Origin of the sequence: Bartonella sp. Raccoon60 (genome assembly GCF_002022585.1) — a bacterium.
Classification (GTDB): Bacteria; Pseudomonadota; Alphaproteobacteria; order Rhizobiales; family Rhizobiaceae; genus Bartonella; species Bartonella rochalimae.
On record NZ_CP019786.1, the window covers coordinates 1,480,686 to 1,538,356 of the forward strand.

Annotated in this window: 39 protein-coding genes and 1 pseudogene (2 of these 40 cut by a window edge); 10 read left to right on the forward strand and 30 right to left on the reverse strand. The window is 35.5% G+C overall.

Annotated features, from left to right (window positions below; translation table 11 throughout):
* Positions 1 to 891: the final stretch of a DNA polymerase I gene (gene polA / locus Bra60_RS06575; protein WP_078698179.1), read on the forward strand. It extends 2,016 nt beyond the left edge of the window; the window shows 891 of its 2,907 coding nt (coding positions 2,017-2,907); its start codon lies off the left edge, out of view; its stop codon occupies positions 889 to 891.
* On the opposite strand, the gene Bra60_RS06580 is transcribed toward polA, so the two are convergent.
* The 7 genes and pseudogenes from Bra60_RS06580 to Bra60_RS06610 form a co-directional block, all read right to left on the reverse strand.
* Entirely contained in the window at positions 888 to 1,721 is an 834-nt protein-coding gene (locus tag Bra60_RS06580; protein ID WP_078698180.1) for an endonuclease/exonuclease/phosphatase family protein, read from the reverse strand. The genes polA and Bra60_RS06580 overlap by 4 nt on opposite strands.
* Positions 1,722 to 1,863: 142 nt before the next feature.
* Positions 1,864 to 2,636, reverse strand: a pseudogene (locus tag Bra60_RS06585) (Bax inhibitor-1/YccA family protein).
* Between the two features lie 708 nt (positions 2,637 to 3,344).
* Entirely contained in the window at positions 3,345 to 3,848 is a 504-nt protein-coding gene (gene lspA, locus Bra60_RS06590) for a signal peptidase II (RefSeq protein ID WP_078673439.1), read from the reverse strand.
* 3 nt (positions 3,849 to 3,851) lie between these two features.
* Positions 3,852 to 4,694, reverse strand: a complete 843-nt coding sequence (locus Bra60_RS06595) for a TrmH family RNA methyltransferase (RefSeq protein ID WP_078688150.1) — start codon at positions 4,692 to 4,694, stop codon at positions 3,852 to 3,854.
* Positions 4,695 to 4,696: 2 nt separating this feature from the next.
* A complete protein-coding gene (locus Bra60_RS06600; RefSeq protein WP_035006400.1) occupies positions 4,697 to 5,629 on the reverse strand; it encodes a class I SAM-dependent methyltransferase in 933 nt (310 codons plus the stop codon).
* A 159-nt stretch (positions 5,630 to 5,788) separates the two neighbouring features.
* The gene (locus tag Bra60_RS06605; protein WP_078688151.1) at positions 5,789 to 6,100 is read right to left on the reverse strand and encodes a LapA family protein; all 312 of its coding nucleotides are present in this window, start codon (positions 6,098 to 6,100) and stop codon (positions 5,789 to 5,791) included.
* 8 nt (positions 6,101 to 6,108) lie between these two features.
* Positions 6,109 to 6,387, reverse strand: coding sequence for an integration host factor subunit beta (locus Bra60_RS06610; protein ID WP_078688152.1), 279 nt, complete (start codon positions 6,385 to 6,387; stop codon positions 6,109 to 6,111).
* Between the two features lie 212 nt (positions 6,388 to 6,599).
* Here Bra60_RS06610 and lptC point away from each other — a divergent pair, with 212 nt between their 5' ends.
* From lptC to lptB, 3 genes are all read left to right on the forward strand, one after another.
* Positions 6,600 to 7,250 (forward strand): LPS export ABC transporter periplasmic protein LptC, encoded by a 651-nt coding sequence (gene lptC / locus Bra60_RS06615; RefSeq protein WP_078688153.1) that lies wholly within the window; start codon positions 6,600 to 6,602, stop codon positions 7,248 to 7,250.
* A gap of 66 nt (positions 7,251 to 7,316) precedes the next feature.
* Positions 7,317 to 7,916: an LptA/OstA family protein gene (locus tag Bra60_RS06620; RefSeq protein WP_078688154.1), complete on the forward strand. Its 600-nt coding sequence runs from the start codon at positions 7,317 to 7,319 to the stop codon at positions 7,914 to 7,916.
* Positions 7,917 to 7,922: 6 nt separating this feature from the next.
* On the forward strand, positions 7,923 to 8,717 hold the full coding sequence (lptB, locus tag Bra60_RS06625) for an LPS export ABC transporter ATP-binding protein (RefSeq protein ID WP_078688155.1): 795 nt from the start codon (positions 7,923 to 7,925) through the stop codon (positions 8,715 to 8,717).
* Between the two features lie 185 nt (positions 8,718 to 8,902).
* Here the strand turns inward: lptB and Bra60_RS06630 are convergent, their stop codons facing one another.
* From Bra60_RS06630 to gyrB, 19 genes are all read right to left on the reverse strand, one after another.
* Entirely contained in the window at positions 8,903 to 10,480 is a 1,578-nt protein-coding gene (locus Bra60_RS06630) for a peptide chain release factor 3 (RefSeq protein WP_078688156.1), read from the reverse strand.
* Positions 10,480 to 12,138 carry a lysine--tRNA ligase gene (locus tag Bra60_RS06635; protein WP_371326068.1) on the reverse strand — a complete coding sequence of 553 codons (1,659 nt, stop codon included), beginning with the start codon at positions 12,136 to 12,138 and terminating at the stop codon, positions 10,480 to 10,482. The genes Bra60_RS06630 and Bra60_RS06635 overlap by 1 nt, the downstream gene beginning before the upstream one ends.
* 382 nt (positions 12,139 to 12,520) lie before the next feature.
* On the reverse strand, positions 12,521 to 13,744 hold the full coding sequence (locus Bra60_RS06640) for an argininosuccinate synthase (protein ID WP_078673446.1): 1,224 nt from the start codon (positions 13,742 to 13,744) through the stop codon (positions 12,521 to 12,523).
* Positions 13,745 to 14,483: 739 nt separating this feature from the next.
* Positions 14,484 to 15,713 (reverse strand): 23S rRNA (adenine(2503)-C(2))-methyltransferase RlmN, encoded by a 1,230-nt coding sequence (gene rlmN / locus Bra60_RS06645; protein WP_078688158.1) that lies wholly within the window; start codon positions 15,711 to 15,713, stop codon positions 14,484 to 14,486.
* A gap of 39 nt (positions 15,714 to 15,752) precedes the next feature.
* Entirely contained in the window at positions 15,753 to 16,256 is a 504-nt protein-coding gene (locus Bra60_RS06650) for an invasion associated locus B family protein (protein ID WP_078688159.1), read from the reverse strand.
* Between the two features lie 964 nt (positions 16,257 to 17,220).
* Positions 17,221 to 17,544, reverse strand: a complete 324-nt coding sequence (trxA, locus tag Bra60_RS06655) for a thioredoxin (protein WP_078673449.1) — start codon at positions 17,542 to 17,544, stop codon at positions 17,221 to 17,223.
* 106 nt (positions 17,545 to 17,650) lie between these two features.
* Positions 17,651 to 21,109: a double-strand break repair helicase AddA gene (gene addA, locus Bra60_RS06660; protein ID WP_078698181.1), complete on the reverse strand. Its 3,459-nt coding sequence runs from the start codon at positions 21,107 to 21,109 to the stop codon at positions 17,651 to 17,653.
* Complete coding sequence (addB, locus tag Bra60_RS06665; protein ID WP_078698182.1) at positions 21,106 to 24,228, reverse strand: double-strand break repair protein AddB; 3,123 nt, start codon at positions 24,226 to 24,228, stop codon at positions 21,106 to 21,108. The genes addA and addB overlap by 4 nt, the downstream gene beginning before the upstream one ends.
* A gap of 192 nt (positions 24,229 to 24,420) precedes the next feature.
* Positions 24,421 to 25,941, reverse strand: a complete 1,521-nt coding sequence (gene tsaE, locus Bra60_RS06670) for a tRNA (adenosine(37)-N6)-threonylcarbamoyltransferase complex ATPase subunit type 1 TsaE (protein WP_078698183.1) — start codon at positions 25,939 to 25,941, stop codon at positions 24,421 to 24,423.
* A gap of 55 nt (positions 25,942 to 25,996) precedes the next feature.
* On the reverse strand, positions 25,997 to 28,459 hold the full coding sequence (locus Bra60_RS06675; protein WP_078688163.1) for a PAS domain-containing sensor histidine kinase: 2,463 nt from the start codon (positions 28,457 to 28,459) through the stop codon (positions 25,997 to 25,999).
* A 34-nt stretch (positions 28,460 to 28,493) separates the two neighbouring features.
* A complete protein-coding gene (gene ahcY / locus Bra60_RS06680; RefSeq protein WP_078698184.1) occupies positions 28,494 to 29,891 on the reverse strand; it encodes an adenosylhomocysteinase in 1,398 nt (465 codons plus the stop codon).
* Between the two features lie 307 nt (positions 29,892 to 30,198).
* Positions 30,199 to 31,197: a complex I NDUFA9 subunit family protein gene (locus Bra60_RS06685; RefSeq protein ID WP_078688165.1), complete on the reverse strand. Its 999-nt coding sequence runs from the start codon at positions 31,195 to 31,197 to the stop codon at positions 30,199 to 30,201.
* Between the two features lie 45 nt (positions 31,198 to 31,242).
* Entirely contained in the window at positions 31,243 to 32,562 is a 1,320-nt protein-coding gene (locus tag Bra60_RS06690; RefSeq protein WP_078688166.1) for a bifunctional folylpolyglutamate synthase/dihydrofolate synthase, read from the reverse strand.
* An 18-nt stretch (positions 32,563 to 32,580) separates the two neighbouring features.
* Positions 32,581 to 33,486, reverse strand: coding sequence for an acetyl-CoA carboxylase, carboxyltransferase subunit beta (accD, locus tag Bra60_RS06695; RefSeq protein WP_035006380.1), 906 nt, complete (start codon positions 33,484 to 33,486; stop codon positions 32,581 to 32,583).
* A gap of 420 nt (positions 33,487 to 33,906) precedes the next feature.
* The gene (locus Bra60_RS06700) at positions 33,907 to 34,638 is read right to left on the reverse strand and encodes a sulfate transporter family protein (RefSeq protein ID WP_078698185.1); all 732 of its coding nucleotides are present in this window, start codon (positions 34,636 to 34,638) and stop codon (positions 33,907 to 33,909) included.
* A 128-nt stretch (positions 34,639 to 34,766) separates the two neighbouring features.
* Positions 34,767 to 36,167 carry a bifunctional phosphopantothenoylcysteine decarboxylase/phosphopantothenate--cysteine ligase CoaBC gene (gene coaBC, locus Bra60_RS06705; RefSeq protein WP_078698186.1) on the reverse strand — a complete coding sequence of 467 codons (1,401 nt, stop codon included), beginning with the start codon at positions 36,165 to 36,167 and terminating at the stop codon, positions 34,767 to 34,769.
* A 79-nt stretch (positions 36,168 to 36,246) separates the two neighbouring features.
* On the reverse strand, positions 36,247 to 37,833 hold the full coding sequence (ubiB, locus tag Bra60_RS06710; RefSeq protein WP_078688169.1) for a 2-polyprenylphenol 6-hydroxylase: 1,587 nt from the start codon (positions 37,831 to 37,833) through the stop codon (positions 36,247 to 36,249).
* A gap of 3 nt (positions 37,834 to 37,836) precedes the next feature.
* Positions 37,837 to 38,619, reverse strand: a complete 783-nt coding sequence (gene ubiE, locus Bra60_RS06715; protein WP_078673456.1) for a bifunctional demethylmenaquinone methyltransferase/2-methoxy-6-polyprenyl-1,4-benzoquinol methylase UbiE — start codon at positions 38,617 to 38,619, stop codon at positions 37,837 to 37,839.
* A 121-nt stretch (positions 38,620 to 38,740) separates the two neighbouring features.
* Positions 38,741 to 41,170, reverse strand: a complete 2,430-nt coding sequence (gyrB, locus tag Bra60_RS06720; protein ID WP_078698187.1) for a DNA topoisomerase (ATP-hydrolyzing) subunit B — start codon at positions 41,168 to 41,170, stop codon at positions 38,741 to 38,743.
* 691 nt (positions 41,171 to 41,861) lie between these two features.
* Here gyrB and Bra60_RS06725 point away from each other — a divergent pair.
* Complete coding sequence (locus Bra60_RS06725) at positions 41,862 to 42,725, forward strand: transporter substrate-binding domain-containing protein (RefSeq protein ID WP_078698215.1); 864 nt, start codon at positions 41,862 to 41,864, stop codon at positions 42,723 to 42,725.
* Between the two features lie 11 nt (positions 42,726 to 42,736).
* Here the strand turns inward: Bra60_RS06725 and Bra60_RS06730 are convergent, their stop codons facing one another.
* A complete protein-coding gene (locus Bra60_RS06730) occupies positions 42,737 to 44,269 on the reverse strand; it encodes a YifB family Mg chelatase-like AAA ATPase (protein WP_078673459.1) in 1,533 nt (510 codons plus the stop codon).
* 435 nt (positions 44,270 to 44,704) lie between these two features.
* Here Bra60_RS06730 and Bra60_RS06735 point away from each other — a divergent pair, with 435 nt between their 5' ends.
* Positions 44,705 to 46,666 (forward strand): autotransporter assembly complex protein TamA, encoded by a 1,962-nt coding sequence (locus Bra60_RS06735; RefSeq protein ID WP_078698216.1) that lies wholly within the window; start codon positions 44,705 to 44,707, stop codon positions 46,664 to 46,666.
* The gene (locus Bra60_RS06740) at positions 46,666 to 51,321 is read left to right on the forward strand and encodes a translocation/assembly module TamB domain-containing protein (RefSeq protein ID WP_078698188.1); all 4,656 of its coding nucleotides are present in this window, start codon (positions 46,666 to 46,668) and stop codon (positions 51,319 to 51,321) included. Before Bra60_RS06735 ends, Bra60_RS06740 begins: the two co-directional genes overlap by 1 nt.
* Positions 51,322 to 51,349: 28 nt before the next feature.
* Here Bra60_RS06740 and Bra60_RS06745 read toward each other — a convergent pair whose 3' ends face one another.
* Positions 51,350 to 53,116, reverse strand: coding sequence for an ABC transporter ATP-binding protein (locus tag Bra60_RS06745; RefSeq protein ID WP_078688172.1), 1,767 nt, complete (start codon positions 53,114 to 53,116; stop codon positions 51,350 to 51,352).
* Between the two features lie 198 nt (positions 53,117 to 53,314).
* Positions 53,315 to 53,833: a translation initiation factor IF-3 gene (gene infC, locus Bra60_RS06750; RefSeq protein WP_035006369.1), complete on the reverse strand. Its 519-nt coding sequence runs from the start codon at positions 53,831 to 53,833 to the stop codon at positions 53,315 to 53,317.
* Positions 53,834 to 54,027: 194 nt separating this feature from the next.
* Here infC and Bra60_RS06755 point away from each other — a divergent pair, with 194 nt between their 5' ends.
* The 3 genes from Bra60_RS06755 to dapE all read left to right on the forward strand — a co-directional run bounded on the left by Bra60_RS06755 (position 54,028) and on the right by dapE (position 56,944).
* Positions 54,028 to 54,807 (forward strand): alpha/beta hydrolase, encoded by a 780-nt coding sequence (locus Bra60_RS06755; RefSeq protein WP_078688173.1) that lies wholly within the window; start codon positions 54,028 to 54,030, stop codon positions 54,805 to 54,807.
* A 34-nt stretch (positions 54,808 to 54,841) separates the two neighbouring features.
* On the forward strand, positions 54,842 to 55,573 hold the full coding sequence (locus Bra60_RS06760; RefSeq protein ID WP_078688174.1) for a M48 family metallopeptidase: 732 nt from the start codon (positions 54,842 to 54,844) through the stop codon (positions 55,571 to 55,573).
* Between the two features lie 204 nt (positions 55,574 to 55,777).
* The gene (gene dapE, locus Bra60_RS06765; protein WP_078688175.1) at positions 55,778 to 56,944 is read left to right on the forward strand and encodes a succinyl-diaminopimelate desuccinylase; all 1,167 of its coding nucleotides are present in this window, start codon (positions 55,778 to 55,780) and stop codon (positions 56,942 to 56,944) included.
* Between the two features lie 50 nt (positions 56,945 to 56,994).
* On the opposite strand, the gene hemW is transcribed toward dapE, so the two are convergent.
* Positions 56,995 to 57,671, reverse strand: the 3' portion of a protein-coding gene (hemW, locus tag Bra60_RS06770) for a radical SAM family heme chaperone HemW (protein WP_078688176.1). It continues 523 nt past the right edge of the window; only the last 677 of its 1,200 coding nucleotides appear in the window; its start codon lies beyond the right edge, outside the window — the gene reads right to left on this strand; its stop codon occupies positions 56,995 to 56,997.

Genomic DNA, 57,671 nt, shown 5'->3' on the forward strand with positions numbered 1-57,671 from the left:
AAGTCTACCTATACAGATGCTTTACCTTCTTATATCTTGCCTACAACTGGTCGTGTTCATACAAATTATTCCCTAGCAACAACATTAACGGGACGATTATCATCATCAGAACCTAATCTGCAGAATATTCCAGTACGAACTGCTGAGGGACGAAAAATCCGAAAAGCTTTTGTTGCTTCAAAAGGGCATTTATTATTATCAGCTGATTATAGTCAGATTGAATTACGTATTCTTGCTCATGTTGCTGATATAACGGCATTAAAAGAAGCATTTACAAAAGGTCAGGATATTCATGCTATGACTGCATCCCAAATGTTTGGAGTTGCAGTTGAAGGAATGACATCAGAAATACGTCGACGTGCAAAAGCTATTAATTTTGGTATTATTTATGGCATTTCGCCCTTTGGATTAGCGAGCCAATTGGGAATTTCACGTAAGGAAGCTAGCGATTATATTCAACTCTATTTTGAAAGATTTCCAGGAATAGAGGATTATATGGAAAGAACAAAAATATTTGCACGTCATCATGGTTATGTAGAGACCATTTTTGGACGTCGTATTCACTATCCTGAAATAAAAATCGCTAAACCACAAATTCGTGCTTTAAATGAACGAGCTGCTATCAATGCACCAATCCAGGGGTCAGCAGCAGACATTATTCGCCGTGCTATGATTCAAATGGAAAATGCTTTAGAAAAAGAACGATTGTCGGCTAAAATGTTATTGCAAGTCCATGATGAACTTATTTTCGAAGTCCCCAAATCTGAAAGTACAAAAACAGCGATTCTCATTAAAAAAGTTATGGAAAATGCTACAATGCCAGCATTATCTTTATCTGTACCGCTTGAAGTGAAAGTTATAGCTGCTCAAAATTGGGATGAGGCACATTAATTTGTTTTATTCATTTTATGTTTAAGAGTAGACATTGCTTTTGAAAGGTTAAGGTATGCTTTAATAGGCAAGTGATCAGAGGCAATACGTGCGAGTGGTGAATAATGGTTTTCAACATTTATCAATAATTGATGAGGAAAAGCAAAAATTCTATCAAGAGCTAAAAAAGGAAAACGAGAAGGAAAACTTGGCACACTACCAAGTGTGATATCAAAGTAAGGGGAAAAAAAATTTAATGATGAGCCTTTACCTTTGCGCCATTCATTTAAGTCACCAATGAGAAGTGTAGGCATAACAGAATATTTTTTAAGAAGCGCAAGAAGCATTTTAACTTGCTGATTACGAGAATGACGTAACAAACCAAAGTGAGTTGCTATAACACGAATAAAACCTGACTTCATTTTTAATTCTACAATTATAGCGCCACGGGGTTCAAAACCAGGTAAAGTAATTTGTGAAATATTATGTACACATCCTTGACGCAAAAAAAGAGTATTGCCATGCCAGCCATGGCCATTCGGTGACATAGTTTTTAAAGGCACTGGAATTAATCCTGTTTCAGCTTTTAAGAGTTGAAGATCAATCAAACCCGTGCGTTCACCAAAACGCTTATCCGCTTCTTGAAGGGCGAGAATGTCTGTTTGTAATTCAGCGATAACACGTACAATACGAGAAGGATTAAAAGTTTTATCAACACCAACACATTTGTGGACATTATAAGAGGCTATAGTAAGATCATAGTTATCATTGTAATTGATTACATTTTTATGATAACCAGAGTGATTATAGATTGCTCTTAATAAAGAATTATGAATTTTTTTCTGGATCAATGTAACAAGCCGACAAAATTTTAGTTTTTTGTTATTTTTAGTGTTTAATCATGTCAATAGATTTAAAGACAGCACTTATATAAAAGATAAAAAAGCCTTGTTTTCTTAAAAACAAGGCTTTTAAATTAAATAATAATTTTTATTAATCGCGATTAGAACCAAGAAATTGCAATAAAAAACAAACATATTAATGAAATCAAGATATAGATTCAATGCACCCATAATAATTTTACGGCTGCGAGTATCATATCCATCTCCTTCATAATACATCAACTTTATGTTTTGTGTATTGTAAGCTGTTAAACCAGCAAAAACGAGAACACCAATCACAGAGATTGCAAATTGTAAAGCACTTGACCCAAGAAAAATGTTCACAATTGTAGCAAGCATTAAACCAATTAAGCCCATAAACAAAAATGAACCTACAGCTGTAAGATCTCGTTTCGTAGTATAACCGTATAGTGATAAAGAACCAAAAGCAGCAGAAGTAATAACAAACGTTTGTACAATACTCTCTGGCGTATAACGTAGAATAATAGACGATAGCGAGAGCCCTACAAGAGTAGCGTAACCAAAAAAGAGGCTCCGCGCAACACTAGTACTGAGCGTATTAATTTTAAAACTGAGAAATAATACAGCCACAAGCGGTGCAAACATAATAACATAAGAAAACGGTGACATATAAAATGTCACACCAAATGATGTTAAATAAACACTTCCATTGATTTGGGCTACAGCTTGACTCATATCTGTTGTTGTAGCCAATGACGCGATTGCATAAGCGGCAGCAGCTGTAATAAGCAAACCAATGGCCATTGTGTTATAAACGCCCAGCATATAACTGCGCAACCCTTGATCAATTGATGCATCGGCATGAGAAACAGATGCCGAACGTAAATTTTTAAAATCAGCCATAATATAAGTCCTTTAGCATATGTTCCTTAAGGTACTCGAGTTAAAAGAAGCTTATACTCCTTTATGCTCTTAAAATATAAGCCTTTTTTGTTAGGCGAATACAAAAGTTCTCAAAGCCTTAATGGAATTCTAGCACACTTCCCTCTATTATGGGGATTTATTTGGAAATTACAAGAGTTTTTTATTAAAAGAAAAGTTTAAAAATTAGTAATAAAGGGTTATTTTTCTCTAGAGTATTAAGAGAAGTGTAATGTGATTGATGTAAAAACAGTATTATGATGATAGTACAAATTTTGTTAATTTTAGTGGCTAAAGAAAAATAAAATGGATAAGCGAAAAAATTCAATATGATTAATGTTTTCTAAGTCGCTTGTAAAATAAAAAAGTGAATATACGATCCTTCAAAAGGAAAGAACGCTTCTAATATTCTCTTTCTTTTGAGTGAGCTCTATTGTTCTAATTAATTATAATAATGATTTCTGTGAGAATTAATCTTTAGTGTTTGTAAGAAGGTTTTAAAAGTTTTTATCTATACCCTACAATCATGAGAACCTTAACAGATCTAAGAAAAAGTGTATTTTTTTATTTATATATTAATATATACTAACACAGAAGAGCGAGCTTCTCTATGCTAATGTAGCTCTATAGAACCTTTGAAAGAGGTCAGAAACTGTTAATGTAAAATCTAAAAAAAATCACAGAATTTCTTTATTCAAGAGATGTGTTATTAGAATAACGTTTTTTTTTAGCGCATATACAAAATTCATCAATTAAAACAGCAACAGCACCAAGTGTGATAAAAGTATCAGCAAGGTTGAAAACGGCAAAAGAAAAAACATCACGAATATGAAATAACAGGTAATCTATGACATAATGAAAACGAACACGATCAATGAGATTACCAATTGCCCCGCCAATAATAAGGGTAATACCAAAATGCGATAAAAATTTGTCTTTTGCAGTATTTTTCAACAACCATAAAAGAAAAACAATGATAATGAGTGTAAGAGCAATAATTCCCCAATGAGGATAGGAAGAAAGGAATGAAAATGCAATGCCAGTATTGCGGACATGATAAAGAGAAATAAAAGAAAAAATCGGTATTTCTGCTCCTAATTGTAAGCTATGCATAATCCAATATTTGATTGCTTGATCAAGTCCCACTGTAAAGATTAAAGTGAAAAAAAGAAAGAGCAATGATTTCCTTGTCATTTTTTATCCCTGCACGACTTCAAGAGTTAAGTAAGAACGACGAATTTCATAGAGCATAATAGCTGTTGCTACTGCTAAATTAAGTGAATCGGCATGCCCACATTGTGGGATGCGCGCCAGCTTATGGCAGTGATTTACGAGAACATCTGATAAACCTTGTTGTTCATTTCCCATTAAAAGTATAATCGGACCATTTTTAAAATCAATTGTGCGGTAATCTACAGATCCTTTAAGGTGCGTACCAACGATCATCCCTTTAAAATGTGTAGACCAATTTAAAAAAGTACTTTCATTACAACGATAAAGTGGTACGGAAAATATAGATCCCATTGTTGCACGTACTGTTTCTAGTGAAAAGGGATCTGTTGTCTCTCCAATTAAAATAATTCCTTTGGCTCCTGCTGCATCAGCAGTACGGATGATAGTTCCAAGATTTCCAGGATCACGCACACGATCAAGGGCGATATAGACATCACTGATTTGTCTTATTATTTTTTCAATAGAGTGCCATTGTTGCTTAAAAATACCAATAACCGTTTGTGGATTATCGCGGTGGGTAATGGATTCCAGAACCTTTTGTGAGGCTTTAATTACAAAACCACCATTAGCTATAGTATTTGCAGCGGTATTTTCAATGGTGGAATTACTTAGTGAATTTTTAGAAACGATAAGTGTGTGAATTGTCCAACCAAGATTTAAAGCATCAATGACTAATTTTAACCCTTCTGCCATGAAGATATTTTCTCGATTACGATTTTTCTTTTTGTCTAGTGCTTTAAAATATTTAATAATAGGATTGCTAAGGGATGTAATTTCTTTCACTTTGCCGGTTTTTTGTTTACACATGTTCAAGCAATCCAACGGCTAAAAAGTGAAGTAGAAAGAGCTCGTCCAGCGGATTCTTCACGCAAAATCAATTCTCCTGACTCTATCGTACCACCAAGATTTATAAATGCATCACGCATTAAAGTATGAAACGTATAAAAGGAAGCACGAATAGAATAAACTGTGAGAACAACAGCAAGTGGTTTATTCGATAAGAGTTTGCGGCAGTTTTTAATCATGGCTGGTAAGTGATCAAACAATTGCCAAATTTCATTATGAGGTCCGCGTCCATAAGCAGGAGGATCAAGAAGAATCAAATCGTAGCTTTTTTGACGGCGTAATTCACGTTCAACAAATTTTATTGCATCGTCGCATATCCAGCGAATGGGACGATCTAATAATCCTGCTTTTTCTTGATTAGCTTTCGCCCAACTGATAGCTTTTTTAGAAGCATCAACATGGGTAACAATCGCACCTGAACGTGCACCAATGAGAGAAGCAATGCCTGTATAGCCAAAAAGATTTAATAATTTAACAGGACGATTGGTTTTAATAATTTGTTCTTCTAGTGAACGCCAATGAGCATCTTGTTCGGGAAAAACACCCACATGGCGAAAGGAAGTAAAACGTCCCAGAAAAGATAAGCCATTCCAAGAAAGTGGCCATGTTTCACCAAGAGGCTTTTTAGGAAAATACCAACGACCAACTCCTTCTTCATCTCGGTTACCTGTAAAAATTGCATCAACATTAGCCCAATTTTTCTGTGATAAAGCTGGTTGCCATAGCGCTTGACTTTCTGGCCGAATAATACGGTAGGAACCATAACGCTCCAATTTTTTTCCATTCCCAGAATCAATTAAAGCATAATCTGTGCTTGCACCTGTTTCTAAAATGAAAGGCAATTTCTCTTGTGGGTATACTTTATGAGAGTGTGGTTGGAAACATTGCACAGGCATATTGAGTGTCGTAATATATTGTCCTAAAAAGGGATTATTTTAAATATTCGTTGAAGTCCTTATGATGTTAAGAGCCGTAAGGTAATTAAACTATGTACAGGAAACAAGAGAAAACATCTTTAGATTTGTTATCTTTTGAGCACTATAGAAAAGATTTTGTTAGAGTGCTACCGTATTAGATTTATTAGCAATTGATATTTTTAATTTCTCTATTTGAGCTTTGCTTTCTTTTAAGGCTTTACGGTTTTTGTATTGTGCAAACCAATTGATTATACCGCTTAACAAAAGACCAAAACAAAAAAAAGTAAAAAGCCAAACAAAAAGAGGAGCTTGATAAGTAAAATGTTCAGAATTGTTTTGAAAAGGATTAAGCGTTAACATAACAACTTGGCGATTAGCAACGATAAAGCCAATCAAAAAAGCTGTAATAGGCGCCAAAATAACCGCTAAGAGAAAGCGTTTAATGATCATGGATTTACTCATTTATTAAGCCGGTCACGTAGATCTTTACCTGCTTTGAAAAAGGGAACCCATTTTTCTTCGACTATAACAGTTTCACCTGTTCGTGGATTGCGACCATTACGAGCTGAACGTGTTTTTATAGAAAAAGCACCGAAACCACGGAGTTCAACACGTTGACCATCAGCAAGAGCAGCTGAAATTTTTTCAAAAATAGCACTCACAACATTTTCTGCATCGCGCTGCATAAGATGCGGATTATGACGAGCAATAATTTGTACAAGTTCTGATTTAACCAAAATAGCCTCTCTTTCATACGAAAAAAGATTTTTGTTATAATTGTGTGTTTCATATATGCACGTTACATATATAAGATATGCATATTTCAATATATAAATCATTAAAAGTAAAATAAAGCCAGTAAAAGAAAGATTGCAATAAATAAAATTTAAAACATGCCTTATAAAAACTCTATAAATAAAAAAAGCGAAATATCTGGGAAATTAACAATATGACTGTGCGTAACCAATATGAATTTTTTTCTATAGAATCATCTTTTACCAATATTTTAAAAAAAACCTATTTTCATTCCCGTAAAGTTCGCTTGTTAAAAATTTGTTTACCATTTCTTGCATTGATTGTAGCATTAATTTTTTGTTGGTTCACATTTTTTTCTATTTCTTTTTCCTTTGATAAGGTGCTTTCGAGTCATGAAGAAGAGGAAATAGCACAATTAACAATGCTTAATCCAAGATTAGAAGGTTATACAAATTTTCATAAGCCTTACTGGATTAAAGCAGAAAAGGCGTTTCAAGATCGTAAGTCTTCTGGAATTATTGGGTTAAAGAATATTACAGCTGAAGTCCCTACAAAGGGACAGGGGCAAATTTTTATTGATGCACAAGGAGGAGTTTATGATAATATTAAAAGTCATTTACAATTCAATGAACCTTTTACGGTTACAACGAAAGATGGAATAATTGCAAAATTTATAGCTGCAAATATTGATTTATCTAAAAGCCAATTTAATACAGATCGGCCTGTGAATATTCAAAGTGCCAATTTTCATCTTATAGCAAATGCTCTGCAAGTTTGTGAGAAAGAGCAAGTTATGTATTTCCAAAAGGGGGTACGTATTGTTCTTGATAAGAAGGAAAAATAATAGAAGGAACTTGGAGTAGTGTTTATAGAAGGCGTATGTACATTTATACGAGAAAAAAAATTAAGAATGAAGACAAAAAAATCGTGTAAAGAACAGGTAAGTCTCTTAACTTTAAGTCTAGCGATATTGGGATCAATTAATGGATATGCTGCAGTCACTCATTTTGGAATCGATGGGTTAAATGGGCAAGAGCCAATGGAACTTTACGCAGATTCTTTAGAAATACGTGATAAGGAAGGCATTGCTGTTTTTAATGGCGATGTTTCAGTGATGCAGGGCGAACGACTTTTACGAACGTCAAAATTAGTTATTTATTATAATAAAGCACATATAACAGGTGGTACAAATCAGTTGAGGAAACAATCGATTTTTCCTGGAAAGATTGGTTCGACAGATATTCAAAAAGTAGAAGCCTTAGGTGAGGTTTATATAAAAATGGCAAAACAAACTGCTACGGGTGATAAAGCTATTTTTGATGGACAATCGAATATGATAATCTTAACAGGTAATAATGTTGTGTTGACTGATGGCGATAATGTCGCTCAAGGATGCATATTAACAGCGAATATGAAAATTGGAAAAACTTCTCTTGAAGGATGTAAGACTCCTGGAAAAAAGAATCGTGTTTCGATTATTTTAAAATCAAGCTCAAAGAATGGTCGTTAAGATTTCATGTTTGGAATCAAAAGAGAAAAAAAGACGGTTGAACACAACCTTACGAGTAGGGTTTTAAAAAAAAACTCAAATAGGACTTTGGTTGCTCATAATTTAGTTAAAGTTTATCGAGGAAGACAGGTTGTTGATCGTGTTTCTTTTAATATTCATGCTGGAGAAACTGTCGGTATTTTGGGTCCTAATGGTGCTGGCAAAACGACCTGTTTTTATATGGTTACAGGTTTAGTAAAATCCGATGGTGGTTCAATCGAGATTGATGGGTTTGATATTACCCATTTGCCAATGTATCGGCGTGCTCGTTTAGGGATTGGATATTTACCGCAAGAAGCTTCAATTTTTCGTGGTCTCTCAGTAGAAAATAATATTAAGGCTGTTTTGGAAGTAATTCAAAAAGATCGCTTTAAACGCCATGAAGAGTTGGATGCCCTTTTGCATGAATTCAAAATTGATCATTTACGAAAAATGCTCGCTCTTTCTTTATCGGGAGGTGAACGTAGGCGTCTTGAAATTGCACGCGCTTTAGCTTCTCGCCCCAACTTTATGTTGCTTGATGAACCTTTTGCAGGAATTGATCCCATCGCTATTTCTGATATTAAACAGCTTGTTCGTCATTTAACTCAACGTGGTATTGGCGTTTTAATAACGGATCATAATGTGCGTGAAACATTGGAGCTTGTTGATCGTGCTTATATTATTCACGCAGGAAAAGTGCTGGTTCATGGTTGTCCGAACGACATTATCAATAATGCTGATGTTCGTGAAATTTATTTGGGAGAGCAGTTTTCTCTTTAGTTTTTCCATTTCTATAGAATATTCAAGTTTAAAAATTATTGTCATATGATATATAAGTATTTCGTGACGATTAGAAAAAGAATAGTCTAATTCACTATAAAATTTTTAAACTTACAAAAGAATCATAGCTCATTTTAATGTTTTTATTTATAATAATTTCTTTTTTTTAAATTAAAGATCCTTTTTTATTTAGAGCGTATCTGATAATCTTTAAAAGCGACAAATTTTATTTTCGGGGCTCTTTCTGCTTCATAATTTAACGAAAAATGATTTTCTGCTAAAAAAACTGGATCACTGTCTAAATCATGCGCAATAGCGGATCGATGATGAGTAAGAAAATTTTGAAGTTCTTCTTTACTTTCTGCAGAAATCCAACGACATACGTTAAAACGCGATGATTCAAAACTCACAGGTAGAGAATATTCTACTTTAAGTCGTTCTGTTAAAACATCAATTTGCAAAGCACCAATAACACCAATAAGAGCTGGGGAACCATCATAAGGGATAAATAACTGTACGACTCCCTCTTCAGCCATTTGATGCAAAGCCTCTTTTAGTTTTTTTGCTTTCATCGGGTCACCTAAGTGAACGCGACGTAAAATTTCTGGTGCAAAATTTGGTACGCCTTTAAAGAGAATATCTTCTCCTTCAGTCAAGGTATCTCCAATACGCAAAGTTCCGTGGTTCGGAATACCTACTATATCACCAGCATACACTTGATCAGCAATTTGACGTGAACGCGCAAAGAAAAACTGCGGTGCTGAGAGTGTCATTGATTTTCCTGTTCGTACTAACTTCGTTTTCATACCGCGTTCAAGTGTTCCTGAACACACCCGCAAAAATGCAATACGATCACGATGATTGGGATCCATATTAGCTTGAATTTTAAAGACAAAACCGGTCATTTTGGGTTCAGTAACCACTACATTTCGTTGATCGGCTACCTGATCACGAGGGCTTGGACCAAAATCAATCAGGGCATTAATCAAATCACGGACACCAAAATTTCGTAAAGCTGAACCGAAATAAACAGGTGTCATATATCCTTCATAGAAAGCTTTAAGATTAAATTTCTTGCAAGCACTGCGAGCAAGCTCTACCCCTTCAATAAAGAGTGTTTGTTGATTTTCAGGAAGCAAATTTGCAACTTCGCGAAGATCAGAAATCGTTTGTGAAATAACCTCATGGTCTTGCTGGCGAAAACAATTATTATGAAGATCAAAAGTGCCAGTAAAATTCTTTCCTATACCAATAGGCCAAGTGATTGGAGCAGTATCAAGCGCAAGTTTTTCTTCAATTTCGTCTAAAATTTCTAAGGGATCACGGGCTTCACGGTCCATTTTGTTAACAAAAGTGACAATAGGGATATCACGCATTCGGCATACTTCAAACAGTTTGAGTGTTCTTGGCTCAATTCCGCGTGCTCCATCGAGTACCATAATTGCACTATCAACGGCTGTTAAAGTACGATATGTGTCATCCGAAAAATCCTCATGACCTGGGGTATCTAACAAATTAAAAATATGATTTTCATATTCAAATGTCATTACGGATGTAACAACAGAAATACCACGGTCGCGTTCAATATTCATCCAATCAGAACGGGTTTGAATACGGTCTTTTTTTGCTTTCACCTCACCAGCCAACTGAATAGCACCACCAAATAATAACAACTTTTCTGTTAAGGTTGTCTTTCCGGCATCAGGATGCGCGATGATTGCAAATGTACGCCGTCGTTTTACTTCTTGTGCTCTACATTCCATTATTTTTCTACCGATCGGGCAAGTGCTGTAGCAATGAGTGCACGTGTCTCATCAATTCCATACAGTGCTATAAATGATCCAAACCGTGGTCCTCGTTCTTGTCCTAAGAGTACTTCATAAAGCATTTGAAAAAAAACACTTGAAACACCAGGCCCCCCTTCTGGATTTTTTTTGCTATGGTCTTGATAGCATTCGGTTAAGCGTGCAACATCAAGAAGTGCATTTTGAAGAGTATCTCCATCAACAGTTTTCGGCAAACTCGCTAATTTTGTATCAATTTGAATCAATACTGAGCGTTCATTTTCATCAGCTGTACGAAATTTTTTATTTGGTTTTACGAATGTCTCAAAATATTTAAGAGCAAACTGTACTAACTGGTCAAGCATCGGATATATTTGCGCATTAGCTCCTTTAGCATAACGAGAAATAAATCCCCAAAGAACGTCTTTATTTTCAGCATTAGAAGCACTGACCAAATTCAACAGCATAGCAAAAGAAACAGGCAAATTGACCTGAGGAGGACATCCATGATGAATATGCCATACGGGATTATTAAGACGCTCTTTCCATTGCTGATGCTCATATGCTGAAAGATGTGCGTAATACTCATCAACAGTTTTTGGAATAACATCAAAATAAAGCCGTTTTGCTGTTTTTGGTTTTAAGAACATATAGAGTCCTAAACTTTCTGTTGGTGCATAAGTTAACCACTCATCAATAGTCAAACCATTTCCTTTAGATTTGGAAATTTTTTGTCCCTTATCATCCAAAAAAAGCTCATAATTAAATCCCTCAGGAGGCTGGCCACCAAGAATTTTGCAAATTTTAGAAGAAAGATTTGTTGAATCGATAAGATCTTTTCCTGCCATTTCGTAATCAATTCCGAGTGCAGTCCAGCGCATTGCCCAATCCACTTTCCACTGACACTTAACTTTTCCACCTGTAATTTCTGTTTCAATGGGCTCACCTGTTTCAGGTTCGATATAGGTTACAGTTCCTTTCTCAACATTTCGAGCAATCATTGGGACCTGTAATACTTTTCCAGAAAGTGGAGAAATAGGCAGAAAAAGTGAATAAGTTTCTTGTCGTTCTTTACCCAATGTTGGTAGAATGAGCTCCATAACCTTATCATAACAGGACAGTATTCTTAGAAGTGTTTCATCAAAACGACCAGAATGATAATAATCGGTAGCACTAGCAAATTCATAGTTGAAACCAAAACGGTCAAGGAAAGTACGCAAACGTGCATTATTAGCAGCTCCAAAAGAAGGATAATCATCTCCAAAAGGATCGGGGATACGGCTAAGCGGTTGACCAAGATAGTCTTCCATTTTTTTTCGATTAGGCACATTATCAGGAACTTTGCGCAAACCATCCATATCATCAGAAAAACAAAGAAGTTTTGTTTTAATTTTGTTTTCGGTAAGAATATGAAATGCATGACGTACCATAGTTGTACGTGCAACTTCCCCAAAAGTTCCAATATGTGGCAAGCCAGACGGTCCATAACCTGTTTCAAATAAGATATGCTCTGGGCAGCCAATTTTTTCATAGCGTTTGATAATTTTACGGGCTTCTTCAAACGGCCAAGCTTTTGATTGAGCAGCTGAATCTCTTAGTTCAGGTGAAAAGTTATAGGTACCATACGGATTGTGCATCATCTTTATCCCAAAAATAAATTACTTAATGACAAGGTGTATGATTGTTAAACTTTTTCGTCAATAATAGTCATCTAAAAGCAGAAAAAATCTTCTCATTTTTCCTTTATCATGATCAATACATACCTTATTTTCAGTTATAGCTTTCTTATCTTATGTAACTTAAAGTATTATAAACATGATTTATTCATTTGAATTATTGATGTTTTAGTTACCATTATCTTAGTTTTCTATTATATTAAAGATCATGAATCCTTTGGCATCAAACTAAAAATTGGATAATGACACATTTACTAAAAAATAAGATAAAGAAAATACGGAATTAAAGGTTTTTATATAAAAACCTTTTTTATGAATTTTATCAAGATGGGTTTATGGAGTTTTATAATTTCGAGGAACGGGCTGCTAATGTTCGTAAACGCAATGCATTCAATTTAATAAAACCTGCTGCATCTTTTTGATCATAAGCACCTTGGTCATTCTCAAAAGTCACCAACTTATCAGAATAAAGTGATTTTTCACTTTGACGTCCTTCAACAATTACATTTCCTTTATAAAGTTTTAGTGTTACTTCCCCTTCAACATTTTCTTGAGATAAATCAATCGCTGCTTGTAACATTTTACGCTCAGGTGAAAACCAAAAACCGTAATAAATAAGTTCTGCATAACGTGGCATTAATTCATCTTTCAGGTGAGCTGCACCACGATCCAGTGTTAAGGATTCCATTGCTCGGTGAGCAGTTAAAAGAATAGTTCCTCCTGGCGTTTCATAAATACCACGCGATTTCATACCCACAAAGCGATTTTCTACCAAATCTAATCGGCCAATACCATTTTTACATCCATAGCTATTTAATTGAGTTAACAAATCCGCGGGAGATAAAACTTTTCCATTAATTGAAATAGCATCTCCTTTTTTAAAACCAATTGTAATTATAGTTGCTTGATCTGGAGCAGCTTCTGGGGAAAGAGTACGCATATGCACATATTCAGGAGCAGAAACTGCTGGATCTTCTAAAATCTTTCCTTCTGATGAAGAATGCAATAAATTTGCATCTACTGAAAAAGGTGCTTCACCTTGTTTATCTTTCTCTACAGGAATTTGATGCGCATGCGCAAATTCAATCAAATCTGTTCGACTTTTAAAATTCCAATCACGCCAAGGAGCAATAATTTTAATATCAGGATTAAGAGCATAAGCAGAAAGTTCGAAGCGTACTTGATCATTGCCTTTTCCCGTTGCTCCATGAGCAATAGCATCTGCATTGGTTTTTTGGGCAATTTCAACGAGACGTTTTGAAATAAGTGGGCGAGCAATCGATGTTCCTAAAAGATAAGCTCCTTCATAAACCGCATTTGCTCGAAACATCGGGAATACAAAATCACGCACAAATTCTTCCCGTAAATCTTCAATATAAATTTCTTTAACGCCAAGCATTTCAGCTTTACGACGTGCAAGCTCCAGTTCTTCTCCTTGACCTAAATCTGCTGTAAAGGTTACAACTTCAGCTCCTAGTTCACTTTGCAACCATTTGAGAATGATTGATGTGTCCAGTCCCCCTGAATAAGCTAAAACAACTTTTTTAATCTCTTTCCATTTTTTCATTTTTAAGCTCTTATTATTATTTTCTCCCTTTATCTTTTACTCGGAAATCAAAGCCATGCAAGGAATGAAAATAAATTTTTAAAAACAACATAAAAAAGATGCAAAAAAATAAAAAACTATAAAGAGAAAATCGATAAAAGATATAAGTTACGCTCCTTATTTCTAAGCATAAAAGAAATTAGTATGTCATTTTTATCCAAATGGTCTATTGTTTTTAACGCATTCTAGCAACGTTATTTTTTCTTTCACTTTACGATTTAATATTATACTCTCATTAGAATGTACCATTACATAAAGTAAATAAGCTGCAATTATGTGCGCTTTCGTCTGTGCAACAGGTTTTATTCTCTAAGCTATGGCTATAGCCATTGATCTATCGGCATTTATTTTATATCATCACGCACTTTTATGATTTGCTTTTCAGGCCTTGCGTCAACACTTAATATTTTCAGAACGCCATAGTCTTAAATGCAACTATTTAACCAGTAATCCTAAAGTACTCTTTTTAACATAATGTTCTTACAATGATTGATTAATGCTCATGATCGTATGACTACATAAATGGCTAGTTTTAAGGATTTTTAAATATTTCTTTGTTCATTATAATTTCTATAGTTTTATGATAAGCAAATATTTAAAAATTTTCTGATCACTCTTTTTGCGATCGTTTTCTTGATTGATTCATTGCAGAAATTTTATTAGTTTTGCTCTACTCTCAACTTATCTTGAAAGATCCAGTTTATTCATTACCAATTATATTTTCAAGTCTTATCCGTTCAGATTTAGCTAAACGCTTTGAAGCTGATTTAAGCTGCCCACATGCGGCCAAAATATCACGTCCACGTGGCATGCGAATAGGTGAGGCATAACCTGCTTTATTAATGATATCAGCGAAACGTTCGATTTGTTCCCAATCAGAACATTGATAATTACTTCCAGGCCATGGATTAAAAGGAATCAAATTGATTTTAGCAGGAATACCTTTAAGCAATTGAATTAATTTTCTCGCATCATCTAAACTATCATTTACATTTTTCAGCATAACATATTCAAATGTAATTCTCTTAGCATTTGAAAGGCCAGGATAATTACGGCAAGCTTTCATTAACAAAGCAAGAGGGTATTTTTTATTAATTGGAACAAGAATATCTCGCAATGTATCATGTACTGCGTGGAGCGAAATTGCTAACATAACGCCAATTTCTTTTCCTGTTCGTATAATTCCAGGAATTACTCCACTCGTTGAAAGAGTAATACGACGTTTCGATAAAGAAAGCCCATTTCCATCGGAAGCAATTAATAAAGCTTTTTTAACTGCTTCAAAATTATAAAGCGGTTCACCCATACCCATCATAACAATATTAGTAATTTTACGTCCTTCAATTGGGATATTTGCGCCATCAGGTGTCTTCTTATCAGGAAAATCACCTAAACAATCACGGGCAACCAATAATTGCACTAAAATTTCTTCAACTGTTAGATTACGAACAAGTTTTTGTGTTCCCGTATGACAAAAAGAACACGTTAATGTGCATCCTACCTGAGATGAAATACACAAAGTACCACGCCCTTCTTCAGGGATATAAACCGTTTCAATTTCAACAGGTTTCCCAGCTCCAGAAGCTGGAAATCGTAAAAGCCATTTACGAGTACCATCTTGTGATATTTGTTCTGCAACAATTTCTGGACGCGCAATAGAAAAATGCTCTTTGAGCATCTCCCGCATTGGCTTAGAAATATTTAACATTTCATCAAAATGAGAAACTCCACGCACATAAAGCCAATGCCAAATTTGACGTACACGCATTTGCGTTTGATGTTCTGGAACACCAATTGCCTGTAAAGCCTGTGCTATTTCATCGTGTGATAAGCCAATTAAAGGTAATTTAGATTGTTTCGTTACTATAATATTCTTTGCTTTTAATATTTGATATGTTTCAATAGATTTAAGGTCATGTGAAATGGCCATGGTTTTCCATTTTATCAGCTATTTTAGAATTATAAATATTTAGTGACATTTTTGTGCCATATTTAACGCAGCTTTCACTCCCTTTAAAGAGTAAGTATAGGTAGTGTGAGTTCCTCGTTTTGAGATAGCTCTCACTGTCATGTCCGCTCCTGAACGCATAGCAGCAACAAGCTGTTTTTCCATTCCTGATGATGTTAACCAAGCAGATGAATCTTTTGTAAAAAAGTCAAAATTTTTATCTTTAATAGTGACAGTAACTTTTGATCCCTCTTTAAGTGGATAACCAGCCATAAATTGTGGTTCAAACGAAACAGGAGAATTAGAACGTTTGGTTACCAAAAAGAAATTATCACCGTGTTTAACAGTTGTTGGATCTACCTTTAAAGGAACTGATAATATATAACAAATCATATTATCTGGTGCTTTATAAGAATAAGCTCCCCAGGCTTCAAATTGTTGTAAACGATTTGGTGTTTGTGCCCAAGCCGAACCAACAACAGTCATAATCATAGTGCATACAACAGTAAAAATTTTTTTCAACATCTTAATCTCGCTTACTTTTTTATTTTTTAAAAAATTTCTTTACATTAGCAAAGTTTAATAAAGGTCGAAGTAATATATAAGGTAATTTTTTTAATTGTTTACAAAAGAAATATTATTTTAGTCAAAATAAGTCTTTCTTTCAATTGTGATCTTTTAGTCATTACTAAAGCATGAATTTTTTATTCAATAGCTAGATTTTTTAAAATATTCTCAATTAATCTGATAAAATTTTATATAAAAGTTCGATATTTTTTTTAATATGACTTCATATTAAAACAAAAAAAATATTGAGTTTTTTCTATAAAATTCTTAGCTGGACTTATTTTTTCTCAAATATATTTAGCCATTTTTCCTGAAAAATCGCAGTATCATTTCCTATATTTGTTGATTCCAATTTCTCATAGTGTAAAATAATCTTAATAAATAGCTGTTCATCAAGATTTATTGGCATAGTAGCTTTTTAGCTGAAATTTGTAAATTTTTTAAATATCTACATACTTACTTAATCAAGAGTAATTCTAAAGATTTTTGACATTTACGTATATATTTATTTTTTAATTTATAATAGATAAAAAACAATTACGATGTGAGCGGCTTAAAAGTTAATTTAAGTAAAAATTGAAAAAACAAAGAAACATTAACTATTGTAGCTATATCAAAAATAACAACTATTATCCAATGTATTTATCATTTTTAAAGTTTAATAAACAACTCAATATCTTTTAAATGATTTTTTTCTTAAATTGTTTTTATACAGCCGATATAGAGTAAACTAAAACAAAAGTGTATTTTCAAAATTCGTATTTTTCAGAAAATATAAGCTCATAATCTTATCTGCTATTTATTATAAATTATGATCAATTTGTGAAGAATTTTAGTAGTTTAAGTCTACAATCGTAGAGAATTTTAAATGAAAAGGAGCACTTTAAGCTCCTTTCTTTTAGAAAAAGAGTCACGAGGAAATTTAACCAAGACTATTTTTAATCCATTCAACAAGATGTCCTTTAGACGTAGCACCAACTTTATTGGATGATACTTTTCCATTTGTAAACATTAATAAAGTAGGAATCGATCTTATTCCATATTGCGTAGCTAAGTCTGGATTTTCATCAATGTTAATTTTAGCGACTTTAATCTGGCTTTGCATTTCTGTTGCAATTTCATCAAGGATTGGTGCAATGCTTTTGCAAGGACCACACCACTCTGCCCAAAAATCAACAACAACAGGAAGAGGAGAAGTGAGAACTTCATTTTCAAAATTGCTACTATCAATTTTTATACATGTCATTGATTTATCCTTTACTGCTTTTATAAATGAGTATGAATTATTTATGTGAAGTTATTGTAAAAATAAATTATAACAGATTTTTTAGAAAACATTTCCTTTTTTATTTTTATACGATGATTTCATCAAGAAGTGCGTCAAGTTTTTCAGGAAGCAATTTAAAGATCTTGGCTTTTTTTATATAAATGAGAAGAGCATGCATATTTTTATCAGGATAGATAGTTTGCAACAATTTCTGATAAAGTGCCATTTGTAATAAATGATGTTGCTTAATATCGGTATCATTTTCTGGTGAAAGACCGGTTTTGAAATCGGCAAAAAAAACACTATTATGGGTGATACATAAACGGTCAATTTGACCAGAAACCATTTGTTCTTTACCATTAATTTTTATGATACCCATGAGCGCAACTTCAGCATGTGAAAGGTTAGAAAAAAATGGCTTAAGGTCTGGATTATCTAAGATTGTCCAAATATGATGAAGGGCTTTTTCTCTTTGGGTTTTATGCCAATGAGAAGCTTTTGTATTTAAATAGAATTGCGCGTAATCTTGGCGTTTTGTAGGGGGGTAATTGGGCAAATGTTGCAGTAATTGGTGAATAAAATTACCATATTCAATAGAAAAAGTTTTCTTGGTATTTTTTTCTCCTAAGACAGGTGAGATGCTAAAGCGTTCCTTCTGAAGGAAAAATTCAGTTTTGGTATCATTGATTCCTACAACAGAAGGCCTTAGAGGTTTTGATAAGGTTGATTCTGTAGGCACTTTATTATGAAAAAACGCAGGTAAAGGTGGAAAAATTTGGTGAGTTTCACAAGATATTTCTTGATACATTGGTGCTGGACAGGAAGAGGTGATGCAATAACGCCAAGCTGTGATATCTTCTGCAGGACCTTTTATAGGAACAGCATGAGGTTTAAGAGCTTTCTTTACTAATTGCAGCCATGTATTCGGGGTTTCTTTTTGATTCGTATAACCACAAATAATGAGTCGATCTTCGGCGCGTGTCATACCCACATAAAGAAGACGTTTATATTCTTCTTCGGCACATTCTTTTAAACGTGAAAGCACTTTGTCAAAATGTTTTGTATGATGTTGTGCATTTGGGCGCCAGATGAAAACTTGCTTATCTCCTAAGGAGCATTTAAGAAAGTGTGGTGCATATTGCGGATGCCATATTGCACTCCCTGGATCGACTAAAAAGACAACTGCTCCTTCAAGCCCTTTTGCGGCGTGAACCGTCATAATTCTTACTTCTTCACAATTTTGATCAAGTTCACGTTTGATTTCTGGTTCATTGATACTCAATATTTCCAAAAAGGCTTGTAATCCTGGTAATCCAGTTTTTTGAATAGTGAGTGTGTGATCTATAAAAGCATCGAGGACTTCATTTGCTTCAATTCCTAAACGAGCAATGATTTTCTGTCGTCCTTTATCGTTGTTGAGAATATAACTATAAAATTCAAAAACGGGCATTTTATCAACTAAAGTTCGATATGTGTTAAGACGCTCAAAAATAATTTTAAAAACGGCATGCGATGAAGAATGAGTTGAAAGGCTTTCCCAAAGAGAGCCTGTACGTTGAACGGCAAGTTGATAAAGTTCGTTTTCACTAAGCGAAAAAAGTGGACTTTTTAAAACACAGGCCAGGGAAAGATCATCTTGCGGTTGCAAAACAAAACGGGCAAGCGCCATTAAATCACGCACACTAATATGGGTTGTTAATTGTAAACGATCAGCACCAGCGACAGGAACATGACGGAGTTTGAGTGCACGAGAAAGGGCAGGAACAAATTGATCACGTTTACGAACCAAAACCATAATATCACCAGCACGCAGTAAACGTTTTTTTGCTGGGAGCATTTCACCATTTTTCAACCAATTAGAAATGGTTTCGGCAATTTTTTCTGCTAAACATATTTGGGGTGTATCCAGATGATCAACAGTTGAGAGCCAATCATCAGGAAATTCGTTTGTTTTTTTGGAGATGGCATCCCATATAATAACGTCGCCTGGACTATGAACACGGATAGGTTCATGGACTGTCTTTACGTGTTCTGCTGAAAGTCCTTTGTAATTTTCGGGTGATTCAAAGACAAGATCAACGCTTTTAAGGACATCGGCTGTAGAGCGAAAAGAATAATTGAGTTGTATTTTTTCAAATTTTTGTTCAACTTGTTTAACTTTTTTTTGAATTATTCGGCCATTTTCAGCAAAATTTTCTAGTACAGCTCCTTGAAAAGAATAAATAGATTGTTTTTCATCACCAACAGCAAAAACAGTACGTGTATTTGTACGTTGACTGTGACCTGTAAAAAACTCTTGCGCTAAAAGTTGAATAATTTGCCATTGCTTAGGATTGGTATCTTGTGCTTCATCTAGTAAAATATGATCAATTCCACGGTCGAGTTTATATTGTACCCACTGGCTTGCACCTTTATGCTGCAATAAATAGAGAGTACGTTCAATGAGGTCGTCAAAATCTAAGAGGTTATTGGCTTTTTTTAAATCCGTATAGATTTTGAGATAAATATCACAAAGCTGAAAAGCTGCTATGTTAAGTGTAACAAGTTTGACACATTGATATTTGTCTAAAAGAAGAGGAAGCTGATTTTGTTTGTCTTCGATTTCTTTTTCGATAAAAGGCCAGACTTCGTCTGATTTTTTAGAAAATAAGCGCGAAAAATCACGTGGTTTTCCTGATTTTTCAAAATAAATATTTGAAACAAGGTTGATGATATTTGTTTCATCAGATGATGTTGCTAACTGTAAAAATTTCTCGATTATATCTTTGTTTTTTGGGGTGCTATGGGTTTGATAATATTTTATTGCGTAAGAAGGAAGTGCCGCAATTTGTTGAATTTTATCGAGCAGTCGTTGGTTTGTGTCATCCGGTGCTAAATTAAAAAATGCACAGAATTGTTCTGTTCCATTTTCAGAGAAGATGAAAGGTAAGAACTCAGATAATTCATGTTGTTTTTGAGTTGCTTCATAGAGCAATTGATTGAGTGTATTTTCACTGATAATTTTAAATAATTCTTTTAACGCTAATTGCGCATCACGATGGATTAAAAGTTTGCGACGGGCTTGCTGTAGTAATTTTTTCCGATTTATATCATCTAACAGTTCAAAATGGCCAGCAATATTCGCTTCTAGTGGAAATTGATGTAATAAAGATTCACAAAATGCATGAAAAGTTTGAATTTTTAGGCCGCCTGGTGTTTCAAGAGCGCGGGCGAATAATTGACGGGCATTGGCAAGTTTTTGTGTATTAACGGGTTTATTTTCAAGCTTTGATAAAATTGTTTGAAGCTGTTTGTCATCAAGCCCACTCCAATTGGATAGTGTACGAAAAATACGCGATTGCATAACAGAAGCGGCTGCGTTGGTATAGGTAAGACATAAAATACGTGCTGGAGGTGTTCCATTTAAAAGTAAGCGGATGACACGTTCAGTTAAAACATGGGTTTTTCCAGATCCTGCATTCGCAGAAACCCATACACTTGTTGTCGGATCTGTGGCTTTTGCTTGTGTATCAAGAGCTGTTTGAGGAATAGAAAAAAGAGTCATGATTGATCCGCTTTATCGAAACCAATAGACCATTCCAATAATCGAGCTAGATGGTCATAGTCGCCTTCATAAGATTTTTTTAAGGGAACTGCATGTGAAAGATAACCTTGTTGTGGATTCTGATAATAATTGATCAATGAAATAAGATACTTCCATGCTTTTTTACCAAGAGAGATTGCGTTTTCTTGATCTTTTGTTTTTTTATTTATAATGGCTATAGGTTTAATTGTCCCTTTTCCTTTTAAGGAAATGTAAAGTAAATTAGAGGGAGTAAGACCCTTAAAATCTACAAAGGCTCCTTGCATTAATAAAGCTGTTTCTAATGCTAATTGTGGAGAAAATAAGTTAATAACCTGTGTCGATGAAGGGGGAGTGCTGGTTTTAAAATCAATGATTTCAACTGTTTTATCTGGCAAAATATCAAGACGATCTGCACGTCCTGAAAGAGTTACTCCTGTTTCTCCTATGAGGGTGTTTTGAGCAATAACTTCAGCATATCGTTCTCGTGATCCAAGGCTTTGTTCCCATTGAATCAGAAAGGGAGCAAGATTTTCAAAATTTAGCCACCAAATTATTTCAATATCAGGAGGTAAATTTAATTTATCAAATTCTTTACGTCCAATGGTGAGTAATATCTCGAGCATATTAGTAGCATTTTGATTTTTTATTTGTGTGCAAAAGGCAGCAAGAATAGCATGATAAAGTGTTCCACGCTCAGCTGAACAAGGATCGTGGATGAGTGGTTTAAGTGGTTTGAGTCGTAAGATTTTTTTTGCATAAATGGCATAAGGATCATGCCGTAATGTTTCTATTTCTGTGACTGAAAAATGGCGTGGACGCATATCAAGTGGTGGTACAGGGCAAGGCCGTTCCGCAGGGATGGTGCTCTTTGTATTATCCAGCATTTTTGCCCAATGAAGGAAGAGTTCTCCTCGTGTGCAGATTTGCTTCCAAACTTGTTTGCCTATAACGGTTTCTAAACGTTGTAGCCAACGTGATGGAACAGAAGGAGTATGATTGACACGTGTAGCTCGACTCATAATCACTTGATCCATTCCCATCGCCCACTGAAAATCATGAGCCGAAAGGCCAATACGTTGTTCTGGTGGTTCAAGAGTTAAAGTCATTTTCATTGGCCGTGATAAAAAAGCGTCATTGTGGGTTTTTATCGGCCATGATCCCTCATTTAAACTACCTATGACCACTGTATTAACGGTTTGCAAACGCGATTCCAAAGTTCCCCAGATGAACAAACGTGGATGTCCTCCAGGGGAAGGACTCACAGAACGGGTGGCCATCAGAGCTGAAAACAGAGCAGGCCATTCATAAAGATGAAATTTTAATCCTGATTGATCACTAACCAATTCACGCAAAAAAGTTGCTAAGGCTTTGCCTGCTTCATTTTGATAAAGATGTGCAAGAGAATTATCAGCATCACGACCAAAATTTTCAAAAACTTCAACAGTTGCTATAACAGCTTCATTGATGCTGCATTCTCTCTCTTGTTTTATTAATGTCACTAAAGGGTCAACTGCTTTGACTAAAAGATGACAAAGAAACTTTGCTTCTTCAATCTTTTGTAAATCAGGCATATAATTCTTAGAAACCTTATGAAAATGTGTTTGCATCCATGTTTTAAAAAATTGGTCACATTCACAAATATTAATCCGGCAAGCATTTCCTCGAAGGACAAGTAATTCAAAATTCTCAGCCATCTCACGCAAATAATTATGATTATATTCTAATGTTGTGAGTGGATGTTTGAGAAGAGAAAGAAAAGCAACGGGATCACCAGATTTAAAAATGTTTTCTAAAAGAAGCCGTAATAGGGTCGCAGGTAATGTTTGTGCAAGTGGCATTTCACCTGAGTCATTGGCTTCAATTCCAAATCTTTGTAATTCAGCTGCTACACGACGTGCTAAATTGCGGTCATTTGTAACAAGTGCTGCAGTTTTTTTAGGATCTTCAATAGCATTGCGTAAGGCAAGAGAAATAGCTAAAGCTTCTTCACGCTCATTGGGAGCTTCAATCAATGACCAATCTGCACAAATATTTTCATAATCATCACGTGTGATTTGAGCCCATAAATCTGTCGTGGAAGCTGGTCGTAATGCTTCCGATAAAAGAGCAGCACGTTGGATTTTTATAGCGCTTTGCTGACCGATTTCGCGGACATGAATGCGTTGACATTTCATGAGAGATAAAAGTTTTTTTAAATGATATTGAGGATGACTAAAAGCAGCAATATGGTCAGAAGGGTTAAAAGTTGTTTTTTCTTTATTGAATGCACCTAAGGTATTCCATTGTATTTCATCCATTTGAAGGTCAAGGCCTGGAAGAATCACAGCTCCTTTTGGTAAACAGGCAATTACTTTTAAAAGATTTGCAATTGTAGGAATAGAGCTTGCTACACCAGCAGCGATAATAGTTTTATGAGGTTGTGTACGGTATAAAATATCTGCATGCATTTTAAATGCTTGATTACGCCATTCAGCAGGATTGCATTGTTGTCTTTCTTTTAAAATTTGTGGCCAGCTTTGTGTTACAATAGTGAGAAAATCTAAGGTTATTTGCCACCATTCGGCAACCATATCGGGTACAATTTCTTTAAGTCTTGACCAATCTACGGATTCTGTTTCTATTTCATCCATCAAGTGTGCTAAATCTTGGGCAAGCCAGATTGCATCAGCAGTCGTGGCAGGAATAAAAACATCTTCTGTGCCAAACATAGACCGTAGATGAGTTGGTAAATTTTCACGCCAAAGGCGAATAAGGCGGGCTAAAAGAAGGAGACGTTCACTTTCTCCAATAGGGGGAGTATTGAGCAAAGTATTTTCATTATTTTCAACAAAAAGAAAACTTTTTTCATTTATATCTCCCAAGGGACATATGGTAGGCAAAAAGCTAGATTTTGTATGGCTTTTTTCGAAAAAAGCTGTTCGTAATGCACGAGCAGCGCGGCGCGTTGGTACATAAATAAGAGTATCAGCAAGAGCGGTTTGGATATCCCCATTTGATGCAAAGTTATCAATAAGAGTTCCAGAGAGAAGTGCATCAACAAAATGAGGCAGAAAAGGAGTTCCGGGGGAAATAGAAAATATACGGGGGGTACGGGTCATTTGACTTCATTGTGATCCATATTATTATATTAATTCTTTTTCACTGTATATTAATTTTTATTCAAGGGGAAACCAAAAAGCTCTGTTTATTTTCATAAAAAGTTGAGCGAAAGTGAATGTGAAGAATGCATAATGACTTCGCATTGTCATGAATGATTGTTGCAGAGAGGATGTTTTTCAGGAATAAAATAATTAAGCGTTTAAAATATCTCTGTTAAGAGCTTCACTTTCTGATAAAAGTCCCATTTCTTGATAAAGGCTTTGTAAGGGAGAAAGAATTGGATGTGAAAGATTACGGATGAGATAATTTTGAAGATGAGGGAGATATTTGAGATAAAATGATTTTCCATCTCGTTGGTGAAGGCGTACAAAAATTCCTAAAATTTTAGAGACCCGCTGAGTTCCTGCAAGCACGTAAAGTTTGCGGAATTCATCTTCATCAAAAGGGCGAGGTGCTTGGTGGCGTACACTGCAATAGGTATTAAAAATTTTATTTTCAAGTTCTGGTGGAATAAAAAGACGGGCATCTTGTGCTAAAGAAACAAGATCATAAACTGTTGGTCCACTTACACCATCTTGAAAATCAATGAGACCAATGCGATCAATACCCTTTTTATGTTCACGCCAAAGAATATTAGGTGAGTGATAATCGCGCATAACAAAGGTATTTTCTCCTTGAGTTAAAAGATCAAGATAAGGTTGCCAGCAGGTAAAAAAAGTTTCACGCTGTTTTATGTTTAAAGTTTTTTTCTGTTGAAAAGGAAGATACCAGTCCAATAATAAGGAAAGTTCTGCTCGCATAGCTTGGCAATCATAGAAGGGTATCTGAAGCTGGAATGTTGCAAATTTCTTTTTTAAAGGCCATGACTTTTGATGAAAAGTAGCAAGCAATTCACTACAAGCAATATAACGCTCTTCTATAGGATTACCTGATTGGTCTAAAAGTCCTTCACATCCAAAATTTTCTAAAATCAAAATACCATTTTCAAGATCTTTGGCAAAAATACGAGGAGCTGAGAAGCCATTCTCTAAAATAATTTGACTAATTCCTACAAATTGGCTGATATCTTTTGCAAGATGTGTTGTTTCTACATAGGAAGAGTCTACATTTTGCGTCATTTGCATAGTTGGTGCATTCATGAGAACTTCTTGATGATTTCCATCATCTAACAGTTCATAAGAACGTGCTGAGGCATCACCAGCTAAAAAGCGACGTTGAATGTGACGACGTCCATGTGTGATTAAAAAGGTACGAATTGCAAAAGATCGTTGCAGGCGTTCAGTAGCATGTTCTGCAGAGTCAAGAGTGATATGACGTCCACATCCTTTGTATTGTAAAGTGATAGCGAAAGTAACCGGTCCTAAAACTTCTGCTCCTTTTTCTGGCCATTCAATGAGTAAAATATTGTCTTTACGTGATTCATGAAGTCCTAACTCATCCATTTCTTCAATGCTCGAAATTCGGTAAAGATCAGCGTGAAGCACTTCAAATTGTGGAAGTTGATAGCTTTGGACAAGAGTGAAAGTAGGACTTGGAATGTCCATAGTACGATTATTGGCAAGTGTACGGATGAGTGCCCGTATAAGAGTTGATTTGCCTGCTCCAAGGTCACCTTGAAAGGTGACAAGATCACCGGATTTTAGAGCAAGAGCTAAATCTTGTGCAAAAAGTATAGTTGCTTCTTCGTTTTCAAGAAAAAAACTAAAATTCATTCGAATGTCCATAAAAGTAATGGGAAAAATTTTACAACGACACAAAAAAACACAGTTATACAACTCCTGTATCTTTTTGATGAGGGAAAAAACACTTAACTGTTGTCCCTTGACCCATACCAGTCAAAATTTCAACGCGTCCATCATGGAGTTCAACAAAGCTTTTAACAAGAGAAAGGCCAAGACCTGCTCCTGCACATCCACCATGATGGGAATGAGAAGTAAAACGTTTGAAAATCCGATCAAGAATATCGGTTGGTATATCAGATCCCTCATTATGAACACTGAAGATTATATAATCGTCTTGTGTATTCGCACAAAATTCAATGATGCTTTTTTCCGTTGCAAAATTAATAGCATTATTCAGAACATTCACAAAAATCTGATGTAACCGTGTTGCATCTGCAGACATAAATTTCAAGGAAGGAGAAATGTTTTGTGAAAGTGTGATGTGACGTCCATGGAGACGTTCCTCTACTCGTGCGACTGCTTGTGCCATTGCCTCAGCAATGTGAACTGGTTTTATATCCAATATCATAATACCTGCATCAAGAGTTGCCAAATCAAGGATATCATTAACAATATTCAAAAGAACACCTGATTCTGAATGAATATAACCAAGATATTCTTGTTGACGCTCATTGGTAGGGCCAAAAATTTGATCACGTAAAATATCAGAAAATCCGATAATATTGGTAAGAGGTGTGCGTAATTCATAAGAAACATGCTGGACAAATTCATTGCGCAGACGATCAGCTTTTTCTAAGGCCTCATTCTTTTCTTGTAGGGCTCGTGCGATATGGACAGTGTCAGTGACATTAACAAATGTAAGCATTGTTTGTCCATTAGGTAAAGGTGCAAGTGTATAATCAATTATTATTCCACTTTTTAAATCTATGCGGCCTGAATAGGTATCACGTTTTTCAGCAAAACCAGTAATGAATTGTGCAAATTGTTTCCATTCTTCTCCTATTGTTAAAGCAGAACAGTGGTTTTGTAATTCGGTAATATGCGTTCCTTCTACAGGCAAATTATGAGGGAGCGACCACAATTTCGATAAAGCTGGGTTTGATAAACGCAAACGTCCATCAGTACCGAAAACAACAACTCCTTCAGATAGTTTGTCAAGTGTTTCACCTTGTATTTTAATGAGTGTATTATAACGTCGTTCAAGATCAATTTTTTCTGTAAGATTTTCATAAAGCCAGGTAATACCTCCTTGAGGATGAGGACTAGAAATGACACGTACTGTACGTCCATCAGGAAGATTCCAAATTTGTTGATTCGATTCTGTTTGTTGATAAGCTTTAAAAAGCTCTTCTTTCCACGCATGCCAATCAGGATGTTCACCGATAAAACCTTTCTCACGCAAACGTTCTAGAAGCAATGAATGACTTGGTTCACTTTCTAGAAAAGAAATTTCCAATGGCCATAAAATTTTAAAAGCATGATTGCAAAATTTTAATTTTTGGTTGGCATCAAAAATTGCTACAGCCGTTGAAATTTGATCGAGTGTTTCACAATGATTTTGAAGAATTCTCTTCATTTCTTTGGCAAGATTTTCATACGCGCTATCATCACGCGCAAAGGCTGCCATTCCTTCTTTTGTTGTGATACGTGTGAGATGAAAATGGTGTCGTTCTCCTTTAACTACTGTATAAATATGCTTTTGAAAAATTGCTTCTGTTTCATCTGTTTTGCATTGCGTTGTTTCATTGAAAGGATCAACAATATTATTCTTTTCTTGAAAATTCGTCATTTCCCGAAAAGCGCGGTTGGTAAAGCAAATTTTCCCTTCACAATCTCGAATCCACACTGGTTCTTGAATATGATCAAGAAGATTACGTTGCATTTTCAATTCCGTGAGGATTTGGATTGCTTCTTTCTGTAATCGGATATTTTCACTCTGCTGTGCTGAAATATCTTGAAACCGCACAATAGCAGCTGTTCCAGCGATAATTCCTGTAACTTGCAAGAATATTTTAGTTATAGTCGTGACGGAAAATTCAAAAGAGCAACAGTTACAACGTAGCTGGGTGAGTGCTTGATCAAGTTGCTGCAAAGAGCTTTTTTCAAGCCATTTTTCAAAATGCTGAAAATCTTTTTTATGAATACCTGCTTTTTGCAATGTGGGAATATTACCAATTATACGGGGTAAGGCTGTTGGATTGTCCCAAATAAAGAGGCACTGACCTGTTTCTTCAAGAAGCCATTCATAATGTTTGAGTTTTTCAGAAAAATGAGCCTGGATCATTATCCAAGATTTCCGTAAAGCTCTTTTTGTATTTATAATAACTATGATACAGATCAGAAATGACGCGCAAGCAATACTGCTAAAGATCAGTATAATAAGCCATGGTTCATTTGGCCAAGCGAAAAAAGTAAACAAATGAAATACTGAGGTTTGAGTGACAGCATATACTAGAAATAAAAGAAATAAGAGAAAAAAAACACCAACACAAATTTGAGTAATTTTTTTTATTTTTTCTTTGAATGTATAGTCACCAAAGCTATGCATAATGCGTCTTTTTTCTTTGTACTAAGACAATATCCTAATAACGATAATGTTCTGGCTTATAAGGTCCCTGTAAGGGAACCCCAATATAAGCGGCTTGTTCTTCCGATAAAACGCTTAATTTTATTTTTAGCCGATCAAGATGAAGACGCGCAACTTTTTCATCAAGATGTTTAGGTAAACACGTTACTTCATTTTTATAATTTTTTGCATTAGTAAACAGCTCAATCTGCGCTAATACTTGATTAGTAAATGAAGCGGACATGATAAAAGAAGGATGGCCTGTGGCATTACCAAGATTTAACAAACGTCCTTCAGATAATAAAATTATGCGTTTGCCATCAGGAAAAGTAATCATATCAACTTGTGGTTTAATATTTGTCCATGGTAGATTTCTGAGAGCTGATACTTGTATTTCATTGTCAAAATGACCAATATTTCCTAGAATACACATATCTTTAATTTGTCGCATATGTTCTAAGCGGACAACATCTTTATTTCCAGTAGTTGTTATAATAATATCAGCGCTAGAAGCTGCATCTTCCAAAGTAACAACTTCATAGCCATCCATAGCGGCTTGAAGAGCGCAAATTGGATCAATTTCTGTTATTTTTACACGTGCTCCAGCGCCTGAAAGAGAAGCTGCTGAACCTTTACCAACGTCACCATAACCACAGATAATAGCTATTTTACCTGCTATCATCACATCCGCTCCACGCCTGATACCATCGACTAATGATTCCTTACATCCGTATCTATTATCAAATTTTGATTTTGTAACGCTATCATTGACATTAATAGCAGGAAAAAACAAAAGTCCTTTTTTCTGTAATTGATAAAGGCGGTGTATTCCCGTTGTAGTCTCTTCGCTTACACCTTTGATTGCTGCGCGCTGACGCGTAAAAAATCCCGGTGTGAGAGCTATACGTTTTTGAATTTGTTTGAAAAATAATTCTTCCTCTTCTGTTTTAGGATTCGATAGGATGTTTTTGTTTTCCTCTGCACAGCTACCTATTAAAATATAGTTAGTAGCATCGCCTCCATCATCTAATATAAGATTAGAAAGTTTACCATCAGGCCATTGAAAAATTGCATCAATATAGGTCCAATATTCTTCAAGTGTTTCTCCCTTGATTGCGAAGACTGGGATTCCCGTAGCTGCAATAGCTGCTGCTGCATGATCTTGTGTAGAAAAAACATTACTAGAGCTCCATCGTATATCAGCACCAATTGCTTTTAATGTTTCAATCAAGACGCCTGTTTGAATGGTCATGTGTAATGAACCAGAAATACGTGCTCCACGTAAAGGTTGACTGGAAGAAAATTCTTTACGGCAAGCCATTAAACCAGGCATTTCCGTTTCTGCAATATCAAGTTCTTTACGACCATAAGCAGCTAGTGCGATATCTTTGATAACATAATCTTGAGCCGTCATTTTTGTTCTTTCAAAATTATTTTTCCAGAACGGTAGGAGAAATTAAAAAGAAATGCAAGCAAATACAAATATTTGTCTAAATGAAAAAAAATTTTAAATGTTCATTAGTTTATGGAACAAATGTGTATTAACATTTTAAATGGTGGTGTGAGAAGCGAACCAGAAAATTTTAAAGTTCTTTAGATGCAAGAAAAAATCATTATAAAATTTTATTTTGAGAAAAATGTAAAACTTACAGATATTTCAAGATCTTTAAATTTTTTTCTTTTTTATAGGAAAATAAATGAGCTCACAAAATCGAAGTGTATTAAATTGATAAATTATGAGAAAACTGTCCTTGCGGACGGAATCGCCACAGATAACTTGGTAAAATAGCTGCCATTGATTTAGGCGTAATTCCTACTCCCTCTAAAGTATATCCATTATCTTTAGCCTCTTGAGAAACAATATGATCTTTTTGTAAAAAGCGTATTTGATTAGCTGTTACGAGTTTTGGAAAGAGGGGTACTTTGCCAAGAGTTCCGAAGAAACCTCCGATAAAAAGTCCCATAGCCAGAGGTAGAGGAAGTGTTCTTCTTTTGCGGTGAATAACTTTTAATATCTCTTCAAGAGTATTTTGGAATGTAAGAACTTTGGGCCCACCAAGGTCATAATTTTTGCCTAAAACAACACGCTTCTCTAAAGCATATACAACAAATTTAGCAATATCACCAACATAAACAGGTTGCAATTTACTTTGCCCCCCACCAAAAAGTGGCATAATTGGCATAAAACGAGAGAAATTTGCTAAAAAATTAAAAAAACAATCTTCTGGTCCGAAAATAACAGATGAACGCATAATAACTGCTTGAGAATGCGTATTACGAACAATCTGTTCGCTTATAGCTTTAGCGCGTGCATAAGAAAATGAGGCATTTTCATCGGAAATAAGTGTTGACATATAGATGAGAGGAATACCAGCTTTAGCTGTTAATTCAGAAACATGTTTCGCACCATCAACTTGTATATTTTGAAAATTCGGCTTGTTTGTTTGGGCTAAGCTTCCAGGAAGAAAAACTGCACCATCTGTTCCCAATAATGCATGCTCAACTGAAGTATAATTTCTGACGTCAGTTTTAAGCATCTGTGTTTGTCCTACTTCGCCTATTTGTAACATATAATAAGCTTTTTGTGGACAACGTACAGCAATACGTACTCGATAACCTCGCTTTGTTAAGGCTTCTACAACATGCCGTCCTACAAAACCGGATCCGCCAAAAACAGTGATAAGTTTAGGTTTTTGATAAAGGGCGTAATCAAGTTTCATGATCAAAAATCCTGTCATTAAGGCGCTAAAAACACCTGGTTGTTACTAACATGGGGGCGTTTGATTGTCACGCAAAATATCACCAGCAAGGTACAAAGAACCACCAATGAGGACAATTGCTTTTTTATATTCTGAGCTAATTTTGTGAAATGCAGCTTGTAGATTAGCCTGTGGATTAGCGATAAGCCCTGCTTTTTGAGCTAATTCTGCTAAAATTTTGGGACAAATACCTGCATTACTGGAAATTAAAGGAACTGTATACACTTTCTTGACAAGATTGACCAAAGGGCGAAAATAACCAACGCTGTCTTTAGTATTAAGCATGCCAGCAATCATTACAATGGGGCAATTTGATTTTTCTTTCCACTGGGTTAATATTTTTGCGATGGCTTTTCCAGCGGCAGAGTTATGACCACCATCTAGCCATAAATCAAAATCGGGAGGAAGTTGATTGACCAATTTCCCGTGAGTCAGATGTTGCATCCGTGCTGGCCAATAAAGATTTTGTAAAGCGTTGCTTATGACTTGTTCTGAGAGTTGAAAACCTGCTTGGTAAATTGCCTCAATAGCAGCACCGGCGTTGTCAATTTGATGAGCACCAATAAGCTTAGGGAGCGGGAGATCCATTAGGCCTTGATTATTTTGAAATACCATACGTCCGTATTCTTCATAGCTTTGATAATCTTGGTTAAAAAGGTAGTAGGGTGCTTTATTTTTGACAGCAAGATCACTGAGAAAAGAATAAGTTATTTCATGATCTTGTTTACCAATGACTACAGGAACTTCTGGTTTAATAATTCCTCCTTTTTGAAAAGCAATTTGTTCAATTGTGTTACCAAGAAAAGATTCATGATCATAATCAATAGGCATGATAAGCGATACAGCTGGCTTGTTAATGATATTTGTGGCATCAAAACGTCCTCCCAATCCAACTTCTAAAATAATGACATCAGCTGGGTGCGTGCTAAACAACATAAAAGCAGCAGCCGTAAAAACTTCAAAAATAGTGATAGGTTCGTTGCAATTTACTTCTATAATTTGATGAATTGTTTTGCTTAATAGGCTATCTGTGACAAATTGGCTGCCTCCTTTGTGATTGAGTCGAAAACGCTCATTCCAATTAACTAAGTGAGGAGAGCTGTATACATGAACACGATAGCCTGCACTCTCTAAAAGAGCACGACAAATAGCTGAAGCAGATCCTTTACCATTTGTTCCAGCAATATGAATAATAGGAGCAAGATTTAAATGTGGGTTATCAAGACATTTTAAAAGACGTGAAATACGCTCTAAAGAAAGATCACACTTTCGCGGACAGATTTTTAGTAAATCATCTATCACTTTTTGCATGCAGCTTTTTTTCATAATTTAATAGATTTGGCTTCAGAAATCAGTTTTTGCAGATTGAATGGATGATGGATTAGAAGATTTAGAAATTGCAGGACTTTTTGTCATTAAACGTAAAAGCCGCGCAATAGTAGTTTTCATTTCCAAACGAGAAACAACCATATCAATCATACCATGTTCAAAGAGATATTCACTACTTTGGAAACCTTCAGGCAATGTTTCACGAATTGTTTGTTGAATAACACGTGGTCCTGCAAAGCCAATCATAGCACCAGGTTCAGCAATATGGATATCACCTAGCATAGCATAAGAAGCAGTAACACCACCAGTGGTAGGATTGGTAAGAACCACAATATAAGGTAGTTTTTCTTCTTTTATCATTTCAATTGCTACTGTTGTGCGTGGCATTTGCATCAATGATAATGTTCCTTCTTGCATTCTTGCTCCACCTGAAGCTGCGAAAAGAACTAAAGGGCACTTCTCTTGAATGGCAGTATGAAAAGCTTTTATAATAGCTTCTCCTGCAGCCATGCCAAGTGATCCACCCATAAACGCGAAATCTTGAACAGTAGCAATAATTGGTAAACCTTCAATAGTTCCTCGTGCATTTAGAATATTATCATCAACACCAAGCTTAGAACGATAATCTTTTAACCGGTCAATATAACGTTTTTCATCGCGAAATTTTAATGGATCTATGACAACTTTTGGATTTTCAATCAGTGTATAAATGCCATCATCAAAGAAATGCATGAGGCGATTTTTAGCACTAATACGCATATGATAGCCAGAATTAGGAATCACATATTGATTAGCTTCCAGATCTTTATGGAAGACCATTTGACCATTGGTGGGATCTTTGACCCATAGATTATCCGGAATTTCACGATGTCCTAATATGGAATTGATTTTAGGACGAACATAATTTGTAATCCAGTTCATCTTTGTCGCCTCTCTATGAAATGTTATACACCTTATGTGTGGGTTGAGGGAATGTAGGACCGAATAGTGAAGCTTATCTTTCTCCAAATAAACAATAAATTACTTCATTTAATGCGATGATAATAGCTCAAATAAAAATTTTTCTATAATTAAGATAATTTATTTTGTTAGTTTTTTATTTTAATGTCAAATTGCATTGCGGTACGATTATGCGAGAAATTGGCAATAATGACTTTAATTATAAGGAATTTTTGAGAAAATATAATAGGTCAATCTTTTATTCTGAAATTTATTACTTCAATAATTTTAAGATGGCATATTCTAAATTTAAGCCTATTTTTTCTCAGCTTATAAAATTGTTTGAAGTCGTGTTGGTTTTATAAAAATATATTTCTTTTCCTTATTTTAATGAATCAAGTGTTATTGTTTCAGTGTAATGGATGTAGATTTTTGGCGTGAAAGCATTTTGTGTAAATGTGTCATAAAGGCAGCTGCAAAAAGCGGCGTGACCAAATTAAGGATAGGAATAGAAACAAAAAACGCTATCAATAAACCTGCACAAAAAACAGTGGTATGATGAGTCCGTAAAAAAGCATGAGCTTCTTGTTTAGATCGAAAACGATAAGCAGCAAAGGCGAAATATTGACGGCCAAAAAGATAGCCATTAATTATATAAAAGGCAAGTAAATTAATATTCGGTATAAAAAACAAGAAAAAAGCAATTACATTTCCGAAAAGACTTAAGATAATAAATTTCAAAGCAAAAATAACAGAATATCCAAATGACATAGCTTGTCCAGTAGGCTCATTTGGATAATCTTCTTTTTCAATAATTTCAGCAGCGTTATCAATAAAAAAACTGCCAATCATTGCTGTGATTGGAGCAATAAAAAAGGCGATTAATAAAGACAAACCAAGATTAAAAATAATCAGTATGCTTAACTCTGCCCATTCTGCCCATTCTGCCCAATTGGTTAATCTAGGAACAAAATGAGCAATCCAAAGCCAAAAGTAGGACATAAAAAACTGACGTGTACATGACCATATAATAACAAAGACGATAAAAGTAAGTCCTAACACTTTCCATATCATTGAGCGATATTTCTGACTAAAAAGGCGTTGTAGAGCGTAATAAGCAGCAGTAAAAATCATGAGCAATAAGTGAGAAATGAAGAATAAAAAACGAGAGATAGAGTAAAGAGTATTTTATATTATAATATTTATCGTGTAAATTATATTTTTAGGATTAATCGTTTTCATTGAGAATAGGATTCTATTCGTTATTCATGAGTGGTAGCAAGAGAAGAAAAAAATGATACAATAATATTTACCAATTTTTCAGCTACTTTTTGTTTACTCATACGTGGCCAATGTTCGATATTGTTTTTGCTTACGAAAAAAATTTCATTTGTATCAGAACCCATGACGTTTTTACCATCTGCATTAAAAGAAACATTATTAGCAAGAATGAAGTCTGCTCCTTTTTGAATACATTTTTTTTGTGCATTAGCAATGATATTGCACGTTTCAGCAGCAAAGCCAATCACAAGTGGAGGACGATTTGGAGCATGACCGATTGTAGCTAAAATGTCAGGATTTTCAACCATGTGCAAAGAAAATGGTGTTTGATTGGATTCCTTTTTTATTTTCTGCAAAGATTGTGTTTGACTGCGCCAATCACAAACAGCAGCAACAAAAATAGCACCATCAGCGGGGAGTGATTCTTGTACGGCTTGTAACATTTGGCAAGCTGTTTTCACATGAATAGTTTTTACTCCTCCTGGATCCATAAGATCAACAGGACCACAAATAAGTGTCACAGTTGCACCTAAGTTAGCTAAGGCTATTGCAATGGCATGTCCTTGTTTACCTGATGAGCTATTAGCTAGATAACGCACTGGGTCAATTGGTTCATGAGTAGGTCCAGAAGTTACAATAAAGTGACGACCACAAAGTGATTTTTTTTGTGCACCCAAAAGTGCTTCTGTTGAAGCTACAATGGTTAGAGGCTCACTCATACGTCCACAACCTCTTTCGTTTTGTTCAGCCATTTCGCCTACTTCTGGTCCTATCATGTGGACTCCATCTGCACACAATTTTGCAATGTTACGAATAGTCGCTGGGTGTGTCCACATAGCTGGATTCATTGCAGGAGCAATTAAAAGTGGACAATGCGCTGCTAAGATGGCGCAATTAGCTAAATCATCCGCTATTCCAGTGGCTATTTTTGCAATACGATTTGCAGTGGCTGGAGCTACAATAATTAAATCAGCCTGACGCGCTAATCGGATATGAGCGACATCTTGTTCTTCTTCACGTGAAAATAAATCGTTATATACATGACCACCATTGAGAACTTCAGCAGCTAGAGGGGTAATAAATTTTTGAGCTGCTTTTGTCATAATAATGTTTAAATGGGCTCCACGTTCTCGCAAACGGCGAATTAAATCAAGTGCTTTATAGGCTGCAATACTGCCACCAATAATAAGAAGAATTGATTTTGATTTTAATGATTGTTGTTCAACAGTGTTTACTTTTTGTTGTGATATAATGGATGTTTTTGCGAGATTATTTAATATGTGAAGAGTTTCTTCTTCTATAGAAATACCATTTTGCGCAGCGCGTACACGCAGAAATTCTTGAATCTCAAGTGATACATTTCGAAGGGTAATATTCGCCATAATATATCTCCGAAATATTAAAATGATAGAAATAGTTTCATAATTGTATCTCCTTTAATATTTTAATATATTGCGTAAGTTAGAAAGAAGGAAAAAGAAAAAAAGTGATAAAAAGCAAACAAAAAGCAATAATGAATAAGCTATAGCGACCATAACGGTTATTGCGGCTTTGTTCAAAAGCAAGTTGTTTAAGTGTAGCAGGAGAAAGATAAAGTCCTGTCTTTGTCATTTTACTTAACCCTTCTTCTATCTGTTGGAAATTTTGTATCAATTGTGGAGTTTGACGTACAAGTGAAAGCAATCCTTGTGTTCCTTCACTCATATCTTTTACAAGTCCGATCGGTCCTAAGTTTTTGCTAATCCATTCTTTGACAATTGGTTCAGAGGCTTTCCACATGTTAAAATCTTGATCTAATGAGCGTGCTACTCCTTCAACAACCACCATGGTTTTTTGCAGTAATAAGAGTTCAGGCCGCGTTTTCATATCAAATAGTTCAGTAACTTCAAATAAGAGTGTAAGCAATTTGGCCATAGAAATACTTTGTGCGGATTGTCCATGAATAGGTTCACCAATAGCTCGGTTGGCTTGAGCAAAACTCTCAATATTATGATGTGATGGGACATAACCTGCTTCAAAATGAGCGTATGCTACACGATGATAATCGCGAGTAATAAAACCGTAAAGAATTTCAGCAAGAAAATGCTTTTCTTTTTTTCCAAGCCGTCCTGTGATTCCTAAATCAACCGCAACAATACATCCTTGTGGATCAACAAATAAATTACCAGGATGCATATCAGCATGAAAAAAGCCATCACGTAAAGTATGACGGAGAAAAGATTGAATGAGTGTAATGGCTAAAGCTTTTAAATCAAAACCAGCTTTTTTAAGTTCTGGAATATCAGACATTTTTATGCCATCAATCCATTCCATTGTTAAAACATTCCGCCCCGTTCGTTCCCAATCAATTTTGGGTACCCGAAAACCTGCATCATGTTGAGTATTTTCAGCCATTTCTGATATAGCAGCTGCTTCTAAGCGCAAATCCATTTCAATTTGCGTTGTTTGTGCCAAAGTATCAACAACACGAACGGGACGTAAACGTCGAGAGGCAGGTATATAACGTTCTTGTAAATGAGCAATGAGATAAAAACCTTTAAGGTCTTTTGCAAAACGATTTCTAATATTAGGACGGATAACTTTAACGGCGCATTTTTTTTTGTTGCCTGTTTTATCATAGTATTCAGCTGGGTGAACTTGGGCAATAGAAGCTGCTGCAATAGGCGGGTGAAAATCTGTGAATAAATCATTAATAGATTGGCCGAGAGAGTTTTCAATTTGAATAATTGCATCGGCACAAGGAAAAGTTTGAACACGATCTTGGAGTTGAGCTAAGTCTGCTGCAATATCGCGCCCAACAATATCTGGCCGAGTAGCAAGAAATTGACCAAGTTTGACGTAAGATGGGCCAAGTTTATTGATAGCATGTGATATATTTTCAGATCGATGTTTTTTTTTCGTTTTACGTCGTGCTAATACGCTTGCTATACGGTGATATACTGCTGGAAATCCTTGAAGGCCATCACAAGGGAGAGCGCTAATAACACCTTCTCGCGTAAAAACAAATAATGCACGTAAAAGTTGAAAATAGGTAGAAATTTGTACCATTTTTTAAATTTTCCAACCTGAATATAATGTTGCAATAGCACCTGTAAGAGTGCGATATGATACCGAGGAAAAGCCTGCGCTTTTGATGATATGGGCAAAGTCATTTTGTTTAGGAAATTTACGAATCGATTCAATCAAATAATGATATGCATCATGATCACCTGCAATGAATTGACCCAGTTTGGGAATAGCATGGAAAGACCAAAGGTCATAAATTTTATCAAGTAGAGGCATTTCAACATTTGAAAATTCTAAGCACAAAAAACGTCCACCTGGTTTTAAAACACGAAAAGCTTCTTTAAGAGCTTTATCAATATGTGGTACATTACGAATTCCAAAGGCAATAGTATAAGCATCAAAACTTTGATCTTCAAAAGGCAAAAGTTCTGCATTGGCTTCAATAAAGTCAATAAGAGAGGCAAGATTATTTTTTTGTGCACGTTTTTTACCAACGTTTAGCATTGAGTCATTAATATCAAGGACTGTAACATGAGCTTTTTTGCGTGAGGCGTTGAGAATACGAAAAGCAATGTCGCCAGTACCACCGGCTACATCAAGAGCTTTCCAGTTAGAAATAGCAGGGGGAGATAGCCACGCCACCATAGAATTTTTCCATATACGATGGAGTCCAAGAGATAAGATATCATTCATTTTGTCGTAGTTTTCAGCAACAGAATGAAATACATTATCAACCATAGATTGTTTTTGCATTTCATCAACTTTTTTGAAACCAAAAAAATGTTCCATACCTCCTTCAATTCCTACGCGTTCTGTTTCCGCCGCCATAATACATGACCTTTCTTATTTTTCTTTTATCGTAAACGACATGTGGAAAAAATGCTCAAATACGAAAAAACAACGGATAAAATCATAATGTTTATATACAGCTTAAGATAAAAAAGCGCTTTTAGATATCCAGATTAGCAACACTTAAGGCATTATCTTGAATAAAAGATCGCCGTGGTTCAACTTCATCACCCATTAAGCGAGAAAAGAGTGAGTCTGCATCCGTTGCGTCATTAATTTTAACCTGTAAAAGAGTACGTGCGTCAGGATTAAGGGTTGTTTCCCACAATTGGTCGGCGTTCATTTCTCCAAGACCTTTATAACGCTGTAAAGTCAAACCTTTTTTGCCATTTTTAAAAATACTTTCTAATAAACTAATAGGTCCAAAGATACGCTCTGATTTATCTTTGCGATGCAAGAGAGGAGGGAGACTATAGACTTCTATGAGATTTTGAGCAATACGATCAATTTGGCGCGCATCCGCTGAATTTATAAGCCCTGCATCAAGTGTAATAACTTCTTTAACGCCACGCAAAATACGCTCAAAATACAACCCTCCTTCTGGTGCACAGATACCCGTCCAACCGCGTTCCATATCATCAGCAATTAAATCCAATCGATTTGCCACATTGTCTGCTGTTTGTTGAGCTTTTTCTGGTGTTGTAAAAGCTTCAGAGCCAAAAATACCAGCAATTGCGGCTTGCTCAACGATATTACGATTATAGCGTGTGTGAAGACCATTGAGAAGTTGGCGTAACATACGGGCATCTTCAGCAAGCTTACGCAAATCAGCACCGGCAAGAACCTCACCTGTTGCAAGTTCTAATGTCGTTTCTTCCAATCCCGCATCAATTAAAAATTCTTCAAATGCTGCTTCATTTTTTATATATTGAAAAGATTTACCACGGGATACTTTATAAAGAGGTGGTTGAGCAATATACAGATGTCCACGTTCAATCAATTCAGGCATTTGTCTAAAAAAGAAGGTGAGAAGTAGGGTGCGGATATGTGCTCCGTCAACGTCCGCATCTGTCATAATAATAATTTTATGATAACGTACCTTATCTGGCGAAAATTCGTCTTTCCCGATGGAGGTACCAAGAGCAGTGATGAGTGTTCCGATCATTTCAGATGAAAGCATTCGGTCAAAGCGTGCTCGTTCGACGTTAAGAATTTTACCACGCAAGGGCAAAATTGCTTGATTTTGGCGTGAACGTCCACTTTTAGCGGATCCACCAGCTGAATCTCCCTCGACAATAAAGATTTCTGATTTTGTAGGATCACGTTCCTGACAATCAGCAAGTTTTCCTGGTAAAGAAGTGATATCAAGGGCTCCTTTACGTCGTGTGAGTTCCCGTGCTTTACGAGCTGCTTCACGGGCAGCTGCAGCTTCTACTACTTTACTGATAAGGATTTTTGCTTCATTAGGGTGTTCTTCTAGCCATGATGAAAGACCTTCATTGACCAAATTTTCAACAATAGGACGCACCTCTGAAGAAACCAATTTATCTTTTGTTTGAGAGGAAAATTTTGGGTCAGGCACTTTGACAGAAAGAATAGCTGTTAAGCCTTCACGACAATCATCACCAGTTAAATTAACTTTTTCTTTTTTGGCAATCCCTGAGGATTCTGCATAACCATTAATTTGACGTGTTAAAGCGCTACGAAAACCTGCTAAATGAGTTCCGCCATCTCGTTGCGGAATATTATTAGTAAAACACAATACTTTTTCATGATAGGAATCATTCCACCATAAAGCAACATCTACGCTCATGCCATCTTTTTCGTTTGTGATATAAATAGGATTATCAATGAGAGCTTTTTTTGATTGATCGATATGTTTGACAAATTCAATTAATCCACCTTCATAATGCAATTCTACTGATTGAACATCAGCATGACGTTGATCTGTAAGGATGATGTGTATACCCGAATTTAAAAAAGCTAATTCTCGTAGACGACGCTCTAAAGTTTCGAAATCAAATTCAACCATCGTAAAGGTTTCAGAACTTGGTAAAAAAGTTATTTCTGTTCCGCTTTCTGAATTACAATCATCAACAATTTTTAATGGGGAATCAGCGACTCCATGTGTAAACGACATTTCATGAATTTTTCCATTACGCTTAATACGTAACCGTAGCCAAACAGAAAGTGCATTAACAACAGAAACTCCAACACCATGCAATCCTCCGGAAACTTTGTAAGAATTTTGATCAAATTTTCCACCAGCATGGAGTTGTGTCATGATAACTTCAGCGGCCGAAATACCCTCGGTTGGATGAATATCTGTTGGAATTCCACGTCCATTATCACGAACAGAGCAGGATCCATCAGCATGAAGTGTGACATTTACAAGAGTAGCGTAACCAGCTAAAGCTTCATCAATAGCGTTATCTACAACTTCATAAACCATATGGTGCAGACCTGAACCATCATCGGTATCACCAATATACATGCCAGGACGTTTGCGCACAGCATCAAGACCTTTAAGGACTTTAATGGAAGATGCACCATAGTCACCACACGCTGGCGAAGTTGTTTCATCACTCATAGGTCAATCCATTTCTGTATTTAATTTCAATATTTCGTCATTTTTTTGTGGGCTTAATATTTTAGCCCGTTATTTATAGAATAACAACATTAGATGTTTACCGTATATCAGATCTATATTCAACATGTGTCATGTCTAGAATAGATATAGAGGTTTTTCGTATTCAAATGATGATGTTTTGTCGATACGTGTTGCACGATTATTCCTTTATAATAAAAGGATGATAAAGAGGTTCCTATTTTAAAAATGAAGGATGATTTTGGTTATATTTTATAGCTTTAAAATAAGATTTATGTTCCTTGGAAGGAAAGTTATTGCTTCATTGTTTTGAATTGATTGTGTCTAGAATAGTATTTACAAAATTAAGATATCATTCTTGCATATCTGCAGAATAGAAGAAAGTCACAATCATTACAAGGAAAACAGGAATAAAGCCAATATTCCTATAGAAATTTATTCTAAACTAAGAAAATTATTGTTTTTTATATTTTTATCTACAAAAGCACACTATAAAATCCATATTATAGATCTAAAAATATGTAGAAACTCTTAAATTTTTTAACAATTGTGAGGAATATTAAAGACTTTAACCTATTTAAAATATCAACTCTTTTTAGTTGAGCTTTTAACACTGTGACAAAGAAAAAAGAGTAGTTTAGCTATAAATAATTTATTGGGGGAGATTTTAAAAATGAATATATTCATCAATATATTAAATTCTTTTATTGGAATTTTATTTATAGCGTCGGTCCTTTTTTTTTCATCTTTTGTAAAGGTTGGGATGGGAGGCAGGCTTCCTTCTTTTTTTAATGCGCACGAACATTTGATACAGCCTGATATAGCGAATATAAAGCGTTTACGTTTTGTTACAACGTTTGATTTTCCTCCTTTTAACTTTCTTGATAAAACAGGTCATCTTGCAGGCTATAATGCTGATTTATTACGCGCCATTTGCGTAAAACTAACACTTGAAAAATTATGTGAAGTAGAAGTTGTGCCTCGGGAAGAATTGGTAAATCATCTCAATAGCGATGAAGCAGAAGCAATGATTGCTGGTTTAGAAGAAACAACGGAAATGCATCAATATCTTGCTTTTACCAGAACTTATTTGCGTTTTCCTGCGCGTTTTGTATCGGATAAATCTTTGAATCTTAATGAACTGATAAGCAATAAACTTGAGTATTTAAAGAGTGGATTTTTAATTAATAGTGCATATGAAAAACTGTTTCATAGTTATTTTCCTCAAGCTGAATGGCATGGGTTTGATAATAGAAAAATGCTCTATAAAGCATTACAGGATCATGAAATTGATCTTATTTTTGATGACGGATTGGCTTTGTCCTTATGGGTAAATGATCCGCAATCAATGGATTGTTGTCATTTTGTTGGAGGAGCTTATATAGCTCCACAATTTTTAGGAGCAGGAATGCGAATCGCTGTTGCAAAAAAGAATGCACATTTAGTTGATATTCTAAATTATGCTCTAAAATCTTTAGAGCGTGATGGTAAGCTGACAGAGCTTTATTTACGTTATTTTCCAATTAGTTTTTATTAATTTAAAACTCATTAAGTGATAGTTACAAGTCTTTCGTTGTTTAACCGATAGGAAATAGCTTCTGCAAGGTGATGGCGTGCAAGATGCTGTGCTTGATCAAGATCAGCAATAGTGCGTGCGACTTTGAGAATACGATGATAAGCACGTGCGGAAAGGTGCATCTTTTCGCTAACATCACGGAGTAATGTAGCGGCATTTTGATCAGGAATAGCAATTTGTTCAATGATTTTTGCAGGACAGTCGCTATTGGTTCGGATGTGGGGAAGATCCAGTGCTGCAAAACGCTTAGCTTGAATAGAACGCGCTTGTGCAACGCGTTTTGCGACATTAGAGCTTTTTTCTGACTGTTTTTGTTGCATGAGATCCATTGCTGTTAAAGCAGGGACTTCGATACGTAAATCAATGCGATCAAGTAAAGGACCAGAAATACGGGATTGATAATCAATTTGGCACCGTATACCTTTGGAACAAACATGACCTTTTTCACCAGCCATACCGCATCGACAGGGGTTCATTGCAGCGATGAGTTGAATACGAGCGGGATAGCTTATATGGTGATTTGCACGGGCAATAATGCATTCTCCGCTCTCTAAAGGTTGACGAAGAGAATCAAGAACTTGAGGAGAAAATTCAGGAAATTCATCTAGAAATAAAACACCATTATGAGCAAGTGATACTTCTCCTGGCCGTCCTTTGAGGCCACCACCAATCATTGCAGCCATAGAGGCAGAATGATGTGGAGAACGAAAGGGACAATGGCGTGATATAGTATTATGTGTTGTTTCTCCTGTAATAGAAGAAATAAGAGCAACATCTAAAAGCTCGCGGCTATCAAGAGGTGGTAAAATAGAAGGTAAGCATTGGGCTAGCATAGATTTTCCTGCACCAGGAGGACCCACAAATAGAAGATTATGTCGTCCTGCTGCACAAACTTCTAATGCTCGTTTTGCAGATTGTTGTCCTTTAATCTCACAGAGATCTGGTAATTCGGTTGATGTGGTATATTGACGTGGTTGTGGTCTTTTTTGAATTTGTGTTCCTTTAAAATGGTTGATTATCATAAGAAGATTTTCAGGGGCAAGAATATCCATTTCTGCGTTTGCCCATGCTGCTTCTGGGCCGCATTTGTGAGGGCAAATTAATCCTTTATCAAGCGATAATGCTGTCATTGCAGTTGGTAAAACACCATTAACAGAGTTAATAGATCCATCAAGTGATAATTCACCTAAAATGATATATTTTTGAGCTATATCGGAAGGAAGAAGATTCATAGCGAGCATTAAGCCTAAGGCAATGGGAAGGTCATAATGTGAACCTTCTTTGGGCAAATCAGCTGGTGCAAGATTAACGGTAACTCGTTTGTTTGGCATAGAAAGCCCGCAGGCATGAAGAGCTGCTTGTATTCGTTCACGACTTTCTGCGACTGCTTTATCGGCTAATCCAACAATAGCCATTCCTATTTTGCCGGAGGAAATCATAACCTGTACATCAACAGGAATTGCTTCTAGACCACGAAAAGCAACCGTTGTAACATGTGCGACCATTATTTTATTTCCCCCCCTTCTTTTATTTGAAAGACACAATCATATCTATGTATAAAAATCAAGAAGTGCCTCTACACGCTTTTTGATGAAGATATATATTCAGGATTTGAGAGCACTGTGATGGAGAGGCATTCGTATAAATTTAACTATAATAATATATGCCCCAATAAAGTATTTAAAAGAGATTAAATGAATGTGTTAAAAACATAAAAATATAATATTTTAGTTTTGTCTCACAGTTCTTCACAATCTGTGAATATGGAAAAAAAACGGAAAAGAAATATGAAATCGCATATTTTAAAAAAAATGTATGATTTAATGTAATTAAAGAGGGTGAAGAACTTAATAATAGAAAACAATGTTTATCGTTCTTTAGTTGATTTTATTTATAAGAAAAAAACATCAAAATATTTATTAAGAGTATCTGATTTGGGAATGTGTCCGACAAGAATTTCTTTGAAATCAATAACCGCATACAGCGTAGTGATAGTCTTATGCCTAATTTTTGTTTTTACACGGTCAGTTTTCGCATTTGAGCTCTTTGGTTTTCATTTATTTGGAAAAAAAACCTCAGCTTCTTTTCCATCTGGAGTAAATAGTACAGAAAAATCTTATACCGTCGAAGTGGTTGCTCCACCAGGGGCTCCACAAGAAGGGATTAAAATAGCTAAAGCTGCATCTTCTCTTGTTTCTGATCAAGGTAAAACAGTAGCAAATTCATCTGGTTTGTTAGCTAAAGCCCGTTCAAATTATCGGACAATACTTGCAGCCCTTTATGCTGATGGCCGTTATGGTGGTATCATCAGTATTAAAATTAATGGTTTGGAGGTTTCTGATTTAAGCCCTTTGTCTCAGTTACCAACTCATTCGAATATTATCATTACAATTGATGCTGGACCACAATATGTTTTTAATGTTGCGAATTTCAATAAAGCTTTTTTTCTTGAAAGGTATAAAACAGGTGAAATTCTTTCAGTGGAAAATTTAGGTTATAAAGTTGGTGCTGTTGCAAAATCTGAGACTATTCTTAAAGCAGAACGGTGGTTAATAGAAAGATGGCGTCAACAAGGTTATGCTAAAGCCAATATTGTAAATCGTGATGTTGTTGCTGATCATGCAGCACGCTTTATTGACGCGCAGATTACAGTTAATCCTGGGAAAAAGGCTTATTACGGCTCTTTAAATGTGCGTAATGTGAGCCAAAAACCACGTATAGATTCAGCTTATATTGCATGGATGACAGGATTAAAACCAAATCAACAATATAATCCTGATGCGTTGATTAAGGCAAATAAACGGCTTGCACGACTTGACGTTTTTCGTGCAGTGATTGTGCGTGAGGCTGAAACAATTAGCTCTGATGGTCATTTACCACTTACACTTGTTTTAGAAGAACGTAAGCCACGACGTTTTGGTATTGGTGGTAGCTATTCAACATTAGATGGCGTAGGACTTGAAGCTTATTGGATGCACAATAACATTTTTGGCCATGCAGAGCACCTTAAAATTGAAACTAAAATAAGCGATATCGGTAGTAGAAAAGAAGAGTCTTATCATCCGAAAAATTTTAATTATCTTTTGGGAGCGACATTTATTAAGCCTGGCATCATTACTCCTGATACTGATTTTGCAGCAGAACTGAAAGGAGAACAAGATGTTTTAGATAATTATACTACAAAAGCTTTCAAAGGACAGTTGGGGATTAGGCATATTTTTAATGATCAGTTATCAGGGCGAGTTGCTGTAGCTACTTTTAACGGTTATTCTCGTGATGATTATTTTGGAAGCCGTCATTTCACCACAATTGGATTATTGAGTGGTTTGATTTATGATGGTCGTAATAATCCAGTTAATGCGACAAAGGGTTTGTATGGTGAAGCAGTTCTTGAACCGCTTTATGAAATGCGTTTTGATAATTTTGTGACAAAAATGACAATAGAAGGTCGGTCTTATTGGGCGTTTGATGTAAAAGAGCATTTTATTTTTTCAACACGCGTAAAGCTTGGTACAATTATTGGAGGTAATATAGCTGAATTGCCTTCAGATACACTTTTTTTTGCTGGTGGCGGTGGATCTGTTAGAGGATATGCTTATCGTAATATTGGTATCAAAACAAAAAATGATACTATTATTGGTGGGCGTTCTCTTATTGAAGGATCAGCTGAATTACGCCTTTCCTTTAATAATAAAATAGGATTTGTGAGTTTTATTGATGGCGGCTTTGTAGGGGAAAAAACGCATTTTAATTTTTCACAACAAATGAAATGGGGCGCGGGCATTGGAGGCCGTTATATGACTAGTTTTGGCCCTTTTCGGTTTGATGTAGCTTTTCCTTTTAAGCGAGAGAAAAGTGATCCTCGTGTTGGTTTTTATGTCGGTATAGGACAAGCATTCTAATGAAAAAAATGTGGTATTTGAGGTTTTTTTTATTTGGATTTTCTCTTTTGATGATGCTCTCTTTTGTCTTTGTTCAAAGAGGAAATTCATTCGCCGGAGAGGAAATAGAAAATGATCGTTCATGGCTTGTTTCTTTTATTGAACGTAAACTTTCCGCACCTAATCGACAAATTCGTTTGCATAATGTCCAGGGGGCATTATCTTCACAGGCGTCTATTGATACAATTACTATAAGTGATAACAAAGGTATTTGGCTTAAAATTAACAATGCTAAGATCGATTGGAATCGTTTAGCTTTACTGCGAGGACATGTTAAAATTAATCAGTTTTCAGCAGAAAAAATTATATTTTTACGTAAACCACAAAATTCCTCCTCAATTTCCTTTTTTGAAGCTGATCAGTTTTCCATACCTAAATTGTCTATGGCAATTTTTGTGAATACATTGATGGTTGAGTGTCTGACCTTTGAAAAAGACATTTTTGGCTTTGTTTCTGATGTATCATTAAAAGGGCATTTAACCTTAAGTAATGATGAGCTGGATACTAATATAGAATTTCAACGTTTAGATGAATTAGGTTATTTTTCTATCTTAACAAAAATATCCAAAAACGATCGTACAGCTAAAATTGATATTATTGCTGATGAACCACAAAATGGTATTATAGCTAATATTCTTGAGCTTGAAAAGCGTCCTGCATTAAACCTCTCCATTAAAGGTAATGGAACTTTTGATGATTTGGTTATTATGCTTAATTTAAAAGCTAATCAGCAACCTATTTTGGAGGGAAATTTTACTCTCGTAGAGGCTGCAGAAGGTCATAGTCTCATAACAAATTTAGATGGAACAATTGGTCGTTTAATGCCTGTTCAATCTCAATATCGTAGTTTCTTTGAATCTAATTTTGCTTTAAAAGCAAAAGTAACGATGACAAACGAAGGTGCAATGCATCTTAATCATATGACTCTTCAAGGCGATACAATTGATGTTGTAGCTAATGCTGAAATAGCGAATGATGGATTTTTACGACGTCTTTTTGTTGATGGCAAAATAGCTTTTGATAAAGAAAAAGCATCAACTCGCTTACCACGGCTAAAGACACAAACACACATAGATAATCTTGCTTTAACAGTTGATTATGGCCGTAAAGGACAACAAACTTGGAAAGGGCGGCTTGCTGTACATCATTTGAGCAATGACAATATTCATATTCGTGATGCTGTTTTTGATATGGGGGGTGTGAGTGAAAATCTTGATAATTTAGTTTCTCGTCATGTAGGTATTCAGATTAATGGTATGCTTCAGGGAATTACAAGGATTAAGGATGGTTTTGCAGAAGATTTAAATCAACCAGTTTATATACATCTTGATACGGATATTCTTTCTGGAAAACCAATGTCAATCCATGATTTTAGTGTTAAAGCTCAGGATTTTTCTATTTGGTTAAAAGGACAAATGGATCGTTTTATTTTTAAAGGAGATCTTGGTGTAAAAGCACAAACATTAGCACCTTTGGGTTTGTTGAATGGACAGTCATTTTCTGGTGGTGCGGATATTAAAGCAAAAGGAAATTTTAATTTAATTAAAGGGACTTTTGATCTTAAATTTTTAGGCACAACTGACAATGCTAAAATAGGAAGGGCAGCAGTTGATCATTTATTAAAGGGAGAACTTTTTCTTTCAGGTGATATTGCGCGGAATAGAATAGGTTTAATCGTTAATGATTTCCATTTAAAAAATCAGTTTGCCAATCTAAAAGCTGATGGCTATTTTGGCAGAGAAAGCGCTGAAATGGATTTTTCTGCTCAAATATCTAATCTTTCTCTGTTAGATCCAAGAATGGATGGATCTGCTACAATTAAAGGCGCTGCTAGAGGACATAATAGTCTTATAACAATCAGTGCAAAGGCTCAAATTGTTGAAGCCTTTTTGGTTGGTAAAAAACTTCAAAATACAATATTCAATATGAATGTGCTTATGGATAATACATCACCAGTTTCCTCCTATTTAACGGGTTTTATAGAAGGAGAAGGGACTTTTTCTGAGAAACCATTACAGCTATCTGCTGTTTTTAACAATGCCGATCATATCTGGAAGCTTCAGGGTATCAATATTAAAGGAGGTAATGCACGTATAACCGGTGATATTACTCAAACTTTTGAACGTTTTTTGAAAGGAAATTTGCATATTGATGCGGACGATATTTCAACTCTTTCTGCATTATTTTTGCAAAAAGGGAGTGGGAAAGTAAAGGGCGACTTTATTTTTGATGAAAGAAATAACCAACAGATAGCAAATTTAAAAGCTAATGTTAATAATTTTATACTTGCAAAAAATGAAATAAAAAAATTGGCTATACAAGCTGATATATTCAACCCTTTTGGCGCGATACAATTTAAAGGTTCTGTTAATGCAGAACATATTCGGACACCCTTTATGATGGTCAATCATTTGAATGCTCAAGCTTTGAATAACGATGGACAAACTGTTTTTAATGTTCAAGCAGTGCTACATAATGATACAGATGCAAAGCTTTCTGGACGCGTTATAACAGAGGGATTATTTGAAGATGTGAAACAAAAAGTGGAGCTTGAAACTATAGATGTGAAACAAGTTGGTCTGCATGCAGCATTACTTAAACCAGTGACCATCCTCTTTGATAAAAATGGAATAACGATGAATAAGTTAGGAATTTCTGTCAATGAAGGTGAAATCGTGCTTTCAGGCAACATTCAAGATACTCTTAATTTGCATCTTAAAATGAGTGCTGTGCCTGCTACATTAGCGAATCTTTGGAAGTCAGATCTTGATGCTGCCGGGACTTTAACAGGAGATATTATGGTCCATGGAAGTTTTACAAAGCCTGAGATAATCTATGATGTAAGGGGCCAAGAGTTAATGATTGCTCCTTTGCAAGAAAAGAAAATAAAGCCTTTTACTTTTTCTGCTAAGGGTAAAGCAGTCAATCAGGCTCTTCTTTTATCTGCTGAGCTAAGCGGAGATGGATTGCAGGTGCAAGCACAAGGAAAAGTCCCTCTAGATAAGAGCAATTTTGATTTACATGTTAGTCTAAAAAATTTTCCTGCACATTTGGTCAATGGTTTTATCAAGGGAGAGCCTTTTGGGGGAGAAGTGGTTGGTAAGGTTGATGTTGGCGGAGATTGGAAGAGTTTGTCTACCCATTTTGACCTCACTAGTCAAAATTTGACAGTCATGACTCATAAAGGACCAGAGTCGATGAATATGAATATCCGTGGTTTTTATAAAAAATCAATATTTCATATTGAGCATATGGTAGCATCGGGCGCCAAGGATTTGGATCTTTCTGTTAATGGACAAATTTCTTTGAATAATTCAAAAGTTGAATTGCATGTTAGAGGCATGATGCCTCTTAGTTTTATGAATCAATTTGTAGCTGAGCGTGGTGCGCATGTAGCGGGAATAGTAAAAATAGAGAGCACTATCAGTGGTGCATTGCCTCAGCCACAATTAAAAGGACATTTTTCTGTATCTAATGGTCACTTTTTAGATACACAAACAAATTTAGAATTGGATAATATAAGGTTTGAAGGCAAACTAAATGGCGATCATGTGATTTTAGAGAATGCTTATGCTTCTTCTTCTTATGGAGGGTCTCTTTCTGCTTCAGGTCGCATTTCTAATGATTTGCAGACTGATCTAGTGATTCATCTCGATCGTGCCCATTATAATGACGGGTTTATGATTTTTGCGACATTAACAGGCGAAATGACAGTAACTGGTTATTTTTTGCGTGATCTTGTTGTTGGTGGTGATGTCACAATTGAAAAAGCAGAGCTTCTTATTCCTGATAATTTTAAAAATGCAGCATTTTTAAATCTTAAACATAAGAACTTAATCGCACCGATTCAAAAAACACTTGAACGAGCTAATGTTAAAACTTATGGTCATAATCAAGATGTTTCTGAAGAGTCTTCTTCTGTTATCCGGTTAGATGTAAAAATTAATGCACACAACAAATTTTTTGTGCGTGGTCGAGGGGTTGATGCTGAATTAGGAGGAAGCATTAATTTAAAAGGCCCTTTGCAGGGTATGCGTCCAGTTGGTGAATTACAAATGATTCGCGGAAGGTTTGATATTCTTTCACAACGTCTCAATTTCGATAAAGGACAGGTAAGCTTTAACGGTAATCTTAATCCTACTGTTTATTTTATTACCAACAATAATAATGGTGATATTCGTGTTAATGTAATAGTAAAAGGAACAATTGATAATCTTGATATTCAGTTTTCTTCACAACCTGTTTTACCACAGGATGAGGTATTGGCGCGTTTGATTTTCAATCGCTCTCTTAACGAATTATCGCCATTTCAAATTGTTCAGCTTACAGCAGCAGCTGCTGAGCTTGCTGGTGCTTCTAACACATCTTTATTGAATACTTTACGATCCCATATTGGTCTCGATGATCTTGATGTTGTTGTTGATAAAAAAGGCAACACAGGTTTACGTGTTGGACGCTATATACATTCTAATATTTACTTGGGTTTTGAGGCGGGATCGAATGGAACAACGAAAGGAACAATTAATTTGGATATTTCACGTCATCTTAAAGCTAAAGGGGCTATAGGAAGTGAAGAAAATACGAGTTTTGGTTTGTTCTATGAAAAAGATTATTAACTTAAAAATTAGTGATAAAATCTATTATTTAAAGGTTCTGTTCTTCAAATTGGATATGGTGAAGTTTTTTATAAACACCTTCTTTTTTTGCTAGTAACTCTTGTTGGGTTCCTTGTTCAATAAGACGCCCATTTTGGATCACAATAATTTTATGAGCACGGGCAATCGTTGAAAGACGATGAGCAATAACAATAGTGGTACGTCCTTGTGTAAGGTGATCAAGAGCTTCATTGATTTGTGCTTCAGTGTGTGAATCTAACGCACTTGTTGCTTCATCAAGAAGCAAGATTTCACTGTCATGAAGCATGGCACGGGCAATGGCGATACGTTGTTTTTGTCCACCTGACAGATTATTGCCATTATCCCCAACTTGGGTGTCATAACCGTTAGGTAAATCCATAATAAAGTCATGAGCATTGGCTGCTTTTGCTGCTTTAATAATATCGTTATCACTTGCTCCTTCTTTTCCAAGTCCGATATTATATTTAACGCTTCCTTGGAATAGAAAAGTATCTTGTCCTACATAGGCCATAAGATTTCTAAGGGAACGAAATGTGATGTAGCGAATATCTTGATCATTGATCAATATACGTCCTTGAGTAGGATCATAAAGGCGCATAAGAAGGCTAATAAAAGTCGATTTTCCTGAACCGGATGGTCCTACTAATGCTGTCATTTTACCTGCTTCAATTTCTAGATTAATGTCGTTTAACACCATCTGATCATCAGTATAAGCAAAAGAAACATGTTCAAAACGTATTGAATTTTGTTTTTTATTAAGATCCTTAGCTTCTTTATGCTCCATAACTGTGAGAGGATGATCGAGTATTTCAAACATTGTACGGATACTAACCAGACCAGATTCAATTTTAACACGTACATTTGCTAATCTTTTGGCTGGTTCATAGGCTAAAAGTAAAGCAACAATAAAGGACATTAATTCACCTTGAACGCCTGTCCGTTGACTTGCAAGGTAGCCGGAAAAGCAGATAACACCTGCAATCGCAATGCCAGCGAGTGTTTCCATAATTGGATTTGTAGCAGCTTCAAGCATTGCGATACTATTTGCTTGTTGTTCAACATCATAAATGGCTTTATTCATGCGTTTTTGCATCAATTTTTCGAGTGAAAAAGCTTTTATTACATGAATACCAATCGTTGTTTCTTGTACGATTTTTACAATTTCTCCAAGTGAAAGAAGCTCTTTTTCCATAAGAGTGCGAACATGTTTTAAGGCTATTCGAATTCCTAAAAATGCTAATGGACCCACTATTAAGGTAATGGCAATTAATGTAAAATTTTGAATAAGCATAACAAACAAAAGGCCAATAACAGAAAGTAAATCACGCACAAATGTTGTGATAATAATATCAATAATATTGCGTGCTGCTGTTGCACTATGGGTTACGCGGACAAGAAGATCCGATGAAGTATTATTGTGATAAAAAGAGACACCTTGTTTTATGAGGCGTGTATAAATTTTACGTTGTTGTTCAGCAACAATACTATTGCCTGCTTTGCTTAAAAAATAAGTTTGAGTAAAAGTTGCGATCCCCTTAAGAATGAAAATAAAAGCAATAATACCGGAAATAAAGACAATCATATTAAAATTTTGTCCATCAATAATATGATTGACAACATCGCGCATAATCCATGCACTGATGACAGTGGTAAAGGAAATAATGATCATTGAAACAATGGCGACACTATACCAGCACACATGTTTATGAAAATTTTCTTTTAAAAGCCGAATGATGAGATGTTTATCAGAAGAGGATATTTGTGTTTTGGCCATGCAGCATTTCTATCATTTTTTCATGCAAGATCAAATCATCCTTTATAGGATGAGTTGGAGAGCTTCCGATAAATAATCTTTTGTCTATAGAAATCATTAATTTCTTATTAAAAAGTATAATACAATATCTCAGCAACATAAAAAATTGCATTTACACACTTTAAATAAGCTTTATAGGATCGAAATTGTTATTAAAAATTATTTAGGCGCTATCACCATCATAATTTGACGACCTTCAAACTTTGGTTCAGATTCGATTTTGGCAATTTCGCTTGTATTTTCTTTAACCCGCTGAAGAAGTTTTATCCCAAGATCTTGGTGCGCCATTTCACGACCACGAAAACGCAAAGTAATTTTCACTTTGTCTCCATTATCAATAAAACGACGGATTGCTTTTAATTTGACCTCATAATCATGAATATCGACATTAGGTCTCATTTTAATTTCTTTAATTTCGATAATTTTTTGCTTTTTACGCGTTTCTGCAGCCTTTTTTTGATTTTGATATTTTAGTTTACCTAAATCAATAATTTTACAGACAGGTGGCTCTGCATTTGGCACAATCTCAACTAAATCAAGCCCCGCCTCTGCTGCCATAGAGAGCGCTTCTTGTGTTGTAACAATCCCTTGATGTTGTCCTTCATCATTAATTAATTGGACACGAGGCACGCGAATATCATGATTTGAACGCAACCCATCTTTTGGGGTAGGGGTTATTTTAAACGGTCGACGAATGGTCTATGCTCCTTAATATCAATTAATTCTTAACACGACAGTATACAATATATAGAGAGAAAGACAATAAAAATTCGTGCTTTTTTCATTATCATTGTAAGGATTATTTGTTATATTATTTTAAAATACAGTGATTTTCTTTTGTGAAAAGAAAACTTTCTGGAGAAAGGATGATAATGGATCAAAATATTCCTTGTCAATTTTTTTCATTTGAAAATACGATTCTTGCTGTGCGTCATCACAAAGGCAAGCGCTCTCCTGGTTTGATTTGGTTGCCTGGTTACCGATCTAATATGTTAGGAAGTAAGGCGACGGTAGTTGATAGTTTTGCTAAAAAAAATGATTTTTCTTGTTTACGTTTTGATTATTCTGGTCATGGAGAGTCGGAAGGAGATTTTTTTCAAGGAACGATTTCGCGCTGGGTTAAAGAGAGTTTAGCTATTATTGAAGCTTATTGTGAAAGTCCACAAATTTTGATTGGGTCTTCTATGGGAGGATGGATTGCTATAAGGCTTGCTATGATACTTGCGCAAAAAAACAAAGCGCCTGTTGGGATGATCTTAATTGCACCTGCTCCTGATTTTACACAGACTTTGGTGGAACCTTCTTTAAGCGCAGAAGAATGGAAAATGCTTGAGGAAAAAGGTTATTGTGAGCGACCTTTGGCCGATGGTTTTGAACCATTACTTTTTACAAAGGCATTCATTGAAGATGGGCGAAACAACAGTGTTATGAAAGAATGCATAGATGTTGGGTGTCCAATTCATATTCTGCAGGGGATGGAAGATGTTAAGATACCTTATCAACATACGTTAACTTTACTTGATTATTTGCCTTTGCATGATGTAGCATTAACACTTGTGCGTGATGCGGATCACCAATTTTCACGTCCCCAAGATTTGAAGTGTCTTGAGAAGGTGTTGATATCTTTGATTGATCGAATCAATGCTGAATAAAGGTTATGTTCATTGATTATAAGAGACATGATATATGGCTATGTATGAACAAGACTTTATTCTCTCTAATCGTCGTATACCTTTGTGGGTAAAAGAACGCAAGAATGCACGTCGCTTTACCTTGCGTGTTGATATAGCCAGGCAAGGAATTTATTTGACCACTCCGCTTGCAGTAGAACGAAGAATGATTGAATGGTTTATTGAAAGTCATCGATCTTGGATTGAAAAACGTTTTGCTCATCATGGAGGAATGATCAATGAAGGCTTTCATCTCAAAGAAGGTTCACGAATTCCTATATTGGGGGTTTTACATATTATATTGCGTAAAGAGGAACGTGGAGTAGCTGAAATTATTACAGGGAATGCTGAACAAGAATCACAAATCGTTATTTATAGTCGATTAGAGCATCTTCCAAGACACGTTGCTGATGTTTTGAAGAAACAGGCTAAAATTATTATAGCACCGTTAGTGGTTCATTATGCACGCAAGGTAGGGCGCAAGGTTAAATCAATTAGTTATAAGGACACTAGAAGTCGTTGGGGATCATGTTCAACAGATGGTCGTCTTTCTTTTTCATGGCGTCTTATTATGGCGCCAAAAGAAGTTGTTGAGTATGTTGTTGCCCATGAAGTAGCTCACCTTGTTGAGATGAATCATGGAAAACGATTTTGGTCTCTTTGTGAAAAACTTTGTCCTGAAAGGAAAACCTATCAAGTTTGGTTAAAGAAAAATGGCCATACACTTCAAGGGATTAATTTTCACTAATGTAAAAATAATGTAAAAATGCGCTTCTTTATCTATATTTGTATTGTTTTTGTCTACTGGATAGTGTTCTGTTATATATTCTGAACTATAGGGGGATGAAATAACGAAGTTTTATTTTTATAGATTCAAGGTTTTCACTTTAATCTTTTGTATAATTAAGTTTAGCTTTTTTAAAATTGTTCTTTTTAGATTGGAATAGCTTTTATGTTTGTTCTTACAGATCCTGTTCAAATTTTACAGACACTTATTCGTTGCCCTTCTGTTACACCGCATGAAGCGGGTGCTTTATCGACTTTGGAGCACTTTTTGAGAAAAATGGGGTTTTGTGTTGAGCGTCCTATTTTTGTTGATAAAAATACAGAAGATGTTGAAAATCTTTATGCAAAGATAGGTAGTGAAGGTCCACATCTTATGTTTGCTGGCCATAGTGATGTAGTACCACCCGGTGAATTAGAAAACTGGACTTATCCTCCTTTTGAGGGAGTAATAAGCCAGGGAAAATTATATGGGCGAGGTGCTGTTGATATGAAGGGTGGGATTGCTTGTTTTATAGCGGCGATGGCTCGGTTTCTGAAGAAAAAAACACTCAAGGGAATGGTAAGTTTTTTAATAACCGGTGATGAAGAAGGTCCCACGATAAACGGTACAGTCAAGCTTTTAGAATGGGCAGTACAAAAAGGTGAAAAATGGAATGCGGCTATTGTGGGTGAGCCAACAAGCGTCAATATTGTTGGTGATATGATCAAAATTGGACGGCGAGGATCGATTTCTGGTATTATTACGATTAAAGGTCGCCAAGGTCATGTTGCTTTTCCCGAGCGAGCAGCAAATCCATTGCCTTTAGCAAGTAAGCTTATTCAAGCGTTGACACAAACTGCTTTGGATCAAGGAACAAAGGATTTTCAAGCAAGTCATTTAGAATTGACAAGTATTGATACAGGAAATTTGTCTGTAAATATTATACCAGCACAAACAGTTATTCGCTTTAATATACGTTATAATGATCTTTGGACAAAAGAAACACTCGTTGCTGAAATTGAGAAGCGCCTTGCTTCTGTACACTCTGAAAATGATCAAGTACCATATTATCAGCTTGAATGGATATATGGTTTAGGGGGTGTTTTCTTGACCAAAAATGATAAATTAATTGGAATTTTGTCGAATGCTATTAAAAGTGTAACAGGAAATATTCCAGAGTATTCGACTTCTGGTGGCACATCGGATGCGCGCTTTATTAAAGACTATTGTCCGGTTGTTGAATTTGGTTTGCCAGGGCAAACTATGCATATGGTCGATGAATGTGTGACTCTTGATGCTATAGAAAATCTAACTTCTATTTATGAACGTTTTATCACCGATTTTTTTGCGTAAATAGAGTGGTGATTATTTTAGTGACATGATAAGATGAAACTTTAAAGATTTTAGTTTGCTAATTGACCAATAATATGATCAAGAAGAATGCGTCCGGTTGTTGTGGCTTTTAAATGTTGTTTGTCCGTTATTTCAATTAATCCTTGTTGTTGTAAACGGATCAGTTTTTTTCGCGATAAACTTTGGCAACTTAAAGTTTCATAGCGTGCTAGATCAAGTCCTTCTGAAAGACGCATACCCATGAGTAGCATTTCATTGGCTTGTTGTTCTTGAGACAAGCGTTCTGCGTCAATACAACCGTGACCTTTGGTTTCTACTAACTCAAGCCAATTTTCGGGATGTTTTTCGTTTATTGTGACATACCGGCTATGATTTTCAATTTTGGATGGAAATGTTTCTGAAAAAAAAGAGGAATTTTTTAGTGACTGCTTAATAAAACGTCCATGGGCACCTGGACCAAAACCTGCATATTCATGATAACGCCAATAAAGGAGATTATGGCACGATTCAGCACCAGGAATCGCATGATTTGATATTTCATAGGCTGGAAGACCATACATAGTGGTTATTTCTTGGGTAAGAGTATAAAGATTTGCTGCTTGCTCTGAGGCTGGTAGGATCAGTTTTCCTGCTGCATGAAGCTTTTTAAAGGTTGTTCCATCTTCTATGGTGAGTTGGTATAAAGAGAGATGGTCTGCGGCCAAATTAATGGCTTGCAAAAGTTCAG

Excerpts from the sequence above, each read along its gene's own strand:
- tsaE (WP_078698183.1), bottom strand. The coding sequence starts at position 25,941 with ATGAATTTTAGTTTTTTTCTTGAAAACGAAGAAGCAACTATACTTTTT.
- Bra60_RS06630 (WP_078688156.1), bottom strand. The coding sequence starts at position 10,480 with ATGGAATGTAGAGCACAAGAAGTAAAACGACGGCGTACATTTGCAATC.
- Bra60_RS06675 (WP_078688163.1), bottom strand. The coding sequence starts at position 28,459 with ATGCATAGCTTTGGTGACTATACATTCAAAGAAAAAATAAAAAAAATT.
- Bra60_RS06620 (WP_078688154.1), top strand. The coding sequence starts at position 7,317 with ATGAAGACAAAAAAATCGTGTAAAGAACAGGTAAGTCTCTTAACTTTA.
- Bra60_RS06605 (WP_078688151.1), bottom strand. The coding sequence starts at position 6,100 with ATGATCATTAAACGCTTTCTCTTAGCGGTTATTTTGGCGCCTATTACA.
- Bra60_RS06745 (WP_078688172.1), bottom strand. The coding sequence starts at position 53,116 with ATGGCCAAAACACAAATATCCTCTTCTGATAAACATCTCATCATTCGG.
- ubiB (WP_078688169.1), bottom strand. The coding sequence starts at position 37,833 with ATGGTACAAATTTCTACCTATTTTCAACTTTTACGTGCATTATTTGTT.
- rlmN (WP_078688158.1), bottom strand. The coding sequence starts at position 15,713 with ATGGCCATTTCACATGACCTTAAATCTATTGAAACATATCAAATATTA.
- ahcY (WP_078698184.1), bottom strand. The coding sequence starts at position 29,891 with ATGACGGCTCAAGATTATGTTATCAAAGATATCGCACTAGCTGCTTAT.
- lspA (WP_078673439.1), bottom strand. The coding sequence starts at position 3,848 with ATGACAAGGAAATCATTGCTCTTTCTTTTTTTCACTTTAATCTTTACA.
- Bra60_RS06725 (WP_078698215.1), top strand. The coding sequence starts at position 41,862 with ATGAATATATTCATCAATATATTAAATTCTTTTATTGGAATTTTATTT.
- lptB (WP_078688155.1), top strand. The coding sequence starts at position 7,923 with ATGTTTGGAATCAAAAGAGAAAAAAAGACGGTTGAACACAACCTTACG.
- Bra60_RS06755 (WP_078688173.1), top strand. The coding sequence starts at position 54,028 with ATGGATCAAAATATTCCTTGTCAATTTTTTTCATTTGAAAATACGATT.
- Bra60_RS06600 (WP_035006400.1), bottom strand. The coding sequence starts at position 5,629 with ATGCCTGTGCAATGTTTCCAACCACACTCTCATAAAGTATACCCACAA.
- Bra60_RS06650 (WP_078688159.1), bottom strand. The coding sequence starts at position 16,256 with ATGTTGAAAAAAATTTTTACTGTTGTATGCACTATGATTATGACTGTT.
- Bra60_RS06640 (WP_078673446.1), bottom strand. The coding sequence starts at position 13,744 with ATGAAAAAATGGAAAGAGATTAAAAAAGTTGTTTTAGCTTATTCAGGG.
- lptC (WP_078688153.1), top strand. The coding sequence starts at position 6,600 with ATGACTGTGCGTAACCAATATGAATTTTTTTCTATAGAATCATCTTTT.
- addB (WP_078698182.1), bottom strand. The coding sequence starts at position 24,228 with ATGACCCGTACCCCCCGTATATTTTCTATTTCCCCCGGAACTCCTTTT.
- accD (WP_035006380.1), bottom strand. The coding sequence starts at position 33,486 with ATGAACTGGATTACAAATTATGTTCGTCCTAAAATCAATTCCATATTA.
- Bra60_RS06685 (WP_078688165.1), bottom strand. The coding sequence starts at position 31,197 with ATGAAACTTGATTACGCCCTTTATCAAAAACCTAAACTTATCACTGTT.
- Bra60_RS06635 (WP_371326068.1), bottom strand. The coding sequence starts at position 12,138 with ATGCACAATCCGTATGGTACCTATAACTTTTCACCTGAACTAAGAGAT.
- addA (WP_078698181.1), bottom strand. The coding sequence starts at position 21,109 with ATGACTCTTTTTTCTATTCCTCAAACAGCTCTTGATACACAAGCAAAA.
- dapE (WP_078688175.1), top strand. The coding sequence starts at position 55,778 with ATGTTTGTTCTTACAGATCCTGTTCAAATTTTACAGACACTTATTCGT.
- ubiE (WP_078673456.1), bottom strand. The coding sequence starts at position 38,619 with ATGGCGGCGGAAACAGAACGCGTAGGAATTGAAGGAGGTATGGAACAT.
- Bra60_RS06760 (WP_078688174.1), top strand. The coding sequence starts at position 54,842 with ATGGCTATGTATGAACAAGACTTTATTCTCTCTAATCGTCGTATACCT.
- Bra60_RS06700 (WP_078698185.1), bottom strand. The coding sequence starts at position 34,638 with ATGATTTTTACTGCTGCTTATTACGCTCTACAACGCCTTTTTAGTCAG.
- Bra60_RS06735 (WP_078698216.1), top strand. The coding sequence starts at position 44,705 with ATGTGTCCGACAAGAATTTCTTTGAAATCAATAACCGCATACAGCGTA.
- Bra60_RS06730 (WP_078673459.1), bottom strand. The coding sequence starts at position 44,269 with ATGGTCGCACATGTTACAACGGTTGCTTTTCGTGGTCTAGAAGCAATT.
- trxA (WP_078673449.1), bottom strand. The coding sequence starts at position 17,544 with ATGACATGTATAAAAATTGATAGTAGCAATTTTGAAAATGAAGTTCTC.
- Bra60_RS06595 (WP_078688150.1), bottom strand. The coding sequence starts at position 4,694 with ATGTGTAAACAAAAAACCGGCAAAGTGAAAGAAATTACATCCCTTAGC.
- gyrB (WP_078698187.1), bottom strand. The coding sequence starts at position 41,170 with ATGAGTGATGAAACAACTTCGCCAGCGTGTGGTGACTATGGTGCATCT.
- coaBC (WP_078698186.1), bottom strand. The coding sequence starts at position 36,167 with ATGGCGAATATTACCCTTCGAAATGTATCACTTGAGATTCAAGAATTT.
- Bra60_RS06690 (WP_078688166.1), bottom strand. The coding sequence starts at position 32,562 with ATGAAAAAAAGCTGCATGCAAAAAGTGATAGATGATTTACTAAAAATC.
- Bra60_RS06740 (WP_078698188.1), top strand. The coding sequence starts at position 46,666 with ATGAAAAAAATGTGGTATTTGAGGTTTTTTTTATTTGGATTTTCTCTT.